The sequence below is a fragment of the Mycobacterium sp. NGS68 genome (genome assembly GCF_059812195.1).
The window spans coordinates 1-55,286 of sequence record NZ_JCALCE010000010.1 but is presented as its reverse complement, the minus strand read 5'-3'; the positions used below and the strand labels follow the sequence as shown (position 1 = coordinate 55,286).

Annotated in this window: 53 protein-coding genes and 1 pseudogene (1 of these 54 running past the window's edge); 19 read left to right on the top strand and 35 right to left on the bottom strand. The window is 67.0% G+C overall.

Annotated elements, in window-relative coordinates; all coding sequences use genetic code 11:
* The 7 genes from AC5Y5V_RS13195 to AC5Y5V_RS13165 form a co-directional block, all read right to left on the bottom strand.
* Positions 1–519: the 5' portion of a methyltransferase family protein gene (locus AC5Y5V_RS13195; RefSeq protein ID WP_499935504.1), read on the bottom strand. 276 nt of this gene lie to the left of the window's left edge; the window shows 519 of its 795 coding nt (coding positions 1–519); its start codon is at positions 517–519; its stop codon lies beyond the left edge, outside the window.
* Positions 510–1,526: a fatty acid desaturase gene (locus AC5Y5V_RS13190; protein ID WP_499935502.1), complete on the bottom strand. Its 1,017-nt coding sequence runs from the start codon at positions 1,524–1,526 to the stop codon at positions 510–512. Before AC5Y5V_RS13190 ends, AC5Y5V_RS13195 begins: the two co-directional genes overlap by 10 nt.
* On the bottom strand, positions 1,523–2,812 hold the full coding sequence (locus AC5Y5V_RS13185) for a hypothetical protein (protein ID WP_499935499.1): 1,290 nt from the start codon (positions 2,810–2,812) through the stop codon (positions 1,523–1,525). The genes AC5Y5V_RS13190 and AC5Y5V_RS13185 overlap by 4 nt, the downstream gene beginning before the upstream one ends.
* Positions 2,809–3,771, bottom strand: coding sequence for a polyprenyl synthetase family protein (locus AC5Y5V_RS13180; protein ID WP_499935495.1), 963 nt, complete (start codon positions 3,769–3,771; stop codon positions 2,809–2,811). The genes AC5Y5V_RS13185 and AC5Y5V_RS13180 overlap by 4 nt, the downstream gene beginning before the upstream one ends.
* Positions 3,772–4,001: 230 nt before the next feature.
* A complete protein-coding gene (locus AC5Y5V_RS13175) occupies positions 4,002–4,892 on the bottom strand; it encodes a TIGR03854 family LLM class F420-dependent oxidoreductase (RefSeq protein WP_499935490.1) in 891 nt (296 codons plus the stop codon).
* A complete protein-coding gene (locus tag AC5Y5V_RS13170) occupies positions 4,889–5,461 on the bottom strand; it encodes a TetR/AcrR family transcriptional regulator (RefSeq protein ID WP_499935487.1) in 573 nt (190 codons plus the stop codon). Before AC5Y5V_RS13170 ends, AC5Y5V_RS13175 begins: the two co-directional genes overlap by 4 nt.
* On the bottom strand, positions 5,445–5,891 hold the full coding sequence (locus tag AC5Y5V_RS13165; protein WP_499935483.1) for an SRPBCC family protein: 447 nt from the start codon (positions 5,889–5,891) through the stop codon (positions 5,445–5,447). Before AC5Y5V_RS13165 ends, AC5Y5V_RS13170 begins: the two co-directional genes overlap by 17 nt.
* 94 nt (positions 5,892–5,985) lie before the next feature.
* On the opposite strand from AC5Y5V_RS13165, the gene AC5Y5V_RS13160 reads away from it, so the two are divergent.
* Positions 5,986–7,053: a DUF2855 family protein gene (locus AC5Y5V_RS13160; protein WP_499935476.1), complete on the top strand. Its 1,068-nt coding sequence runs from the start codon at positions 5,986–5,988 to the stop codon at positions 7,051–7,053.
* Between the two features lie 111 nt (positions 7,054–7,164).
* Here AC5Y5V_RS13160 and AC5Y5V_RS13155 read toward each other — a convergent pair whose 3' ends face one another.
* Genes AC5Y5V_RS13155 through AC5Y5V_RS13145 form a run of 3 tightly spaced genes read right to left on the bottom strand, consistent with a single transcriptional unit; the run spans position 7,165 to position 10,276 of the window.
* Positions 7,165–7,950: an enoyl-CoA hydratase-related protein gene (locus AC5Y5V_RS13155; protein WP_499935474.1), complete on the bottom strand. Its 786-nt coding sequence runs from the start codon at positions 7,948–7,950 to the stop codon at positions 7,165–7,167.
* Positions 7,947–8,645: a TetR/AcrR family transcriptional regulator gene (locus AC5Y5V_RS13150; RefSeq protein ID WP_499935470.1), complete on the bottom strand. Its 699-nt coding sequence runs from the start codon at positions 8,643–8,645 to the stop codon at positions 7,947–7,949. Before AC5Y5V_RS13150 ends, AC5Y5V_RS13155 begins: the two co-directional genes overlap by 4 nt.
* Complete coding sequence (locus AC5Y5V_RS13145) at positions 8,642–10,276, bottom strand: acyl-CoA synthetase (protein ID WP_499935467.1); 1,635 nt, start codon at positions 10,274–10,276, stop codon at positions 8,642–8,644. Before AC5Y5V_RS13145 ends, AC5Y5V_RS13150 begins: the two co-directional genes overlap by 4 nt.
* Before the next feature lie 92 nt (positions 10,277–10,368).
* Here AC5Y5V_RS13145 and AC5Y5V_RS13140 point away from each other — a divergent pair, with 92 nt between their 5' ends.
* The gene (locus tag AC5Y5V_RS13140) at positions 10,369–11,226 is read left to right on the top strand and encodes a VOC family protein (protein WP_499935464.1); all 858 of its coding nucleotides are present in this window, start codon (positions 10,369–10,371) and stop codon (positions 11,224–11,226) included.
* Here the strand turns inward: AC5Y5V_RS13140 and AC5Y5V_RS13135 are convergent, their stop codons facing one another.
* Positions 11,227–11,400 carry an excalibur calcium-binding domain-containing protein gene (locus tag AC5Y5V_RS13135; RefSeq protein ID WP_499935860.1) on the bottom strand — a complete coding sequence of 58 codons (174 nt, stop codon included), beginning with the start codon at positions 11,398–11,400 and terminating at the stop codon, positions 11,227–11,229. It abuts the gene before it with no gap.
* Positions 11,401–11,541: 141 nt separating this feature from the next.
* On the opposite strand from AC5Y5V_RS13135, the gene AC5Y5V_RS13130 reads away from it, so the two are divergent.
* Both AC5Y5V_RS13130 and AC5Y5V_RS13125 read left to right on the top strand, forming a co-directional pair.
* The gene (locus AC5Y5V_RS13130) at positions 11,542–12,756 is read left to right on the top strand and encodes a cytochrome P450 (RefSeq protein WP_499935461.1); all 1,215 of its coding nucleotides are present in this window, start codon (positions 11,542–11,544) and stop codon (positions 12,754–12,756) included.
* Between the two features lie 38 nt (positions 12,757–12,794).
* Positions 12,795–13,499 (top strand): M15 family metallopeptidase, encoded by a 705-nt coding sequence (locus tag AC5Y5V_RS13125; protein ID WP_499935858.1) that lies wholly within the window; start codon positions 12,795–12,797, stop codon positions 13,497–13,499.
* Here the strand turns inward: AC5Y5V_RS13125 and AC5Y5V_RS13120 are convergent.
* Positions 13,496–15,025 carry a serine hydrolase domain-containing protein gene (locus AC5Y5V_RS13120; RefSeq protein WP_499935856.1) on the bottom strand — a complete coding sequence of 510 codons (1,530 nt, stop codon included), beginning with the start codon at positions 15,023–15,025 and terminating at the stop codon, positions 13,496–13,498. The two genes, AC5Y5V_RS13125 and AC5Y5V_RS13120, sit on opposite strands and share 4 nt — an antisense overlap.
* Before the next feature lie 134 nt (positions 15,026–15,159).
* Here AC5Y5V_RS13120 and AC5Y5V_RS13115 point away from each other — a divergent pair, with 134 nt between their 5' ends.
* On the top strand, positions 15,160–15,744 hold the full coding sequence (locus tag AC5Y5V_RS13115; protein ID WP_499935458.1) for a DUF2510 domain-containing protein: 585 nt from the start codon (positions 15,160–15,162) through the stop codon (positions 15,742–15,744).
* Between the two features lie 19 nt (positions 15,745–15,763).
* Positions 15,764–16,627: a phytanoyl-CoA dioxygenase family protein gene (locus tag AC5Y5V_RS13110; protein ID WP_499935455.1), complete on the top strand. Its 864-nt coding sequence runs from the start codon at positions 15,764–15,766 to the stop codon at positions 16,625–16,627.
* A gap of 7 nt (positions 16,628–16,634) precedes the next feature.
* On the opposite strand, the gene AC5Y5V_RS13105 is transcribed toward AC5Y5V_RS13110, so the two are convergent.
* Genes AC5Y5V_RS13105 through AC5Y5V_RS13090 form a run of 4 tightly spaced genes read right to left on the bottom strand, consistent with a single transcriptional unit; the run spans position 16,635 to position 20,389 of the window.
* Complete coding sequence (locus AC5Y5V_RS13105; protein WP_499935853.1) at positions 16,635–17,288, bottom strand: TetR/AcrR family transcriptional regulator; 654 nt, start codon at positions 17,286–17,288, stop codon at positions 16,635–16,637.
* A 16-nt stretch (positions 17,289–17,304) separates the two neighbouring features.
* The gene (locus AC5Y5V_RS13100) at positions 17,305–18,129 is read right to left on the bottom strand and encodes an NAD(P)-dependent oxidoreductase (protein ID WP_499935851.1); all 825 of its coding nucleotides are present in this window, start codon (positions 18,127–18,129) and stop codon (positions 17,305–17,307) included.
* 5 nt (positions 18,130–18,134) lie between these two features.
* Positions 18,135–18,938 (bottom strand): SDR family oxidoreductase, encoded by an 804-nt coding sequence (locus AC5Y5V_RS13095; protein WP_499935451.1) that lies wholly within the window; start codon positions 18,936–18,938, stop codon positions 18,135–18,137.
* Positions 18,935–20,389, bottom strand: coding sequence for an aldehyde dehydrogenase family protein (locus AC5Y5V_RS13090; protein ID WP_499935449.1), 1,455 nt, complete (start codon positions 20,387–20,389; stop codon positions 18,935–18,937). Before AC5Y5V_RS13090 ends, AC5Y5V_RS13095 begins: the two co-directional genes overlap by 4 nt.
* A 72-nt stretch (positions 20,390–20,461) precedes the next feature.
* On the opposite strand from AC5Y5V_RS13090, the gene AC5Y5V_RS13085 reads away from it, so the two are divergent.
* The 3 genes and pseudogenes from AC5Y5V_RS13085 (at position 20,462) to AC5Y5V_RS13075 (ending at position 23,275) form a co-directional block, all read left to right on the top strand.
* Positions 20,462–21,244 (top strand): SDR family oxidoreductase, encoded by a 783-nt coding sequence (locus tag AC5Y5V_RS13085; protein ID WP_499935447.1) that lies wholly within the window; start codon positions 20,462–20,464, stop codon positions 21,242–21,244.
* Positions 21,244–22,032: a carboxymuconolactone decarboxylase family protein gene (locus AC5Y5V_RS13080; protein WP_499935445.1), complete on the top strand. Its 789-nt coding sequence runs from the start codon at positions 21,244–21,246 to the stop codon at positions 22,030–22,032. Before AC5Y5V_RS13085 ends, AC5Y5V_RS13080 begins: the two co-directional genes overlap by 1 nt.
* Positions 22,033–22,430: 398 nt before the next feature.
* Positions 22,431–23,275, top strand: a pseudogene (locus AC5Y5V_RS13075) (mycofactocin-coupled SDR family oxidoreductase).
* Between the two features lie 5 nt (positions 23,276–23,280).
* On the opposite strand, the gene AC5Y5V_RS13070 reads toward AC5Y5V_RS13075, so the two are convergent.
* From AC5Y5V_RS13070 to AC5Y5V_RS13035, 8 genes are all read right to left on the bottom strand, one after another.
* Positions 23,281–24,048 (bottom strand): transglutaminase-like domain-containing protein, encoded by a 768-nt coding sequence (locus AC5Y5V_RS13070; RefSeq protein WP_499935442.1) that lies wholly within the window; start codon positions 24,046–24,048, stop codon positions 23,281–23,283.
* A gap of 197 nt (positions 24,049–24,245) precedes the next feature.
* On the bottom strand, positions 24,246–25,754 hold the full coding sequence (locus AC5Y5V_RS13065) for a MutS-related protein (protein ID WP_499935438.1): 1,509 nt from the start codon (positions 25,752–25,754) through the stop codon (positions 24,246–24,248).
* Complete coding sequence (locus tag AC5Y5V_RS13060; protein WP_499935436.1) at positions 25,751–27,283, bottom strand: MutS-related protein; 1,533 nt, start codon at positions 27,281–27,283, stop codon at positions 25,751–25,753. Before AC5Y5V_RS13060 ends, AC5Y5V_RS13065 begins: the two co-directional genes overlap by 4 nt.
* Positions 27,270–28,109: an LLM class F420-dependent oxidoreductase gene (locus AC5Y5V_RS13055; RefSeq protein ID WP_499935849.1), complete on the bottom strand. Its 840-nt coding sequence runs from the start codon at positions 28,107–28,109 to the stop codon at positions 27,270–27,272. Before AC5Y5V_RS13055 ends, AC5Y5V_RS13060 begins: the two co-directional genes overlap by 14 nt.
* Before the next feature lie 81 nt (positions 28,110–28,190).
* Positions 28,191–29,048 (bottom strand): TIGR03619 family F420-dependent LLM class oxidoreductase, encoded by an 858-nt coding sequence (locus AC5Y5V_RS13050; RefSeq protein WP_499935430.1) that lies wholly within the window; start codon positions 29,046–29,048, stop codon positions 28,191–28,193.
* A complete protein-coding gene (locus AC5Y5V_RS13045; RefSeq protein WP_499935426.1) occupies positions 29,045–29,875 on the bottom strand; it encodes a TauD/TfdA dioxygenase family protein in 831 nt (276 codons plus the stop codon). The genes AC5Y5V_RS13050 and AC5Y5V_RS13045 overlap by 4 nt, the downstream gene beginning before the upstream one ends.
* A gap of 3 nt (positions 29,876–29,878) precedes the next feature.
* Positions 29,879–30,202 (bottom strand): hypothetical protein, encoded by a 324-nt coding sequence (locus AC5Y5V_RS13040; protein WP_499935423.1) that lies wholly within the window; start codon positions 30,200–30,202, stop codon positions 29,879–29,881.
* Positions 30,199–31,476 (bottom strand): aromatic ring-hydroxylating oxygenase subunit alpha, encoded by a 1,278-nt coding sequence (locus AC5Y5V_RS13035; protein WP_499935419.1) that lies wholly within the window; start codon positions 31,474–31,476, stop codon positions 30,199–30,201. The genes AC5Y5V_RS13040 and AC5Y5V_RS13035 overlap by 4 nt, the downstream gene beginning before the upstream one ends.
* A gap of 103 nt (positions 31,477–31,579) precedes the next feature.
* Here AC5Y5V_RS13035 and AC5Y5V_RS13030 point away from each other — a divergent pair, with 103 nt between their 5' ends.
* The gene (locus AC5Y5V_RS13030) at positions 31,580–32,500 is read left to right on the top strand and encodes a LysR family transcriptional regulator (RefSeq protein ID WP_499935416.1); all 921 of its coding nucleotides are present in this window, start codon (positions 31,580–31,582) and stop codon (positions 32,498–32,500) included.
* A 4-nt stretch (positions 32,501–32,504) separates the two neighbouring features.
* Here AC5Y5V_RS13030 and AC5Y5V_RS13025 read toward each other — a convergent pair whose 3' ends face one another.
* From AC5Y5V_RS13025 to AC5Y5V_RS13015, 3 genes are read right to left on the bottom strand one after another with little or no spacing between them, the layout of a single operon-like run.
* Positions 32,505–33,461, bottom strand: a complete 957-nt coding sequence (locus AC5Y5V_RS13025) for a TIGR03564 family F420-dependent LLM class oxidoreductase (RefSeq protein ID WP_499935847.1) — start codon at positions 33,459–33,461, stop codon at positions 32,505–32,507.
* A 12-nt stretch (positions 33,462–33,473) separates the two neighbouring features.
* Positions 33,474–34,184, bottom strand: coding sequence for a hypothetical protein (locus tag AC5Y5V_RS13020; RefSeq protein ID WP_499935412.1), 711 nt, complete (start codon positions 34,182–34,184; stop codon positions 33,474–33,476).
* A 10-nt stretch (positions 34,185–34,194) separates the two neighbouring features.
* A complete protein-coding gene (locus tag AC5Y5V_RS13015) occupies positions 34,195–34,779 on the bottom strand; it encodes a hypothetical protein (protein ID WP_499935408.1) in 585 nt (194 codons plus the stop codon).
* Between the two features lie 159 nt (positions 34,780–34,938).
* Here AC5Y5V_RS13015 and AC5Y5V_RS13010 point away from each other — a divergent pair, with 159 nt between their 5' ends.
* Positions 34,939–35,532 carry a hypothetical protein gene (locus AC5Y5V_RS13010; RefSeq protein WP_499935404.1) on the top strand — a complete coding sequence of 198 codons (594 nt, stop codon included), beginning with the start codon at positions 34,939–34,941 and terminating at the stop codon, positions 35,530–35,532.
* Positions 35,533–35,574: 42 nt separating this feature from the next.
* On the top strand, positions 35,575–37,395 hold the full coding sequence (locus tag AC5Y5V_RS13005) for a serine/threonine-protein kinase (RefSeq protein WP_499935400.1): 1,821 nt from the start codon (positions 35,575–35,577) through the stop codon (positions 37,393–37,395).
* Between the two features lie 12 nt (positions 37,396–37,407).
* Here AC5Y5V_RS13005 and AC5Y5V_RS13000 read toward each other — a convergent pair whose 3' ends face one another.
* Entirely contained in the window at positions 37,408–39,438 is a 2,031-nt protein-coding gene (locus AC5Y5V_RS13000) for a M13 family metallopeptidase (protein ID WP_499935397.1), read from the bottom strand.
* Between the two features lie 117 nt (positions 39,439–39,555).
* Positions 39,556–40,566 carry a peptidoglycan-binding domain-containing protein gene (locus tag AC5Y5V_RS12995; protein ID WP_499935394.1) on the bottom strand — a complete coding sequence of 337 codons (1,011 nt, stop codon included), beginning with the start codon at positions 40,564–40,566 and terminating at the stop codon, positions 39,556–39,558.
* 206 nt (positions 40,567–40,772) lie between these two features.
* Here AC5Y5V_RS12995 and AC5Y5V_RS12990 point away from each other — a divergent pair, with 206 nt between their 5' ends.
* On the top strand, positions 40,773–41,126 hold the full coding sequence (locus AC5Y5V_RS12990) for a hypothetical protein (protein ID WP_499935391.1): 354 nt from the start codon (positions 40,773–40,775) through the stop codon (positions 41,124–41,126).
* 10 nt (positions 41,127–41,136) lie between these two features.
* Complete coding sequence (locus AC5Y5V_RS12985) at positions 41,137–41,625, top strand: universal stress protein (RefSeq protein ID WP_499935388.1); 489 nt, start codon at positions 41,137–41,139, stop codon at positions 41,623–41,625.
* A 16-nt stretch (positions 41,626–41,641) separates the two neighbouring features.
* On the opposite strand, the gene AC5Y5V_RS12980 is transcribed toward AC5Y5V_RS12985, so the two are convergent.
* Both AC5Y5V_RS12980 and AC5Y5V_RS12975 read right to left on the bottom strand, forming a co-directional pair.
* A complete protein-coding gene (locus tag AC5Y5V_RS12980) occupies positions 41,642–43,072 on the bottom strand; it encodes an adenylate/guanylate cyclase domain-containing protein (RefSeq protein WP_499935386.1) in 1,431 nt (476 codons plus the stop codon).
* A gap of 66 nt (positions 43,073–43,138) precedes the next feature.
* Positions 43,139–44,323, bottom strand: a complete 1,185-nt coding sequence (locus AC5Y5V_RS12975) for an NDMA-dependent alcohol dehydrogenase (RefSeq protein WP_499935383.1) — start codon at positions 44,321–44,323, stop codon at positions 43,139–43,141.
* Positions 44,324–44,538: 215 nt separating this feature from the next.
* Between AC5Y5V_RS12975 and AC5Y5V_RS12970 the strand changes: the two genes are divergently transcribed.
* From AC5Y5V_RS12970 to AC5Y5V_RS12955, 4 genes are all read left to right on the top strand, one after another.
* Positions 44,539–45,471: a universal stress protein gene (locus AC5Y5V_RS12970; RefSeq protein WP_499935380.1), complete on the top strand. Its 933-nt coding sequence runs from the start codon at positions 44,539–44,541 to the stop codon at positions 45,469–45,471.
* Positions 45,468–46,274 (top strand): lysophospholipid acyltransferase family protein, encoded by an 807-nt coding sequence (locus tag AC5Y5V_RS12965; protein WP_499935378.1) that lies wholly within the window; start codon positions 45,468–45,470, stop codon positions 46,272–46,274. The genes AC5Y5V_RS12970 and AC5Y5V_RS12965 overlap by 4 nt, the downstream gene beginning before the upstream one ends.
* A gap of 85 nt (positions 46,275–46,359) precedes the next feature.
* Positions 46,360–47,442 (top strand): SDR family oxidoreductase, encoded by a 1,083-nt coding sequence (locus AC5Y5V_RS12960; RefSeq protein WP_499935376.1) that lies wholly within the window; start codon positions 46,360–46,362, stop codon positions 47,440–47,442.
* A gap of 47 nt (positions 47,443–47,489) precedes the next feature.
* A complete protein-coding gene (locus AC5Y5V_RS12955) occupies positions 47,490–50,354 on the top strand; it encodes an MMPL family transporter (protein WP_499935374.1) in 2,865 nt (954 codons plus the stop codon).
* On the opposite strand, the gene AC5Y5V_RS12950 is transcribed toward AC5Y5V_RS12955, so the two are convergent.
* From AC5Y5V_RS12950 to AC5Y5V_RS12940, 3 genes are all read right to left on the bottom strand, one after another.
* On the bottom strand, positions 50,295–51,065 hold the full coding sequence (locus tag AC5Y5V_RS12950) for an esterase (RefSeq protein WP_499935372.1): 771 nt from the start codon (positions 51,063–51,065) through the stop codon (positions 50,295–50,297). The two genes, AC5Y5V_RS12955 and AC5Y5V_RS12950, sit on opposite strands and share 60 nt — an antisense overlap.
* Before the next feature lie 561 nt (positions 51,066–51,626).
* Positions 51,627–51,839, bottom strand: a complete 213-nt coding sequence (locus AC5Y5V_RS12945) for a hypothetical protein (RefSeq protein WP_499935370.1) — start codon at positions 51,837–51,839, stop codon at positions 51,627–51,629.
* A gap of 469 nt (positions 51,840–52,308) precedes the next feature.
* Positions 52,309–53,112 carry a crotonase/enoyl-CoA hydratase family protein gene (locus AC5Y5V_RS12940; protein ID WP_499935368.1) on the bottom strand — a complete coding sequence of 268 codons (804 nt, stop codon included), beginning with the start codon at positions 53,110–53,112 and terminating at the stop codon, positions 52,309–52,311.
* Positions 53,113–53,662: 550 nt separating this feature from the next.
* On the opposite strand from AC5Y5V_RS12940, the gene AC5Y5V_RS12935 reads away from it, so the two are divergent.
* Complete coding sequence (locus AC5Y5V_RS12935; protein WP_499935366.1) at positions 53,663–54,916, top strand: YcaO-like family protein; 1,254 nt, start codon at positions 53,663–53,665, stop codon at positions 54,914–54,916.
* Between the two features lie 174 nt (positions 54,917–55,090).
* On the opposite strand, the gene AC5Y5V_RS12930 is transcribed toward AC5Y5V_RS12935, so the two are convergent.
* Positions 55,091–55,286: hypothetical protein (locus AC5Y5V_RS12930; RefSeq protein WP_499935364.1), on the bottom strand; the 196-nt coding region annotated here is incomplete at its 5' end.

Genomic DNA, 55,286 nt, shown 5'->3' with positions numbered 1-55,286 from the left:
AACGCGAGCCACGTAGGCGCGGTAGGCCTGGCTGACGCCGAGCAGGTGGAAGTGGTTCAGCAGCAGAGTGGCCGCGTAGACCAGTACGAAGCCCAGCCAGAACCCGCCGTCGAGCACGCCTCCGAGGACGCCGGTAAACGACCAAATCCGTTGCGGCAGAGGTTGCCAGCCCAGACACAGCACCCATACAGCCAGGCTGGCCATCACGACATAGACGGTGCGTTCCAGAGCTGCGGGCACTCGGCGGGTGAGCAATGCCTTGAAGGCCGGTCGGGCCATGCCCGAGTGCTGCAGGCCGAACAGCGCCATCAGCAACAGGTCGATCAGCACCGACAGACCCGTCTCCAGGTGCGGCCCGTCGTCGACCGTCTTGGGTAGCCACCAACCCCCGGCGAACAGCAGCAGCAGCGGAACGGTCACGCCGGCAAAGGCATATCCGGCCAATGCCAACAGGATTGGTGTGAGCCGACGGCGGTCCGTCAGAACGTCGCGTGTCCGCCGGGGCGTGATCAGATCCATGCGAACCACGGCAGGTATCGCGAGCGGATGGTGCCTTGCTCCATCCGCTTTCCGAATTTGGCTTTCCACCGCTCGCCGTACGTCGGGTCGAGGAAGGTTCGGGGAACGACGAGGCGCCAGGCCGAGCTGAGGACCATCCAATACGGCACGATGACGGCGGGCCGGACCTGGTTCATGTAGTCGAGCTTGTCGGGGATCTGGCTCCAATGGATCCCGGGGTAGCGGTGGTGCACGCTGTGGTATCCCTGGTTGAAGATCAGGAAGTTGAGCACATTGCCCACCGTGTTCACCGATTTGCTCGGGTCGTCCGCATAGATGCGCGCCGGGGCGTGACTCAGCCAGGCGAAGTAACCGGAATTGACCTGCGTCACGAGGAACGGGAGCCAGTAGAAGAGCACATACCGGGTCGGATCGGCGATCAGCCAGGCGCCCAGCAGCAGGGCCACGACGAGCGCCAGATCGAGCACGAACTGGCGGCGGCGCTTTCGCCGACCGGCCGATGTGTCGGCCGCGAAAATCGTTCGCACCGTGTGGTTCTTGACGATCGTGCCGTACCTGATCCAGTACCAGACTGCGCGCAGCCCGCGCTCGTGCCCTTCGGTCGAGGTGACGTCGCCGGGACCGTCGTCGTAGCGGTGGTGGTTGAGGACGTGCACCTCGCGCATCTCGGCTGCCGTCAAGGCGGCGGGAATGCAGCACAGCACATCAATCACTCGGTTCGCCCGCCGTGACACGAAAAGCGGTCTATGGGTGTGCATGTGCAGGACGCCGATGGTGAGGGAAAGGTTCAGCAGCGACAACGTGACGATCAGCGGCAGGGCCAGATACCACTTCGTTGCCGCGGGCACGAGCAGGCCGAAGGCCAGCAGACCGAACCAGCACCCGATGTGCATCAGCGGCCCGACGTTCGCCGGATGCTCGAGCTTTAGCACTCTGCGGCTGAAGGGCTTTCGTTCCGCCACCGCGTCGGGCTTTCCGGAGGTGGGCACGGCTAGTGCGGTGGTCATCGGGAGACTCCTGGGGTAGCGTTTTCGAGCGCCGCAAGCTGGAATCGGGCGGCGAGGGCCTCCATCGCATCGGTGTCGCGGAGGCCCAAGCGTTCCAGCCCACCGAACGCCAGATGGTCGGCGATCATCATGCGGCGCACCTGAAGATCGGGCAGTTCGCCGGTCAGCAGGTCGTCGGGCAGGGCGTGCACCAACGCGAAGGTGGTGTCGACGATCAGCGCCCCCATCGAAGGAGATGCCGAGGCGCGGTCACCGAGCGTGAGCACCTCCGTGGCCGCACCCGGGCCGCCGGCCGGACCCGCCGCGCCGGAAAGGTCGCGAGAACCGTTCAGCAGCCGGTCGATCGCGTCGTCGGCGGATCGCCGAACCCGTTGCAGCATCCTTGTCCAGCGAGCGGGTGAGCCGGCAGCCAGCACCGCGGCGCCCAGTCGGAGGTGCCGACGGTACGGCGCCGGCGCTCCGACCGCGGCGCACAGGAAGGCGGTCGTGGTGATGGTCATGTAGGCCATCGCCGTCCGCGCGCCGCGACTGGGGGTTCGCGGGCCGAGCCGGTTCAGCAGGGTGAAGCCACCCAGCGCCGGGACCAGCAGCCGCAGCATCACCGCCCGGGTCAGATCCTGGCGGTCGCCTGCCCCGTAGAGGGTCAGTTCGCCGTCGCGGAGGTCGTTGGCCAATTGGGCGATGATGCCGATGCATCCGGCCAGCTCGCCCAGATCGGCTTCGCTGCAGGCATCTTCGGCGACCAGCGAACACGCATAAAGCGCCACCCGACCGAGCACGCCCTCGCTGTAGGCGGCCCGCGGCAGGGGGGACTCGAGATTGCGGGCCATCACAGTGCTGACGTCGACCAGCATCCGGCCGACTCGCTCCCGTCCGGACGACGGCAGCGCCGACAGTAGCGCGCGAACGTCGCGGATGCGCTCGGCCAACAGCAAGTCGACGGCTTCGCTGTCGCGTACGGCGAGGGTTTCCAGCGGTCGAGGAGCCATCTCGATGGCGCCAGTCAGGTAGCCCGCCGCGGTCAGGACGGCACCGCTTGCCAGCGGACGGTCGGCGATGAGGTCTTCGTAGGCGTCGAGGACCCGGCAGGCCAGCAGGGCGGCGGTGGCTTCGGCCCGCAGGTCCGAGGGCAGGAACGCGACTGCGATGCCGAGGTTGCGGGCCGCCGGGACCAGCGCCAGCCGGGACAGCTCGTCGGGAGACCCGGCCGCCCGCAGCGCGGCCACGTCCGGTTCGTACCGCAGCTGACGCAGGCCGAGGACCAGGGCGCCCAGCCGCCCGCTCATTGCGCAACCACCCGCAGCGCGAGTTGGCACAGGAAGTCACGCGCCGCTGAGGGCGGGAAGGCGTCCATCGCGCGGCAGGCCGTCCCGGCGGCGCGGACGGCGACCGCCTGTGCGGCCCGGGTGGCGCCGCTGTGAATCAGGTCGGCCTGCAGGTCGACACTGGAAGTCAGCTCGCCGAGCCATATCTCACGAGCGCCCGGCCGCGTGGCCAACCATTCGATTACCGGCCACGTCGGCACCCTGCGGTCGAGATCGCCACCCGCCTCCTTGCCCAGCGATGTGCTGCCCTCGACGTCGCGCACGTCATCCATGATCTGGAAGGCGAGGGCGAGCTGGTCGGCATACCGCATCAGGGCGCGAAGGCCATCGTGGTCGACGTCGCCGGCAGTCCCGCCGTATGAGCAGGACAGCCGGAACAGTGTGCCGGTCTTCGCCGCGACCACGCGGTTGTAGTGCCTACGCAGGGCGGCGTCTTCGAGGGCGGGCGGGAGGGTCTCGACGAGCTGGCCGAAGGAGAGGTCCGAAAGCTGATCGTTATAGGTAACGCCTGGAACCTCACCGAGCTGAGCGAACACCGCGGGGTTGTCAGCCAACACCCGCGCGAGCACCTGTAGGGCATTGCCAGCCAGGTGGAATCCGGCCCGCGCCGCGGTGCGGATGCCGAACGCGGCCGGCACCGAGGGTGCGCCCCGGCGCAAGAGCGAGCCGTCGCAGATGTCGTCGTGCATGAGCGACGCCTCGTGGAACATCTCCATCGTGCACGCCAGGTCGACCGCGTCGTCCAACGACACGGCGCCGGTCGAGGGCAACAGCCGGGCGCAGGCCAGCACCAGGCCGGCACGGAGCCGCTTGCCGGGAGAAGCGAGGATGTGGCGGTAGACGCCGTCGAAAGTTCCTCCGGTGATCAAGATTTCGTGCAGCCGAGCGGTGATCAGAGTCAATTGATCGAGTGGAGCCATCGGCGCGGGATTGTGAGCGAGCCCCACGTCCAGCCGCCGATCAAGCTCCCCTGCGGGCAGGCGTTCGGACGCCGGTGATATTGCGGACATGGCCGTAAACTCTGGCGATCGTTCACGGCGACGTCACGCGTAATCGACTACTCGATGTGACTCATAATGAACACCCGGTCAGAGGCGGGACTTCATCGCGTCGCCTCAGCCGCAGTAGGCGGCGTCATCGCAGAGGGTGCTCAGTTCTGGCGACCGACGAGCTCGTCAACGAAACGATCGATGAAGCCGTCCAACGATCCGCCACCGACCGGCCTGATGACAAATTTCGTCAGTCCGGCATCCAGGTACGCGTCGAGCTGACGGTGCAGCCGATCCCAGCCGGCGGCCACCAGGTCGCCGGGATCGAGGTCTGGACGACGCCGCCTCACCGCCGCGATCAGCTCCGCCGGCAGGTCGCCGTCGCTGACGGCCAGCGAAATGCCGAAATGGTCGGGCTCGATGTGCCGCCCGGCCTGCGCCGCGGCCCGTTCGATCGCCTCGCGCCCGTCCCGCGCTTCGGCCGGGGTGAGGAAACTGCCCAGCCAGCCGTCGGCCAGCGTGCCGATGCGACGAAACGCCGCGGGCGACGAACCGCCCAGCCAGATATCCAGCGGTGGCGTCGGCCGTGGCGCGACTGCTGGCGCAATGACCGTGAAGAACCTGCCCTTGAACGGCGGACGGCTCGCCGAGTCGTCGACCAAAGCCGAGCGCAGCACCCGCAGCGACTCGTCGAACACGGCGGCACGCTGGCCGTCGGGAACCACGAACACCTCACGCTCAGCCGGAATCGCCGAGCGTAAACCGAAGGCGGGCAGCACTCGCTTGGGTGCGAGCGCCGCGAGCGACGCCAGCTGCTTGGCTACCAACACCGGATGCCGCCCGGGCAACACCGCCACCGACGTGCCCACCTTCAACCGGGTCGTCCGCGCCAGCGCGTAGGCCATGCCGACCATGGGATCCACCGCCGGGGAATACACCAGCTCGGAGAACCACAGCGAGTCCACCCCGCTGGACTCCAACCGATCGACGATGCCGGCCAGCTGATCGGGCGCGGTGTCCGCACCCAGCCCGACCCCGAAGCGAATCTTCACCCCTGACGCAACGCGGGAGGACCGCCGTTTGTGCCCCGCAACAGATCCGCGAACGCCTGCGCTGCAGTCGTCACGCCCGCGTCGTCGTCGGTGGCCACCAGGTCGAGTAACAGCCCGCGCGTCACGGCCAGGCCGAGGCGGACCAGCGCCGGGTCGGTCGCGCCGCCGGCGGCCTTGTCCGCCTCGGACAACCAGGCATCGACGGCGCCGGGCACCATGCGGGCGAAGGGCTCCTCGCCCTGCGCGCCTCGCGAGTAGCACTCGAAGAAAAGCCGCTCGAAGGGCCGTATCTCGGGCGGGCACAGGGTGGCCCACATCGCGGTGAAACTGTCGGCAGGCTCGTCGGGCAGGTCGTCCAGGATGGCCATCTGCCGGCGTTCCACCTCGTCCACGATGGCGAGCAGCAGCTCGTTGCGAGAAGCGAAGTGGTGCAACAGCATCCGATGGCTGGTTCCGACGGCCGTCGCCACCTCACGCAGCGAGCGATCGCCGATGCCGCCGGCGGCGAATTCGTCGACCAGTGCGTCGAGGAGTTCCCGGCGCCGCTTGACGTCAGGCGTGCGGGCCAAGTGAGTGCCGCAACTGCTCGCTGCGGCCCTTGAGGCCCTGGGCCTCCATCTCGAGATAGCGGCGCGTGGTGCGCACCATGAGGCGGCCGACGAGTCCGCCGATCGGGCCGCGCTGGTCGAGTCCCTGGCGCACGAGAGTGCGATCGTCGGCGACCGGCGTCAGCGTGTGATGGGCCGTGGTCGAGCCGCCCGGGGAGCGCTGTGCCCAGGTCCACGAGACGCCGGGCACCACCTCGGTGACCTCCCATACGAGCTTCGGCAGTCGGGGCTGTTTGATCGCGAAGCGCTTGCCGACGTCCAGGCCGGGTCCGTCCAGCGCGACCAGTCGGGTGACCGAGGCGGTCCATTCCGGCCAGCGCTCAACGTCGGAGAATACGTCCCACACCAGGGACCCCGGTGCGTCGATCTCCACGCCAGTCTCAGTAAACATGTACCAGATGGTACAACAATGATGGGCGGTTGACTAGATGCCTTGTCTGGCGCGAGCGAGCGGCGGCCGGACGATCAGGGCCTAGGCTCGCCGTATGGACTTCGAGTTGTACCGCAAAGACCTGCACCGGACTCGCTTCGTGAGTGGCGGTGCGCCGTCACCGGCCGACGGGGAGGCACTGCTGCGCGTCGAGTCCTTCGGGCTGACGTCGAACAACATCACCTACGCGGTGTTCGGTGAGGCGATGCAGTACTGGAACTTCTTCCCGGCGTCCGAGCCCGACTGGGGAAAGCTCAACGTGTGGGGTTATGCCCACGTCGAGGAATCGCGGCACCCGGATCTTGCGCAGGGGATGCGCGTCTACGGCTACCTGCCGTGCGGGAGTCACCTGCTGGTGGTCCCCGACCGCGTCAACGAGAAGGGCTTCATCGACGCCGCCCCGCACCGGCTTTCACTGCCCTCGGCCTACCAGGGCTACCGTGACGTCGACACCGATCCGGTCTACTCGGCCGACCGCGAGGCCGAGCACATCCTGTTCTTCCCGCTGTTCTTCACGTCGTTCCTGATCGACGACTTCGTTGCCGACGAAGGCTTTTTCGGTGCGGACACGATCGTGATCTCGAGTGCGTCGTCGAAGACGGCGATCATCGCCGCCTACCTGCTGGCCAAGCGCGACGGCATCGAAGTCCTGGGCCTGACGTCGGCGGGTAACACCGAGTTCGTCAGAGGTCTGGGCGTTTACGATTCGGTTCACCGCTACGACGACATCTCCGGGTTGCCCGGTGACTCCGCCGTCTACGTCGACATCTCCGGCGACGGCGCGGTCCGCACCGCCGTGCACGCCCGCTACGGCGACCGCCTTGCGCACAGCGCCGCGGTCGGCATGACCCACTGGACCGAAATGGCCCACGACAGTGGACGGCTCGAGGGGCCGAAGCCCGTCTTCTTCTTTGCCCCCGACCGCATCAAGAAGCGCGGCGCGGACTGGGGCACGGCGAAACTCGACCAGAACGTCGCCGAAGCATGGACGCCGTTCGCTCAGTGGGCATCGGATTGGCTTCGCGTGGAACGGATCTCGACCGAGGATGACATCCGCCGGGCATACCTTGAATTGCTCGACGGGAACGTCGACCCGGCGGCCGGCACCATCGTGGATCTGTGAGGCGCTGGCTCTGCCCACGCCAATGACGTCGCTGACTCTGCGGCCACCGCGCAAAAGACCGAGTAGCCACCACGCTCAACGCAGACTCAACGACGTCGGCGCCGGGCCCTGCTACTTCCCGGTGAACCGGGGATCCCGCTTGGCGACGAACGCGGCCAAACCCTCCTTGGCGTCCTGCGACGTCATCACCTCGACGACAAAGCGTTGCTCGATCATCCGCGCTTCGGCTTCGTCGAGCCAACCGCTGGCCAGGATCGAAGCCTTCGCGTTGCGCACCGCCAGCGGGCCGTTCGCCGCCACGCGGGACGCGATTTCACGGGCCTTATTCAGCGAATCGCCTTTCGGCACAACATGTCCGACCAACCCGAAGTGGTACGCCTCGGCGGCGGTCAGCGGCTCGCCGGTCAGTATCATCTCCATCGCCTTGGTATAGGGGATCTGCCGCTTGAGCCGCACCGTGGAACCGGCGCCGGCGATCAGGCCGAACTTGGCTTCCGGCAACCCAAATACCGCGTGCTCCTCGGCGACGCGAATATCGGTCTGCTGCAGCATTTCACACCCACCGCCCAGACACGGGCCGTTGACGGCGGCGATCAGCGGCTTCGTCAAGCTGCGGCTCAGCAGCAGGCCGTCGGTGATCACCGATCCCCGCGGCTTCGACTTGCCCTCGGCACCCTTGACCATCCAGCCGTCGGCGAGATCACCGCCGACGCAGTAGGAGTCGCCGTAACCGGTGAGGATCGCAACGCGGATGCCGTCGTCGGCATCGATCTCGTCCCACGCCTGCGCCATCAACGTGATCATCTCGGGCGTCAGTGCATTCTTGCGGCGCGGGTTGTTCATCGTCAGCACGACGACGGCGCCGTCGCGGTCGAAAATGAGGTGCTGATCGGTCACTTACCACTCCCCTTACCTGAGCCACTCAACTGCGCTGTCACCAAATCCAGTAGCTGATCTACGATTTCATCACTCGTCATGGGCGCGCCGGCCGCCGACAAGGTTGACCGCACACCGCGCACGTCGCCCAGGACCCGGAAAGTGAGGTACATCGCTTGCGACAGGCGGAAGAGGACGGTGGCGTCACTCCAGTCGGGATGGACCCTGCTGAGCAGGGCCTGAAAGCGTCGGGCCTGACCGAAAAACCCTTGAGTCACTTTGCTTAGCGCCGGGTGACCGCTGGCGATGAGTCCGGCGATGAAGCGCACCCACGCCTCACCCCCTGAGTTGGCCGTCTCCGCCACGGGCATCACGAATGCTTCCGCAAGTCGTCGCGCAGTCACTCGCTTTGCGGCTTCCAGCCGATCCAGCCGCGCCGCACGCCGTCGGAAAACTTCCTGACTCCGCTCGCGGATCACCACCTCGAGCAGCGCCTCCTTGGAACCGAAATAGTAGTGCAGCGACGCGACGTTGGTGCCCGCCGCGGCATTGATCGCGCGCAGGGACACCGCGTCCACACCCCGCTCTGCAAACAGACGCTCGGCGGCCAGGACGAGTCGCCGTTCGGTCGGTAGCCGCAACTCGTCATCGCTGACCCGCAGCTCCGGAGCGGCGCCGACCACCGCGGGCCGCTGTGCCGCCGGCGCCGGGCTCATCCGAGCGGACTTTCGACGCCGCGCGCCAGGGATTCCAGCATGATCTGTTTGGCCAGTGGATAATTCGCCTTGCCGGTGACGTGGCGAGGAATCTCGTCGACGAGCGTGATGGACCGCGGAACCTTGAAACCGGCGAGGTGTTCTCGAACGTATTCCTGGATCGATGCGATGGTCGGGCGGGTACCGGCGCGTGGTTGGATCACCGCGCTCACCCGGTTGCCCCACCGCTCGTCGGGAATGCCCACGACCAATGCGTCATACACGTCCGGATGGCCTTTGAGCGTGATCTCGACCTGCTCGGGAAACACCTTCTCTCCGCCGGTGTTGATGCACCCTGATCCGCGGCCGAGCAGCGTCAGCCGACGGCCCTCCTCCACGCGCGCATAGTCTCCCGTGATCGCATACCGGAGCCCGTCGACATCGAAGAATGTCGCCTTGGACTTCTCTTCGTCGCCGTAATAGCCCAGCGGCACGTGTCCCGCGCGACCCGTGCGGACGATCCGCCCGACGCTCGCATCCAGCTCGTTCGGATCGATGATGTTGTTGTCGTCGTCGACGAGGATGGTGCCGGGCGCAAGAGCTACCACCGGCCCTTCACCACTGATGTTGTCTTCGGTGAGGAGTCCGACGCCCGACGAACCCACCTCGGTCGCGCCTATCGAGTCCGTGAACACCACATCGGGAAAGGTCGACATCCACTTGCGTTTGACCGTCTCGCTGAACACCGCGGCGCTGCTGGCCACCGCCACCAGCGAGGAACCATCGAAGCCCCGGGCACTGTAAGTCTCAATGAGCGGCCGCCCCATGGCGTCTCCCGTCATGAACAGGATTTGCACCTTGTGCCGGTCGATGGTTTCCCAGGCCGCAACGGGGTCGAATTTGTTCAGCAGGATCGTGGCGTGACCGGCGAACAGGTGCATCAACGTGGCCCAGACCGCCGCGCCGTGACTGAGCGGGCTCAGGGGCAACGTCATCATCGGTGGGCCGGATCGTGCCCGTCCCGCTTGGTCGAATTCACCGAGCCGTTCGCCGGACACGAAGTCGATTCCGCCGCCCAAAACGCGCCAGATGTCCTCGTGCCGCCAGACGACACCCTTCGGATATCCGGTCGTCCCGCCGGTGAAGAGGATGTAGATGTCATCGGCCGACCGCGGCCCGAAGTCGCGGCGCGCGGAGCCGGCTGCCAGCGCTTGGGTGTACTCGATTGCGTCGAGCTGCCCTGTCGGTGGAGTGCCGTCCTCGGCGACCAGGAAGTGCCTGACCCGCGGAATGTTCGAGACCGCGGCCGCAACCGTGGCTTCGAAGCCGCGCTCGAAGAAGATTGCGTCGAGGTCACCGCTGTCTGCCACATAGGCGAGTTCGGCAGCCGTGTAGCGATAGTTCAGATTAATCGGTGTGGCCCGAATCTTGAAGACAGCCAACATGACAACGACATGTTCGATCGTGTTCCTGGAGAACAGGCCGACGTGCGCCCCGGGCCCGATCCCCTGGTCGCGGAGGTGGTGCGCGATCCGATTGGCGGCCTCCTCGAGTTCTCGATAAGTCAGCGACTCCTCGTTCACGATCAGTGCCGTGTTCCCCGGGACGACATCCACGGCGTGCTCGACCAAATCGGCGATGTGCAGGGCCACCGACGAAATCTATCAAGTGTTTCTATCAAGTGATAGACGCCCGACGGCCGAGCGGGTGGAACCCGGCGCGCGCCGCCGTGCATGCTGGATGCGTGTTCGACGCGCTCGACCATGTGATTGTCGCCGTGCGCGACCTCGACGACGCCACCCGACGCTACGCCACGCTATTGGCCCGGCGGCCCTCGTGGCGCGGTGATCATCCGGGCTGGGGCACGGCGAATGCGCTGTTCCGGCTGGACAACACGTACGTCGAGCTGATCACCGCGCGCGGCGAGGGCCCGCTGGGCCGCACGATCGCGGCACACCTGGACCAACGCGGCGACGGCCCGATCGGGTTCGCGTTCGCCACCGCCGATCTGGATGCTGCGCATGCGCGCCTGGCCGCCAACGGGCTAGCGCCGCCGCCGGTGTCCGAGGGTCTGGGCCGCGACACCGACACCGGGCTGGTGCGACGCTGGCGCAGCGTGCTGCTGCCGCGGACGCATACCCGCGGCGTGCTGATGATCGCGATCCAGCACGAGTCGCCGAATCGCCTTCGCGAGGCCGTTCCCGTCGGCCCCGACGAGGCGGTCGTCACCGGCATCGACCACGCGGTGGTGCAGACGTCCGACGCGGACGCCGCGATCGCGCTCTACCGCGACGGCCTCGGCTTGCGGCTCGCGCTCGACCGCGCCTTCCCCGACTGGGGCATGAGGCTGGTTTTCCTGCGCGTGGGCGGGGTCACCGTGGAACTCGCGCAGCCCCTGAGCGACCCGCAACTGCCGACGGGAACAGACGAACTCTGGGGCCTCTCCTGGCGCGTGCGCAACGCCGAGGCCGCCCGCAACCGACTCGCGGACGCAGGCGTCGACGTCTCCGAGGTGCGCCCGGGACGACGTCCAGGCACGCGCGTGATCAGCGTCAAGGATGGCACCTGCGGCGTACCGACGCTGCTGATCGAGCCCGCCTGACTATCCCTCGCAGGCGATGCCGTCGTTGTCCGGGTCCAGCGCGGCGCGGTAGGCGGGGTCACCCCGCGGGATGTTGTACCGACCGTCGGCGTGGGCCTCGTTGCAGTCGCGGTAGGGATGGTGCACCTGGTGTCGGGGTTCGCTTCGCTCGGCGTGCTCGACGATAAAGCCCACAGCGACTATCGCTGCCAGGACCGCGACTACCAGGATAAGAATGCGCACTCGCACTGCTCTACACTCCCTCGGGCCGGTGTAGGGAGTTTACGGCGGCGATTCGGAATAGGGAAAGTTGCGTGCTCCGTAAGATGCCTTCGTGTGACGGCTCTTGGCACGTTGGACGTGACCGGGGTCGACTTCGCGTTCGACGATCATCCGGACCTGCACGCGGAGCTCGCGCGCCTGCGCGCGTGTAGACCTTTCGCGATCGTGCCGTTCGCCGGGACCCGGGCCGTGCTGCTGCTGACCGACGAACTGGTTCGCGCCGCGTTCCGCGACGAGGCGACGTTTCCGGCCGCGCCGGTCTACGCGATGACCACGGAGCCGGTATTCGGCAAAAGCGTGCTCAGCATGTCCGGAGCGCAACACCGCGCCAGTCGCAGCCTCGTGTCGGCCCCGCTGCGACGTGCACGAATGCAGGCATACGCCGACTCGGTGATCGGACCGATCGTGCACGAGCTCATCGACCGGTTCGCCGACCGCGGGTCCGCCGAGTTGGTCGCCGAGTTCACCCACCGGGTCTCGCTGTTGACGATCAGCCGGCTGCTGGGCCTCCCGACCGACGACGAGGCTCGAATTCAGTTGTGGGCCAAGGCGATGATCGAGTATGCGTTCGATCCGAAGCCGGCGATCGACAGCGCCGCGGAGTTCACCGCGTACGTCACGCCGCTGATCGCGGCACGCCGTCGGATACCGGGCGGGGACATCATCTCCATGCTGGTCACCGAAACCACCGACGACGGCGAAAAGCTGGACGACGAGGCCGTTCTCACGTTTCTGCGGATGCTCTTCCCGCTCGGCGCCGACACCACGACGTACGCCCTGGGCAACGTGCTGTCGGCGTTGCTGAACCATCCCGGGCAACTCGAACTGCTGCGCGGCGATCCCGACCGCTACCTGCAGCCCGCGGTGTGGGAGGCGGCGCGGTGGGAACCCGCGGTCGGTCTGCTGCCGCGCGTGTGCCCGGTCGAGACCGTGTGGCACGGAATCGAAATCCCCGCGCTGACTCCGATGATCTTTGCTATCAACGCCGCTCATCGCGACCCGGCCGTCTACCCGCGGCCCGACGAATTCGATATCACCCGCAACGTCATGCCTCCGGTCACGTTCGGCCAGGGACCGCACAGCTGCATCGGCAACTGGCTGGCGAACACCGAAGTGCTGGTCGCTCTGCGCGCACTGCTCGACCGAATGCCTTGCCTCGCATTGGATCCCGACCGGGCGCAGGCATCCCGAATCACCAGCCAGGTCGGCACCACGCTGCGCGGACCGGATGCCCTGCATGTGACGTCCAGTGCGGGCGGTGGATCGTGACCACGTCCGTCAAGCGGCGCTGTGCAGTGCTCGCGGGGATGCTCACCCTCGGCCCCGTGCTGGTGCAGTGCGCGGCCTCGCCGCCGCCGCACGCCGCCACCTCGTCATCGCCGGTATCGCCGTCCCCGGCCGCCCCGGCCGCCCCGGCCGCACCGGCCACATCGCCGTCACCGTCGCCGTCGGTGCGCGCCGGTGCGACCGTCGCGCCGATCACCGCCGCCGAACTCGGCACGACCTGGCGGCCGGGCTGTCCCGTCGAACCGGCACAGCTGCGCCGGGTCACCGTCGACTACGTCGGCTTCGACGGCCAAACCCACCGCGGTGACCTGGTCGTGCACGAGGAACTGGTGCCCGACGTCATCGCGATCTTCGAGCAGCTTGTCCGACTGCGCTATCCGGTCGAAAAGATCCGCACGGTCGACAACTACGCGGACGCCGACGACGAGTTGTCCATGGAGGACAACAACACGTCGGCGTTCAACTGCCGACGCATCCCGGGATCCGACGAGTGGTCCCCGCACGCCTACGGTCGGGCCATCGACATCAATACGCTGCTCAACCCGTGCCTCTATGTGGGCGGGTATTTCGAACCGCAGAACGCGGCGGCCTACCTGGACCGCAGCCGCACCGACCCGGGCGTCCTACACGCAGGTGACCCGGCCGAGCGCGCCTTCACCGATCGCGGCTGGCAATGGGGAGGCGCCTGGAAGACTCCGGACTACCAGCACTTCGAGCGGCCTTAAAGACCCAGCGCGCGGGCCGTCGCCGTCGCGACCGCGCCGCGCAGATCCGAGATCGGCGCGCTGCCTCGCGTATGGATCGAGTTCGCCAGCAGCACGACGTAGGTATCGGAGGCGGGGTCGATCCAAATCGACGTTCCGGTAAAGCCGGTGTGGCCGAAGCTGCCGACGGGAAAAATCATGCCTCGCGGCCCGGACAGGGGCGTGTCGATATCCCAGCCGAAGCCACGCAGGTTTTGTCCCGGAATGGCCGGATAGCGCGGGGCGAGCAGCGGATAGGCGGCATTCGGCCGCTTTGCGACGGCGTCTCGGGTGGCGGTGTTCGCCGCGTCGAGTTGTCGAGGCGTATGTCCGGGCTGCTGCGGGCTGGTCATCAACTCCAGCGTGGCCTGCGCCAGCGGAAAGTTGCTCGGACGGCCCGCCAGCCTGTCGAGCAGGACCTGGGCGAAGATGCTCACATCGTGGGCCGTCGAGAACACGCCGGCGTGCCCGGCCACTCCCCCCATGCGCCGCGCCGTCATGTCGTGCACGGTGCCGCGAAGCAGCCGGTCGAGATCGGGATTCTTGCCCGGGTCGGCTCTGCTCTCCTCGTCGCGGGCCGTCGGCGCGATGCGCGGCAGGAGGCCGACGCTCCACGTGCCCGCCGGACAGGTAACGGGCACCTGCGCCGCAGGAGCCCACGCGATCGCGGTTCCCCTCGTCGTATGCGGACCACAGGCCTTGGCGACGGGAAGGAACTGGGTCTCCGTCATGCCCAGCGGCTCGAATACGTGCCGGCGCACGTACACGTCCAGCTCCTCGCCGGTGACTTTTTCGACCAGCGCGCCAAGCAGCAGGAAATTGATGTCCGAGTAGCGGAACCCGTCGCCGGGACCCGACTCCAGCGGCGTGGTCAGCGCCCGGTGAATGCCTTCCGCCTTGTCGGGTTTGCCCAACCCCCATGGGTCTTTGAGTTCGACGTCGCCCCGTTCGCCGGACGTATGTGTGAGCAGCATGCGCACGGAGACCCGCGCCCGTTGTGGGTCGTTCGCGGTGTTGAAGTCGGGCAGGTACTGCTGCACCGGGTCGTCGAACCTGACCTTGCCCTGTTCGTAGAGCTGCATGACGGAAGTCGCAGTTGCCAGGCTCTTCGTCAGCGACGCCAGGTCGAAGATCGTTTCCTCGGTCATCGGCTCTGCGGGTGCGGGCGATCCGTCCAGCCCGGGTTCGCCCGCATGCTTGCGCAAGCCGTAAGCCTGATGGAACACGATGTTGCCGCCGTGCCCCACCACGACCACGGCGCCCGGCAGCCTTTCGGCCGCGACCGCGTCGTTGATCAGCTTCGAGACCGGGGCGAATTCAGGGCCGCTGGCCACATCCGGCAGCTTGGCGGGCGCTTGGAAGTACGGCGTGGGGGCCGCGACCGGCGCCTGCGCCGGCCGTCCGGTGTCGCTCACCGCCGTCTGCGCCGCCTGCCCGCGCGAGCAGGCCGTAACGAGTGCAAGAAGGACAGTCCCAACGGCGGTCGCCTTTCCCAAGGCCTTTCGCATTGGCTTTACCCATTCCCCGCCGCCGCGTTCACGGAATTCCACAGGTGGTCGTCTGCCTGATGCTGATTCCGGCGGAGCGGCTTGTCAAGCCGTCGGCCGCGACTTGTCGTACGTCTCCGCTAGCGTCCGCATGCATGAGTACATACCCTCCGCCAGGCTGGTTCCCCGAACCGTCGGGTGCGGCCGGCATGCGCTACTGGGATGGCGTCCGGTGGACCGAACACAGGTCCGCGCCGGTGCCGTACCCGCCCCCGCCGGTCTATGCGGTCTCGTCGGGGCCCAACCATGCGGTGCACCTGATCCTGACGCTGGTGACGTGCGGTTGGTGGCTGCCGGTCTGGCTGATCGTCGCGTTGGTCGATCACCGCCGGGTCCGCGTGGTGTATCCAGGCGCGCCCGGCGTGCAAGGCTTCGCGGCCGCGCATCCGGTGCTGGTCGTGTTCGGCAGTCTCTTCGGCGTGCTGATGGGGATCGCGCTGTGGCGGGTCACGCTGCCGCTGGCGGTCATCGGGCTGGTCGTCTGGGGCGTCGTGCTGGCCACGCGGCAGAGTCAACGGCAAGCCGAACGCCGTCGCCAGGCCGACGCGCAAGTGGCGGCGCGGGCCGAACTGCAGCACCGCGCGCTGATGAGCGGTGACCTGCAGGTCGGCACGTTCGGCCAGTTCCAGCCGGCGGGCCTGACCCGGCCGCCGCCCGGCTACTCTCCGCCGTGGCGGTAGAGGCCTAGGGTGGGTAGCGATGAGCGTCGACGAGGAGTCCGTCACGACCCTGGAGGATCTCCGGGGCGATCTGGCGCAGCGCTACAGGCGGACGCCAACGGGCGGAAGCGCGGTCGACAGCGCGATCGTCGAGGCCGACCTGGCCGCTCTCGACCGGGACGGCTACGTCATCTGGGAGAACCTGCTCAGCGCCGACCACTGCCGGGAAATCCGTGAGACGGTCCGGCCATGGTTGGGGCATACCGGACGCAACACCTTCGAGGGGAAGCGCACCCAGCGCATCTACAGCGTGCTGAGCAGGACCCGCGTGTGCGACCGACTCGTCGACCACCCGCGGGTGCTGGCGTTGCTCGACCGGCTGCTGATGCCCAACTACCTGCTTTCCGCGCTGCAGGCCATCAACATCCAGCCGGGAGAGGCCGCGCAGCTGGCTCACCACGACGACGGCTTCTATCCGATTCCGCGGCCACGGGAGCCGTTGGCGGCGGCGACGATCTGGGCGATCGACGAGTTCACCGCGGACAACGGCGCCACGGTGGTCATCCCCGGCAGCCACCGCTGGGGCGCGCGCCGGCCGGGTCCCGAGGACCGGGAGCTTCCGGTCGTGATGCCCGCCGGCTCGTGCGTGTTCTTCGTGGGCACCCTGTGGCACGGCGGCGGCGCCAACACCACCGCCGGCGAGCGTCTGGCCGTCACCGCCCAGTACTGCCAGCCCTGGCTGCGGCCAATGGAGGCGTTCACGTTGTCGATATCGCGCGACATCGCCCGCGCGGTCTCCGACGACATCCGCCGCATGCTGGGCTACAGCATCCACCCCCCGTTCGTCGGCGCGGTCGACGGCCTGCATCCGCTGCGGCTGTGGGACGGCGATCAGGACTCTTAGCCGGCGGCTACGGTGTGGGCGCCGAGCCCCCGCGGTCGATCAGCCGTTCGGTCTCCCCGGATGCCGGGGCCGCGAGGAATCCGGCAAGCCCATCCACCACGGCGCTGACGAACAGGGCGAAAGGGGCGACCGTGTCCTTGCGTCGAATCGCCCGCTCGCGCTCGGCGGCGAGGTGTACTGCGAGGTCCTGGGCTTGCTGGATGCGCATCGTGCGCGCCGGCTCCGGAATCTGCGGCAGCAACCGCCGCATTCCCGAAGCGAAGTCTTGTTGAGACTTCACTGCGTCGGATTGGTCCAGGAAGACGTCAGCCTGGCCGGAGCGCTGCAGTTGCTCGATGAACGACACGTAAGAGCTGTCCGGTGACTCCGCCAACTCGATCAGCGGAAGAACATGCGCCTCCAGTTGCGCCCGAAGATCGTCGGGGTGCGCGCGAGCCCGCAAAAGGGCGCGGCGCTGCATCAAATCGCTGAGCCGATACGCGAAGATCGCACGGAGCAGATCGTCCTTGGATCCGAAGTGGTACCGGATCGCCGAGTTGTTCGACGATCCCGCCTCGACCGATATCTGCCGCAGCGAGACGCCGGCGAGGCCGTGTTCGGCGAAGAGTCGCTCGGCCGCCAGCAGCAGTTGCAGGGCGGTCGCCGCAGGAGGCCCCTGCATCGTGCTCACCGTCAGATCATTGCGCATCGGTGCTCGCCCGATTGTCGAGATTCATCGCGTCGATGGTGTACTTGGCTACCCGGACCACCTCCGGAGCTTCGGGCCCGACCGCGTCGGCGAGGATGTCGACGTCCTTAGCCAGCAGCGCACCGGCGAGCTGCGCCATCACCGAAAGCGTGTGTCCCGAGCCGGCGACCACTTCGGCCGCGTAGCTGCGACCGCTCCCGTGCGAGAGGACCGCGCTCAGCGCGTCTTTGTCCACACCGAGCTTGTCGGCTACCGAGAACGCGCTCGCGGCCAGTCCGAGCTGGGCGCTGAACAGCGCGTTGTTCAGCAGCTTCGCAGCCTGACCGGCGCCCAGTCCACCAAGGTGGACAAGGGGATTCGCGAACGTCTCAAGCACCGGGCGGCACCGGCGGACCACCTCTTCGTCGCCGCCGACCATGACCAACAGCTCCTTGGCGGCGGCCCGGTGTCCCCCACCGGAGACCGGTGCATCGACCACATGCAGATGTGGAAAGTCGGCCTGCAGCCGCCGGCAGGTGTCGGGGTGCACGGTGCTGTGGATCACGACGATCCCGCCCGCCGCCATCCCGGCCAGCGCGCCGTCGTCGCCGCGCAGCACCTCGTCGACGTCGGCGTCGCCAATTACGCAGAGGCACAGCACATCCGAGGCGGCACCGAGTGCCCGGCGATCCGCAGCGTAATTGGCACCGGCGCCGTCGTACGGTTCGAGGGCCGCGGGCCTGCGCGCCCACAGCGTCGTCGGGAAACCGTCCTCAATGATCCTGCGGGCCATCGGGCCGCCCTGGGACCCGAGACCCACGAACCCGACGCGCAGCACGGTCATCGCTGCGCCTCGATCGCCGCCCGGAGGTACGCCTCGATGTCGTTGGCGCGCTCCCGAAGTTCCTCACGAACCTCGGGGGCGGTCAGGACCAGGAACCGGCCCGCCTCGACCGCGTCGGCGGTCTGGTTCGCGACGTATTCGGCCGCGACGATCGGGTGCGCCGGAGCGCGCGGCGTCACGCCGGACTCGCCGTACACCGTTACGCCCTCGAGAATGTTCGTGATCACCCCGGATGGGCAAAGACAGGTAACTCCAATGCCTTTCGGACCTAGGTAGGTTGCCAGCGCCTCGGATAGCCCGACGATCGCGTGCTTGGACGCGACGTAGGGAAGCCGGTCGAACCCATAGCTCAGCAGTCCGGAGGCGGAGGCCGTGTTGATCACGTGGCCGCTGCCCTGGGCGATCAACCCGGGCAGGAAGACCCGGTTGCTGCGCGCGACGCTGAAGAGGTTGACGTCGATGGTGCGGGCCCAGGCCTCGAGGGGCAGCGTTTCGGGCGCGCCGATGGCAAGTACGCCAACGTTATTCATCACGACGTCGATACGGCCGAAGCGTCGCAGCGCGGCGTCGCGGAGCTGCTCCAGATCCGCTTCGACGGTCACGTCGACGGGGAGTCCGATCACCGGCGACCCGAGCCCGGTGATCTGCTCGACGACCTCGGCGACCCGCTCCGGCGACAGGTCGCTGACGACGACGGAGGCGCCCCGTTGCGCGAACGCGACCGCGGTCGCGCGGCCGATCCCGCTGCCCGCGCCGGTCAGCACCGCGACGGCGCCATTGAGGCTGTGCGGCTTGGTCATCCGATACCCACCGCCTTGGTGCGCAGGAACTCGAAAAGCCCTTCCTCGCCGCCTTCCCGGCCGAACCCGGAGATGCCGACGCCGCCGAAGGCCAGTTCGCAGCCGACGACGGGGCTCGCGCCGTTCACGTATACCCCGCCCGCGCGCAGCGCCGTCACCATCCGGTGCACTCGGTCGACGTCCTTGGTGTAGACGTAAGCCGCGAGCCCGTATTCCGTCGAGTTCGCCATCTCGATCGCCTGCTCTTCGGTCTCGAACCGCATCAGCGAGAGCACGGGGCCGAACACCTCGGTCTGACCGAGTTCGGAGGCCGGATCGACGTCCCCGAACACGGTCGGTTCGACAAAGAAGCCGTCGGGCAGATGGCTCGGGGCGCGACCCCCGGCGAGCAGCTTCGCCCCGTCGTGCTGGGCTCGCTCGATCATGGCCAGGATCCGCTCCTGGGCCTGGCGGGTCACCACGGGGCTGATGACCGTCGCCGGGTCGAACGGGTCACCGCACTTCATGCCGGAAACGATTGCGAGGACCCGGGTTACGACGTCGTCGTAGATATCGTGGTGCACGATCATCCGGGACGGGATCGCGCATCCCTGTCCGGCCAGGGTGCCGAGGACGCTGAAGGCGTTGACAGCGACGGCGGTGTCCAGGTCGGCGTCGGGGAACAGCACGTTGGCGGACTTGCCGCCGAGTTCTAACACCGCGGGTTTGAGCGACTCGGCACAGCCGGCGAGGATCTTGCGCGCCGTCGCCGGTCCGCCGGTGAAGCTGACCTTCTGCACGAGCGGATGGCGCACCAGGGCGTCACCCGTCGCCGGCCCGCCGAGCACCAGGTTGACGACGCCGTCCGGAATGCCCGCTTCCCGCACCAGGCCCATCAGGTGCTCGGTCGCATACGGCGTCAACTCGGATGGCTTGAGCACGACCGTGTTTCCGGCGGCCAGCGCCGGGATCAGCTTCATGCCGATCGAGACGACCGGGCCGTTCCAGGTGAGGATGATCCCGACGACGCCGTATGGTTCGGGCATCGAGTAGGCCAGCTCCCGTTGATTGGCGGGAAACGAGGTGACGCGACCTTCGACCTTGTCGGCCCAACCGGCGTAGTAGGACGTCCAATTCGCCATGATGCCGACGAGCGGTCGGCTCATGCCCGCCGACATTCCGTTGTCGAGCACGGACAGCCGCGCGATCTCGGCGGTGTCACGCTCCATCAGTTCGCCGAGCCGGCGAAGGACCCGCGCGCGCTCCGCCGGCCGCCAGGTGCGCCACGCGGCGTACGCGCACTGTGCGGCCCGCACCGCGGCGTCGACGTCGTCGGGCCCGGCCAGCGGCACCTGCCCCTGAACCTCGCCGGTCGCCGGATACACGTGCTGGTGCACACCACCGGAGCCGCTCGTGCGCGCCTCGCCCCCGATGTGCAGATGCACGACGGGAACTTCTAGGTCGATGGTCATCGCATGGCCCTTCGATTAAGACAGATTACTTATTACTAAGGCACTTGACTTCATTGGTCAAGGGGTGCCTTAATGGCTCGGATGGACGTGAAGGAACTCTTCGACCTCACCAGGAAGGTCGCGGTGATCACCGGCGGCGCCGGCGGCATCGGCGAGGTGTACGCACAGGCGCTGTGCGAGGCCGGTGCCTCAGTGGTGATTGCCGACCTCAACCTGGAAGCGGCACAGAAGACCGCGGATGCGCTGACGAGCAACGGCTTTCAGGCCATTGCAGTGCACCTGGACGTCACGTCGGCGGAGTCGGCCGCCCAGATGGCGTCAGCCACAATCGCGGCGTTCGGCGGGATCGACATCCTCATCAACAATGCGGCGGTGATGACCGACCTGCCGCCATACGGGCTGTCGAACATGCCGGTGCCGGACTGGGATCGAGTGCTGAACGTGAACCTGCGCGGCCCGTTGCTGTGCACCCAGGCGGTGATCGAGTCGATGACCGAGCGCGGCGGCGGGCGGATCGTGAACGGCCTGTCGGCCGGCGCGTTCATGGCCGGCGGCATCTACGGCCTGTCCAAATATGCCTTGCACGGCCTGACCTGCAACCTGGCGACCGAGCTGGGGCATCGGCACATCAACGTCAACGGGATCGCCCCTGGTTTGGTGGACAACGACAGCGCCTACGTGAGCCTGCCGAAGGATTCGCCGGTCCGCGACATGCTCGGCGCCCGGATACCCGGCAAGACCTCCGGGCCGCCCGCGGACCTGATCGGAACGATGCTGCTGCTGTGTTCGCCGGCCGGGGAATGGATCAACGGCCAGACGATCTCGGTCGACGGCGGCTGGATCATGCGGCTCTGATGTCCGAGTGGACAAGTCGTGAAGAGCGGCGGCAGGTCGCGCGGGCCGAGTACGAGCACATCATGCGCTCGGCGAGCCCGGAACCGGCCGGGGCATACCTGGAGTCCGGAGTCATCGGATACGTCTTCGGGGAGATGTGGCGCCGCGGCGTCCTCACCCCCCGCGACCGGCGCTGGATCACCCTCACCTGCGTGGGTGCCGCGGGGGCGATCACCCCGATCGAGACGCACGTCTACGCGGCCCTGAAGAGCGGGGACGTCACGTATCCGGAGTTCGACGAGTTCGTCCTGCACTTCGGGACGCAGGCCGGTTGGCCAAAGGCGTCCAACATGCAGATGTACGGCATGATGGCCCTGTACAAGATCTCCGAGGAAAGCGGAGAAACGGTGCAGCCGAACGACTTCGAGCTGTGGGCCGAGCCGGTCGAGGACGGAGCGCGGCGGGAGCGCGGCGTCGCCGCCTACGAACAGATTCACGGCGCCCCTGCCCCGCGACCCGCCACCGCGTTCCAGGGCCGGGCCCGCCTCGACTACCTTTACGGCGAAGTATGGAGCCGTCAAAGGCATCTGACCCGTCGCGACCGACGCATCATCAGCATCTGCGGCGCCGCGTCGGACGCGGTTGACGAAGAAGTCACCGAGCACCTGCGGGCGGCCCTCGCCCTCGGCGACCTGAGCCGGCCCGAGCTGGAGGAGCTGGTCATCCACTTCGCGGTGTACCTGGGGTGGAACCTCGCGCGGCGGCTCGATGACTTGCTGGTTGCGGTAGCAGACTCGGTGGGCGCCTAGCCCCGTCGCGTGCCCGAGAGCGTGCGCAGATCTATGGCGGCACACCGCGCTGACGGGAATTTGTGCACACTCGCGCTGCCCCGGCTCACCCCTGGCCTGCGAGCACGCTCAATTTTGCGTGAAATTGCCGGGCGGAGCCGTGAATTTGGGGACTGTCGCCGCGGCGGTGTGTCGGTCTCACGAATCCCCGCGTCACAAGAAAGTCGGCATACGGTCTTTTGCCCACCTCACAGCGACAGCTTGCCGCGCGAACGTGGACGAACAGGCACGTGCTCCCGCCGAGACAGAGTGACAGTTGATGCCAGCCGCCGGGCACGCTCAGACACGGCCGGCGGCACGCCGGCTCAGACGGCACGTTGTATTTTTACAGTCCGGAGTGCTCTAGGCGAAAGGTCGCGATGACAGACAAGAAGGTCGGCAGGGTCGCCGACAAAGTCGCGTTCATCACCGGCGCGGCGCGCGGCCAGGGTCGCGAGCACGCGGTCCGACTGGCCGAGGAGGGCGCCGACATCGTCGCGGTCGACGTCTGCGCGGACATCGAGGGAGTCGCCTACCCGGGCGCGACCGAGGCCGACCTGGCCGACACCGCGGCTTTGGTGGAGAAGACGGGACGCCGCATCTTCACCGCCACGGCCGACGTGCGCGACGCGGCGAGTCTGAGCACCGCGCTCGAACGGGGCGTCGCGGCGTTGGGCGCGCTGGACATCGTCGTCGCCAACGCCGGCATCAGCGGATCTCCCGCGCCCGCCGCCCTGATCGAGGAATCCGCCTGGCAGACGATGCTCGATATCAACCTGACCGGCGTGTGGCACACCGTGAAAGCGGCCTTGCCGCACATGACCAAGGGCGGCGGGTCGATCATCCTGGTCAGCTCGATGCTGGGCATTCGCGGTGGCGGCTACATGGCCCACTATGCGTCGGCAAAGCACGCCGTGGTCGGCTTGATGAACTCGTTGGCGAATGAGCTTGCGCCGCAATGGATCAGGGTGAACTCGATCCATCCGGGCAACATCCTGACGCCGATGATCGACAACGAGCAGTTCCACCGGACGCTACGCCCCGACCTGGCCGAACCGACCATGGCGGACGCCGCCGCGATCATCGGGCATTTCCACATGCTGCCCAAGCCGGTGATCGAAGCCCGCGCGGTGAGCAACGCGGTGCTGTTCTCGCCTCCGACGAGGCGCAATACATCACCGGGGCGGCGCTGCCGGTCGACGCCGGCGCCGTCGCGAAGTTCTGAAACCCTCAGCCCGCAGGCAACATCCGATACAGCCGGTGCAACACCGGGTGCATCTCGTGCATCCAGGCGTCGAAGCGCGCCTCGACCTCGTCGCAACTCTCGATTGACAGTCCCTGCTGTCGCAGGAACTCGATGAAGCAGTTGCCGATGCGCGCGGGGAGCTGCATTTTCCACCGCATCGGCTTGCTCATCAGTTCGTCGATGTTCGGCAACGGAAAGAGGTCGTCGGCGATGTGCCGTGGATCGAGGCTGAGCAATGCATCGTCGGTGCCGTTCCAGACGACGGGTGAGCATTGCGGGTTGACGTGGTGGGAGGCGGTGGACAGCGCCGAGTCGTCCGAGGGGTCACACCGCACCCATCGACCGTCGAGCAGCACGCAGACGTAGAGGTGCCTGCTGCGCGCGGATACCTGCCGGGACAAGCGGGCCGGGATGGCGGGACCAAAATACTCTCTGCCGCTCACGGTCATGACGCCATATCCGGCGGGTATGCCCAACCGGCGCAGCACCGCCACCATCAGGTTGGCGCTGTTGGTGCACGTGCCCCTGCGTCGACGCAGGGTGTCCGAGGCGGTGCGCTGCCAGTTGCCGACCTCGTAGGCGATGGCGTCGCGCACGAATTCGAATACCTCGACCGCGATGTCGCGTTCGTCTCTGCCCTGGCGACCGAAGGATTCGGCAAGACAACCGATTTCGGGGGCGGAGAAGTTGCAGAACCGGGTTTCGCCGAGAAACGCGACCGGTGCGCGCAGCAGGGTGGCTTCTCCGTTCATCACCTGGTCCTCGTGCTATCTGCGCGGTGCGCTCAGTTCCTGCGGGGCTCATAAAAGAAATCCGTGACCCGCGCGACGCTGCAGCAGACTCACTGATCGAAAATTAACGGCCCGGCGCCCGGTTGCCATGAGTAGAGAAGTACTCCACTTTGCGCGCCTGTCGGCGAGCGTGAGGCTGGCCGCACACTGGGCGGCGATCAGTCGCGCGGTGTGCCGAAGATCCGCTGGAACAGGTCTCCGCCGTAGGCCGTGGGTTCGGGCGCGCCGGGGACCAGTCTGAACGTGCGTGATCCGTCGGACTGCCGCTCGGCGCGCAGGAACAGGTGGGCCGGATCGTGGCGTTCGTGCAGGCTGTGGGCGAGGTCGTAGAGGTGGGTCACGAAGTACACCCGGACATCGCTTTCCACCATGGCGCGCACGACGTCTCCGGCGATTTGCGAGCCCTCGCGCGCGTTGGTCGCGGCAAAGGATTCGTTGCACAACAGCAGCGATCCGGGCCCGACGTGGTCCGTGATCGCGCTCATCCGGACGAGTTCTTCCTCCAGCTTGCCGTGGGTGAGGGTGGCATCTTCTTCCCGCTTGAAATGCGTGAAGACGCCGTCGTGGACGTCGGCGGTGAACTGCTGCGCGACCACGAACATGCCGGCCTGCATCATGAGCTGGGCCGCACCGACGCTGCGCAGGAACGTCGACTTGCCGCCCTCGTTGGCGCCGGTGACGACGATCAGCGTCTTGTCGTCGGCGTCGACGTCGTTGCCGGCGACGCTCTCGCGGGTGGCCAGGCACAGGCCGACGTCGCGCAGGCCGCGGCATCCGAACCGCGGCGCTCCCATCGGGGCGGGTACCGGAAAGCAGGTCGGCACAGCACGTTTGGTCAGTTCGTCATGCAAATTCAGGCAGCCCAGGTAGAAGCTCAATTCGATGCGTAGCCGCCCGAAGAAGCGCTGGACGTGTTCGGCCGACTGGGTGACCGCGTTGGCGACGTCGTCGACGGCTCGGCCCGCCAGCTCGGACAGGGCCTGCGCACCGGCGATGTCGTCGGCGTCGACGGCAAACCCGTAGCCATCGCGGTGGCCGCCGGACAGCGACGCCCAGAAGCCGCGCGACGCGGGTTGATGCAGCACGTGGCTTTCGCTCTTGTTGCCGAGTCCGATCCGGGCACTGAGCAGCACGCCGTGCGGCATCTGCAGGTCACGCAGGTATGCGTCGACCTGGGCCAGGTAGTCGTCGGACAGTTGTTCGGCGAGCATGGCGGCCAGTCGCCGCAGACCGCGGGAACGGAACTGGCCGGCATGTCCGTCGGCGAGGTGACGCAGCCGCCGAAGACTCGTGACGAGCAGTTCCAGAATCCGGACCGAGCGCCGCAGAATCAACTCGGCGTTGCGCGACCCCAGGCCGCCGAGGAACACCTTGCGGCGCAGTTCGAGACCTTCGACGGCAACGGCAATGTCGTACATCTGGCGCACCACAGCGTGATTGGCGATACAGTCGGCCAGCACCTGTTGGCGGTACACGATCACGTCCGGCTCAGTAAGGCCGAGCGGAATCACCTTCGTGGCGGTATCGCGCAGAAACGCGTCACCGCCCGCCATCGCGTCGTAGAGTCGGCCCATCTCGAGGTCCTCGTCGACGAGAATGCTTACCCGCCAGGGCAACCGGGGGCTCAGATCGAAGTCGCCGTCGGGATCCAGCAGTCGGACCCTCATCGACCGATCCTCCGCCGCAGCGCGTCGTAGTCGAGTCGGTGTTTGTCGGCCAGCGCCGCGGCATAGGCCAATCCGTCCGCGGGGCGGCGGATGAACTTGAAGGTCCGTTGCGTGGGGTCATCCGGCGCGACGTCGCCGACCATGCTCACGCACGCCTGATCCACGCTGGCGAGTTCGTCGAGGAAGGTGACGCAGACGGCGACGCTGCGCAACGTGATGATCCGTTCCAGGATTTCGGTGCCGATCAGCAAGGCGTCTCTGACCGTCGTCGACGACAGGCTCTCGTTCATGATGATGATGCTCGCGGGGGTGGCGCGAGACAGGATGTCGTGGATACGGACCAGCTCTTCCTCGAGCTTCCCGTGCAGCGTGGCGAGGGCTTCCTGCCGTTCGAAGTGAGTGAAGATCCCATCCGGCAGCGTGAGCCTCGCGCGTGCGGCGGGTATCGGACAGCCGAGCGACGCGAGGTAGGCGCACTGGCCGACGGTCCGGGCAAACGTCGTCTTACCGCCCTGATTCGGTCCGGTGACCACGAAGATCCGTTCGGCGCCCGACAGTCCGAAACTGTTGCGCACCGGCTGCCGCTCGCCGTCGAGGGACTTGATCGCCAACGCCAGGTCGAACGCGTCGTCGGCCGACAGCACCCCGGGTTCGCCGGTGACCTCGGGGTAGCTGAACCCCAGACCCGTGGCGGCGAGGCGGCGGACGAACGCCAAATAGTAGAGATAGAACCGGATTTCGTCGTCGAATCGCCCGATCACGCCGTCGATGAACTGCTTGTTGCGGCGGCAGAATCGTTCGAGCGACGCGAACGCGGCGGGGTAGAGCTTCGCGACGCAGCTGAGGACCTGCTGCTCGACATAGTTCATGTCGGCCGAATCCTGCTGCGGTACGTGGTAGTCCTCGCGCTCTTCGGTGGCGAACCTTTCGAAGGCCGCGACGGCTCCGACGCTGTAATCCGTCTGGCCCTGGTACCTCTCGACGTGCACCCGCAGCCCTTCGATGTGCACGGTATAGCGGACCTCACGCAGGTCGGCCTGCACGGCTTCGTTGTCGTTCACCAGGTTTCGGAAGGTTTCACCGTCGACGTATTCGGTCACGTAGTCGGTGAAATCACGCAGACCTCGCGAGGCCGGACCGGCCTGACGCAACTCGTCGCGCAGCAACGGCACAGCGTCGCAGTACTTTTGAATGGCGTAGACGAACCAGCCTTGCCGTTGCAGCGGATTGGGCAGCTCGCCCGCCCGGTCGATGCGGTGGCGCACGGTCCGCATCGCCTTGACAAAGTTCAGGATCGGCTGGCGGATATGCTCGCTTTCCAGATCCCGAAAGACCTGCTGACGATGCTCGACCTCGGAAACCTCTTGCAGCGGAACGTAAAAGAACCGGTCGACGTGATCCTCCGCGTGTCCGGCGGTGACGGCGGCGATGACCTCGTCGAGGTGCAGATCGGCCAGGCAACCCGGTGCCGCGTCGGCATCCGCAAAGGTTCCCCCGCGGGGCGACAGGATGCTGCTAAAGCGCGGCATTTGTGTATGCGGCCACCTTCGCGGCGTAGTCGTCGAGCAACCGCAGCGACTCGTCCAGCCCCTTGGTGGGCAACAGCAGCGCGAGGCGGCCGAAACCGAGGTCGCGCGCGGCGTCCCAGTAGTCGGGCTTGATCGGTGTGCCGAACATCGCCAGCGGGACGTCGCGCCCGCTGCCCTCGCGCAGTTGATCGATGCGCCGGGTCAGTCTTTCGACGGGCACCGGGTTCGATATCCAGCCCGCGTCGTGGCGAATGATCCGCTTGACGGTGGCGTCGGAGTCGCCGCCGATGAACAGGGGCGGGTGCGGTTTCTGCACCGGCTTGGGGCGGCTGTAGGACGCGTCGAAATCGACGTACTTGCCGTGGTACTCGGCGGGTTCGGTGGTCCACAGCGCCTTGATCGCCTCGATGCGCTCGTCGAGCAGCGCGCCACGCGTCTTCGGGTCCGTCCCGTGATCGCGCAACTCCTCGATGTTCCAGCCGGCGCCCACGCCGAAGATGAACCGGCCGCCGGAGATCAGGTCGATGCTGGCGGCTTCCTTGGCCGTGATGATCGGGTCCCGCTGGATCAGCAGGGCGATCCCGGTGAACAACTCGATGGACGAGGTCACCGCCGCGGCCGCGGCCAACGTCACGAAAGGATCCAGGGTCCGGTAGTAGATCGACGGCAGCTCGCCGCCCATTGGATAGGCGGACTCGCGGCTCGCCGGAATGTGCGTGTGTTCCGCGACCACCAGCGACGCGAAACCGCGCTCCTCGATCGCGCGGGCGAGCGATACCGTGTCGATGCTGTCGTCGTTGACGAACGTGGAAATCCCGAACTTCATCTGCACCCTTAACTGCCGTGGTTGGTCTGCGGTCTTCCGCACCGACAACACCCGCACCCGCGAGCCTAATCCCGGCGAGCCTCAGAACGTCTTGGCGTGCAGTTCGGCCAGCGCATGGACCTGCTCGAGGTAGTGCTCGAGCGAGTGATGGACGAACCTGGCCGACACCGTCGTGACGCCGGCCGCGGCCATGGTGTGCAGCGTCTCCTCGACCGACGCGGGCTCCCGCGCCGGGTCGAGCGGTTGATCGGATGGCAGCACCACCTCGAACCCGGCCGGCAGCTCGTGCGCCCGCAACCACTCGGCGGCCGTCGCGATGGACACGTAGAACGGGCACCACCCGTCGGCGAGCGTGACCGCGCGCCGCAACGACCGCCGGGTGCGGCCGCCGACCCAGATCGGCATGTGCGGCTGCAGCGCGCAGGGGTCGACGGTGAGCCCGCCGAACGAGTAGTACTCGCCCTGGTACGACGGCTCGTTGGTGGGCAGCGCGGCCCGCAGCGCCTTCAGCGCGTCGTCGGCGCGGGCACCCCGGTCGTCGAACGGCGCGCCCAGCAGGTCGAACTCCTCCTTCAGCGTCCCCACCCCGACGCCCAGGATCACCCTGCCGCCGCTAACGTGATCCAGTGTGCCGTAACGCTTTACGATGGCAAGCGGATGGTGGTAGCCGAGCACCAGGGTCATCGTGACGAGCCGGATCTGCCGCGTACGCGCCGACACGTAGCCGAACGTGGCGAGCGGGTCCCAGTACCGGGAGCCGCGGCGGGCGGATTCGCCCGACGGTATGCCGATGTGTTCGCTGCAGGTGAGGTGGTGATAGCCGAGCCGGTCGGCCGCTTCGGCGACGCGGCCGATGTCCTCGATCGTCGCGTCCTGCTCCCACGTCAGCGCGGCGCCGGCGACGTTGGTGACGACGGGCGTGGTGACGCCGAGTTTCACGTCAGCGGCTCTTCGCCGGCCAGCACGGTGCGGTGCATGAGTCGACCGCTGTCGGCGGCGTACGGGAGCGCCCGATGCATGGTTCCGGTGTTGTCCCAGATGAGCAGGTCGCCGAGTTGCCATTCGTGCCGGTAGACGTAGCGCGCCTGGGTGGCCCAGTCGCGAAGGCGCGCAAGCAAACCCCGGCTTTCCTCGACGGGCATGCCGAGGACGTAATCCGCCGTCGCGCCGAGCAGCAGCGACTTGCGGCCCGACCGGTGGGTCCACACCATGGGGCAGGACTTCGTCGGGGACTTCTGCCAGAAGGTGATCTCCTCGTAGCTCATCTCCGGCCGCACGTAGTACTGCGAGCGCTCGGCGCTGTGCACCACCCGCAGGTCCGCGATGGCCTGCTTGTCCGCGTCCGGCAGGTCCTCGTAGGCGGCATAGGTGTTGCAGAATTCGGTCTGCCCCCCGGAGTCCGACAACTTCATGGCGCGCAGCAGGCTCGCCAGGTTCGGGTAGGGCTGCAGCGAGCCGTCGAAATGCCAAAACATCGAGCCTTTCAGGTATTCGGCCCGCTGATTGACGTTCGTGTCGAGCGAAATCTTGTAGATCCCGCCCTCCCCCTCGTTCTGTACGATGTTGCCGAGGGTCTTCGCGATCGCGACCTGCTGCTCGTCGCTGATCTGCAGGCCGCGGAAGAAGACGACGCCGCGGCGCTCCAGCGTGGCGCGGATCGTGTCCGCCTCGCGGCCGCTCAGCAGGGTGTCCAGGTCGGTGCGGATCTCGCTGCCGATCAGCGGCGTGCGGTCGATGATTTCGAGTCGGGTAGTCGACAGTCCCATGGGTCAGCTCAGCCTCGTGAGGATGGTGTGCGCGGAATGCTTGACCCGCGGCTGCCGCCACAGTTCGACCGCCAGCGACACGGTGATCAGCGAGTACAGCAGGTTGCGCAGGTTCGCGACGTCCTCGGGCAGCGGTTGCGCGTAGTCGAACTTGTCGATGTAGGCGACCGCTTCCTCGGCGTGGGGGAACACCTCGTCGTAGAACGCCTGGATCTGCGGCATGGAACTGTTCACGCGCTTCACGTAGCGCTCGTGGCCGTCCTCGATGGCCCACTCGTCGACCAGGTGCTCGAGCTCCGAAAATTCTTGGGGCAGTAGCGCGCTCATAGGCGGGCCTGCTCGCCGGCCGCCACGTAGTCGCCCACCACCTTGTGCAGGTGGCGCAGCAGGATCTCCTCGTCGTTCATCGTGAAATGCGTGAGCGCGCCGCTGTTGAGCATCGCCTGCAAACCTTCGGACGGGCTGGCGTCTTCCAGGATGATGTCGTTGAGGAACGTCACCGTCAGCTCTTGTCCCAGCCGCTCCTTGTGCGTCCGGGGCGGCGGATAGAACATCTCGACCTCGAAGAGGTGGGAGTGCGGGCCGGTGGGCCAATGCGTGTGCGTGCTGAAGCCGGAGGATCCGAAGATCAGCACGAAGTTGGGGAAGAACTGGAACGAATCGAAGCCGTACTTGTCCGACCGGGTGGGGTTGAGCCCCGCCGGCATCGGCCCGCGGTCGGTGCGCTTGGTCCACGGACCAGCCGCGCTCGCCTCCATGACGCATTCGATCGGCTTGGAGTAGGGCGTTTTCCGCGACGGTTCGCCGGCGAAGGAGAACGTCCGATGCGGTCCCTTGAGCCGATAGGCCAGCGCGTCGGTGAACGGGTTGGGCTGGTCGAACGCCTCCCTGGCCTCCGCCGTGAGCGCGCCGAACGACAACGCGTGCAGGTACGGGCCGTGGTAGCTCTCCGCGAAGCCGTCGAGGAAAATCTTCCAGTTGCACTGCAGCTCCGCCTTGAAGCGGTACACCTGATGCGGCCCGCCAAAGGGATAGCCCTCGATGCCGTGCGCCAGCTCGCCGAGGTATGAGCGCAGCGGCTCGGTGTTGTGCGGGTCGAGGTTGACGAAGATGAAACCCTCCCAGACCTCACACGCGATGGCCGGCACGCGGCAGCTGTCGGCATCGAAGTCGAGCAGCAGGTCCTTGCGGGTGGCGGCGTGCAGCGAGCCGTCCAGGTTGTAGCGCCAGCCGTGAAAACGGCAGTACAGCAACGGCGCCCGGCCCGCGACCTCCTCGAAGGGGTCGTCCTGCCAAAGCATCTTGTTGCCGCGGTGCGGACAGATGTTGTGGAAGGCGCGGATCACGCCGTCCTTGCCCCGCACGACGATGACCGAGGTGTTCAGGAACTTCAGCTCGCGCGTGAAGTAGCTGCCGGAGCGCGGCACCCGCTCCACGCGCCCGACGTAGAGCCAGGTCTTGCGGAAGACGTGCTCGCGTTCCTTCTCGTAGAACTCCGGCGACACGCAGTCCTCGAGTGACACCGGGCCGCGCCCCAATTCGGGATAGGCGTCGGTCCAGTGTCCGCTCGCCGGCTTGGTCACCAGGACGTCGTGACTCATCGGCCCCTCCTATCGGCCGAACGTAGCACTTGACCGAAGGCGCAAAACAGGCTTTCAATTGCAACACCCTGTTGCATTTCTGGAACACCACCCCTGGCCGCTTATGGAGCAGAACCTGCCGTTCGACCTCGATGCCCTGCTGGTTTTCGGCAAGGTGGTCGAGTGCCGCAGCCTGTCGAAGGCGGCGGCGCTGCTCGGCATGCCCAAGTCGACGGTCAGCCGCAAGCTGTCCAAGCTGGAGTCCGACCTCGGCATCAAGCTGCTGCGCAAGAACACCCATCAGCTCACCGTCACCGACCTGGGCGAGAAGATCTACGACCACGGCGTGAACATCCTGGCCGAGGCCAACGGCGTGCGCGCGCTGGTGGAGGGCAGCAGACAAGAGCCGCAGGGCGAGCTGCGCGTCGCCATCCCCGTCTTCGTCGGCGTCGACTACGCGTCCCGGGTCGGCGCGAAGTTCCTGCAGCGCTACCCGCATTCGCGGCTCGATATCAGGTTGGTGGACAACGTCGTTCACCCCGTGCACGACGGGTTCGACGTGGTCTTCGGGACGGGGCCGCTGCAGGACTCGACACTGATCGCGCGGAAGGTCTTCAGCCTCGAGCTTTTCCTCTGCGCATCGCCGGATCTGCTTGCCGGACTACCCGAGCCGCTCAGCACGCCAACGCAGCTGAACGCCTTGCCGTTCATCGACTGCGGTAGCTGCGACGGGTCCGGGAAGTTGACGCTGATGCGCAACAAGCGACGATGCGAGCTGTCCCCCGCGATCCGGGCGCGCGCCAACAACTTTCAGGTGGGCAAGCAGTACATCCTGCAGGGCCTCGGCGTCGGGGCGATGCCGAACCAGATCATCGTCACGACCGAATTGCGCGACGGCAGCATCGTGCCCGTGCTGCCGGACTGGAGCCTCCAGCCGATGGACGTGTACATGATTCATCCGTTTGCGCTGTCGTTCTCCACGCTGATCAGCGCGTTCTACGAGACGGCGTGCGACATCATCGTCGAGAACTCGGCGCGCAGCTAGGCGCCTACAGCGCCGGGCAGATCGACGACAGGAACTCCAGCGTCCGCGCCCGCGATTGCGTCCGGGTCGCCGGGTCGTCACCCAGCGGGACGATCCGCGCCGCCAGGTCGGTGACGCCCGCGTCCCGGTAGCGGCGCAACCGCGCGAGGATGGCCGCCTCGTCGCCGGCCGCCATGGTGTCGCCGACGTCCTCGGCGTCGCCGTGTTCGAGCAGGCGCACATAGTTGGGCGAGAAATCCGCATGCCCCAGGACCTCGCTGGCGTAGGCGCGGGCGTCGTCCGTTTCACCGGCTGCGCACAGGGCGACGGGCACTCCGGCGACGATCCGCGGCGCGGGGCGTCCGGCGGCGTCCGCCGCGGCGCCGATACGCGGGGCGACGTGTTCGTGGATGGCCCGCTCGTCGGCCATCCACAAGATGGTGCCGCCGGTGCGCTCGCCGGCCAGCCGCAGCATCGCCGGGCCCAATGCCGCCAGCAGAACGGGCATTTCGACGGTGTCGGCGACATCCACGGTCCCGTGCACGCGGTAGCTGTCGTTCTCGACGTCGACGGGTCCGGGGCCGGCGAAGGACGCCGCCAGCACGTCGAGATAGTCGCTCACCAGACGGGCCGGCCGGTCATAGGGCAGCCCGAGTTGGCCCTGGACGATCCAATGGTGCGACGGGCCGATGCCGAGCGTGAACCGCCCGTCGCACGCCGCCTGGGTCGTCAGCGCCTGCTGGGCCATGATCATCGGGTGGCGGGTCTGAATCGGCACGACCGCCGTGGCCAACTCTATGCGGTCGGTCGCCCGCCCCAGCAGCGCCATGGCCGTCATCGCGTCGAGGTAGCCGGGCACCTGGGGCATCCAAAACGTGCTGAAGCCGGCGTTTTCCGCGCCGACGCCGTCCTCGACGAGTCCGGCCAGCCGCTGCGCCCGGGGGCGCTCCTTGTCGGAGCCGACCATCAGACCCACGCGCATGACGTCCCCCATCTACGGCACATAGCGGTCCCACTCGTAGGGCACGACGACGTGAAACGGAGCGGCCAGCAGCGCTTCGGTGCCCGACGCCCGCCAACCGGCCTCGAGTATGGGTTGCAGGCGCCCCGCGGTGGCCACCGGGTCGTCGTCGAGGAAGCAGTAGCGCAGCCACCGACCACGGGAGGTGGCCGACCATACGCCGGCAACTCCCGCCACGTCGAGCAGGTCGGTCGACGGCGCGGCGCCATGCTCGACCAACAGAAAGGCACCCCGCAGCGGCAGCCAGGGCAGCACGTCGGAGCCGACCTTGACGCGCGCCGCGGCCAGCTTGTCCCGCACTTCGTACACGCCGCGGTCCACCGGCGGCAGCAGCGGCAGCATGCGGCCGGCCCGGTGCAGCGCGGCACCGAGGTCGGTGAACGCGCCGATGCCGCCGGGATCGGTGAAGAAGTACGTCATCACGTGGTCGACCGCGTCGAAGCGGTCGCGGCTGGCCGCCCGAGCGGACCGGCAGGCCGGGGTGGACACCAGCCGCAGGGAGGCGCGCACGGCCGGCATGCGGTACTGCTCGGGGCGGTGGTCGAGGGTGTGCCAGCGCAGGTATTCGGCGTCGGCGCCGTCGGGGTGGCGGGTCGCCATCGAGACGAACAGCGTGCTGATGTCGCCGTTCCCCGCGGCAAGGACGTCGGCGACGTCGTCAGATGGCGTGCCGGGAAGGGTCATCCGTTTCCCGTCACAGCAGCGAGTTGATCATCGCCTGGCCGTCGCTGTCAGCGGCGGCAGTCGCATCGCCGTTCTGCACAAAGACGACGAAGGCCGACCGGTGGGTCGACGTGTTCAGCAGCTCGCTGAACGAGCCGCTGACGGGGGTCGGGCCCAGCCCCGACGTGCCGTCGGCGTTGTAGTCGACGGACGCTTGCTGTTGGAAATTCGCTCCCCGCACGGGTGAGGCAGCGGGCGCGCCCGCCGTCCTCACGTTGGTCAGCCCGGTCGTCGACACGTCGTTCAACTGATCGATGTCGCCCTGCAGCACGGCGGCGGGGTCCGCTCCACCGGCGGGCTTGACCTTGATTTCCAGTTCCGCGGTGGAGAGGGCGTTGTGCAGCGTGACCCAGCCGGGGCCCTGGCCTTCGATCGTCCAGCCCGGAGCCGGGATGACCGAGATGCCTGGGGCGAGTTCGATCCCGTTGGCCCACACCAGCGTCACGGCCGGCCCGTGGACGGCCGCCGTCAGACCGATCGCCGCGGTCACGGCGGCAGCGCCGGCGACCCGGCGCATGGCCGCGGCGACATGACGGGGTGTCGGGAAATCGTGCATGGCGCAACTCCTCTGCTGGATGGCGCGATGGAAATCCGGGTGGCCGCTACTTAGTCAATACGCCGAACCTTAAAGCGAGACCCTGAGTTAGCGTCGCGTTGTCTGCGGATTGTTCGTAGACTGCGCCTTTGGGGGCTTGGGGCCAAGGAGGCACACACGATGAATGCAGGTCAAACACCGTCGCGGGGGCCGTCGTATCGGCGATCCGGCATTTTCGTCGCGACCGCGCTTGTCGCGTTGCTAGCCGGGGTCGGACTGGCCGTGTCGGGGCCGGGCGAGCCGGGCACCACGACGGGCCGCTCGATCTCGCTCGTGGCGACGGACAACGCCACACCGGAGCCGTCGGCGCCCCCCGCGGCTCCGCCCACCGCGGAACAATTCCCCACTGCGGCACCCCGCACGGATGCGCCCCCGCCCGCGGCAGAGCCCCCGCCCGCGGCGCCGGCGCCGGCGCCTCCGCCGCCACCGCCCTCGGAGCTGAGGTTGCGGTACGGCGACGGGCGGCCCGACGGGATACCGGCCTTCGTGTCGATCACCAACAACGCCGGCAAGCCGCCGGTGGGCTGTGTGTATCGGGCCGTCGCGGTCGCCGGTCCGGCCACCACGCTCAACTACACCGACGTCGCCAATTTCACCGTCACCGGCTCGGGAGAGACCAGGCTAGATCGCCCCGGACCCGCGACGGGCAGCACCTGGGACGTCACCGTGACGTGCGACAACGGCCTGTCGACCGGTCAACAACGCGTCTACTGACCCATTCGCTTCCGGGTCCCGCCGGTTTGTAGGCTTTCGGGCATGCCGTTGAACAACGGCGAGGTCTTCGCTGGCTACATCATTGAGCGCTTGCTCGGCACCGGTGGCATGGGCGAGGTCTACCTCGCCCAGCACCCGCGCCTGCCGCGTCACGACGCGCTGAAGGTCTTGTCCCTGAACGCGACGGCCGACGACGAGTTTCGGGCCAGGTTCAATCGCGAAGCCGAATTGGCCGCGACGCTGTGGCACCCGCACATCGTCAGCGTGCTGGACCGTGGCGAATTCGACGGCCGCCTGTGGATCTCGATGGAGTACGTCGACGGCACCGACGCCGGTCAATTGATCCGGGAACAGCACCGCCACGGCATGCCGGAGAAGGACGTCTGGGAGATCGTGACGGCGGTGGCCGACGCGCTCGATTTCGGTCATGATCGCCGACTGCTCCACCGTGACGTCAAGCCCGAGAACATCCTCGTGACCGCGGCCGAGGGCCCCCGTCGCCGGGTGCTGTTGACCGACTTCGGCATCGCCCGCCGGATCGACGACGTCAGCAACCTGACCGAGGCCAACGTCGCCATGGGCACGGTGAGCTACGTGGCCCCCGAGCAGCTGCTGGGCAAGCCGCTGGACGGCCGGGCGGATCAGTATTCGCTGGCCGCCACCACGTATCACCTGCTAACCGGCGCACCGCCGTTTCAGGACTCGAATCGCGCCGTCGTCGTCAGCCACCATCTCAATTCGCCGCCGCCGCCGATATCGCTGCGCCGATCCGACCTCGCGCACCTGAACGCCGTGCTGGCCAGGGCGCTGGCCAAGGACCCGAGCGATCGGTACCCGACGTGTGGCGACTTCGCCCGCGCCCTCACACAGCAGGAGCCCAGGGACGCCAGCGATACGGTCGTCGCCGCCTCGGCGGAGCGCCCGGCCACGCAGCGGCTGCAGCGCCTGGTCGTCAACGGGACGGCCCGCGGCGTGCGGCGCAGCGCCATCAACGGGCAGGACGACGTCGGCCTCTTCTTGTTCCAGGTGATCCCGATCGACCCCCTCGACGACCTGCCCGCTCGCGTCGCGGTCGAACTACAGACCGACCTCGTCTCGGGACACATCGCGGACGGCGACGAGGTCGAGGTGAGCGGCGTCTGGGACGGCGAAACGCTGGATGCCGACAAGATCATCAACTTCTCGGTCGACGCCGCGCCGAAGCGCCGCCGCTCGGAAGCCCGTGCGGACGCCCGTGCGGAAGCCCGCTCGGAAGCACGCGACGAAGCGCCGCGCAAGGCCCCCGAAGAGGCGCCGAAACGCCGGAAGGCCCGCGTCGTGGCCGTCGTCGCCGCCGTCGTCGCCGTGATCGCGCTGACCGCGGCCGGGGTGCTGTATTTCACCGACGGATTCGGCACCCGGGTTCGCCCGGGACGAATGATCAAACCGGTCAGCGCGACGGTGTTCTCCCCCGACGGCGCCCCCGACAATCCGCAGGACGCGAAGTTGGCGATCGACGGCAACCCCAACACGGGATGGTCGACGGTGGCCTACATGGATGCCGTCCCCTTCCCGAGATTCATTCAGGGGATGGGGCTGCTGCTGCACCTTTCCGAACCGACCGCCCTGAGTGTGGTGACACTCGACGTGTCCAGCACGGGAACGCAGGTGCAGATCCGCTCGTCGGCCACCGACAACCCGGCCAAGCTGGCCGACACCACCGAGCTGACCCCGACGACGTCGCTGCAGCCGGGGCATAACCGCATCGAGGTGCACAACCGGACCAAGACCGCCAACGTGCTGGTGTGGATCTCCACCCTGGGCACCACCAACGGGCAGAGCCGGACGAAAATCTCCGAAATCACCCTGCAGGCGGCCGGTTAAGACCGTCTTCGCCTACCAGACCCGGACGCGGTCCTCGGGCTTGAGGTACAACGACTCCCCCGGCTGAACGTTGAAGGCGGTGTACCACTCGTCCATGTTGCGGACGATCCCGTTGACCCGGAAGGCGGCCGGGCTGTGGACATCCGACAACAGCCGGTTGCGCACGGTTTGAGGCCGGCAGAGCTCCTTCCAGCTCGCCGCGAAGGCGATGAAGAACCGCTGGTCGCCGGTCAGCCCGCCGATCACGGGCGCCTCCTTGCCGCCGAGGGACAGCTTGTAGGCGTCATAGGCGATGCGCAGTCCGGCGAGATCGGCGATGTTCTCCCCCAGCGTCTGCTGCCCGTTGACGTGATTGCCCGCCAGCGGCTCGTATCCGTTGAACTGCTGCACGAGCTTGTCCGACTCGTGCACATAGCGCTCGGCGTCGGCCGGTGTCCACCAATCGCGCTGCAGCCCGGTGCCGTCGCTCTTGCGGCCCTGGTCATCGAACGCGTGGCTCATCTCGTGGCCGATGGTGGCCCCGATCGCGCCGTAGTTCGCCGCGGGATCGGCCGCGGGGTCGAAGTAGGGCGGCTGCAGGATCGCCGCGGGGAACACGATGTCGTTGAGCCGCGGCGAGTAGTAGGCATTGTTGGTCTGCGGCGTCATGCTCCACTCGGCGCGGTCGATAGGCTTGGCCAACTTGGTGACGTCGTCGTTCCACCCCCACCGCGCCAGATTGTTCTCGTTGCCGACGAGGTCGGCGGCGTCGATCTTCACCGACGCGTACGACTTCCATTTGTCGGGATAGCCGATCTTGGCGACCAGCGCCGCGAGCTTGGCCTGGGCTTCCTTCTTGGTCTCCGGCGCCATCCACGAGGCGGCGTCGATGCGTTTGCTGTACGCCTGGCGAAGATTCTCGACCAGCGCCTTTGCGCTGTCGCGCGTCTGCGGGCTGAAGTGCGCATGGACGTAGAGTTCGCCGACCGGGTCGCCGAGCTCGCTGCTCACCCGGGACACGCCGCGCTTGTCGCGCGGCGTGCGCTCTTGGGCGCCCGCCATCGTCCGGCCGTAGAAGTCGAACACCTCGTCGGCGAACGGCGTCGACAGCTCACCGCCATAGGAGTGCAGGACGTGGTAGCGCATGTACGCCTTCCACGCGTCCAGCGGCTCGGAGCCGAAAAGCGCTGCGGTCTGGCGTAATACGTCCGGCATGCCGACCTGCACGTCGGTCGCTGCCGGCAGCTTGAGCGCGTCGAACAGCTCCCGCAGGGGGGCGCCCTGCGCCAGCGCCTCGACGTCGGCGCGCGGCATGATGTTGTTCGTCTTGTCGACGTTGCGCGCGTCCTGCTTGGGCAGCTGCACCTGGGCCAGCTTCGTTTCCAGGGCGAGCAGTTGTTCGGCCTGTTGCTGCGAGTCGGCGAACCCGGCGAGGCCGAGCAGTTTGGCCGCGTGCGCGACGAACTTGTTGCGCAGTTCGACCGCGTCGGGGTCGGTGTTCACGTAGTAGCTGCGGTCACCGAGCGAGAGGCCGCCCTGCCAGAGCCTGGGTATGTAGCGGGTCGGGTTGTTGGGGTCGATGTCCACCGAGACCGGGAAGGGGTCGTCCACTTTGGTGTTGGCGTTGAAGGACACCAGCGCCGCGTTGAGCCCCGGCCTGTCGTTGATGCCGTCGACCGTCGTCAGCAGCGGCCGCACCGGCTCGACGCCCTTCGTGTTCAGCAGCCCCTCATTCATGTACGACGCGTAGAGGTCGCCGATCTGCTGCGAGATGTCGCCGGCGGGCGCGTGTTTGGCGACGGCGCCCTCGACGATCGCCTTGAGGTCCGCGTTGAGCTGGTTCTGGATGTCCAGGCTGACGCCCGCGCACACCTTGTCGGCAGGGATCTTCGCGTTCTTCAGCCACGCGCCGACGACGTAGTTGTAGAAGTCGTTGCCGGGCCGCACCGAGCTGTCCATGTCGGCCAGGTTGACGCCCCAGGGGGCGAACTTCGGCTTCGGCGGCGCCGCGGTGGGGTGGTCGCATCCGACGAGCACCAAGCCGGCCGCCAGCGTCGCCGCCACCCTACGTACCGATACGCGCACCGCAGACCTCCAGTCGCCGGGCCAAAGGGGCAGCTTAAGCGATGCGTGCCCACGGCACTGCGGTCGGCCGAACGCCGAGCGTTGCGCGATGGCGGGTCAGAGCGGACTAGCCACCGCCGGCGCGGTCAGTCGTCCTCGCATCCAGGCGATCCCGCCGGTGATGTCGTACGGCGAATAGTGCGGGTTCGGGGTGTCGCCGAGGAACACGACGCCGCTGACGATCGCGATGACGATGCCGATGATCTGTTGCCAGGGTGTCTGGAACAGTTGGCCGATCTGTACGGCCAGGGAGTACGGGTTGGAGAAGAAGTCGTTCATGACGGCCTCGTAGACGGCGGCCCGGATGGCACTCGCCCTGTCGTCGCCGTTCTCGGCGAAGATGTCGCCCTCGCGGTAGACGTCCATCCAGTCGTCGGGCTTGGCGGGGTACCCCGGCAGGCCGAATCGCTTGTACGGGTCCAGGCCGTGGGTGTCGGGCTTGGAGATCCAGGGCATGGCCCAGGGCGCGATGCTGTTCGTCTGGCGGCACGGATTGCCGTATGTCAGAACACCTCTGAGGTCGGCCCGACGCCAGGCGAGCGGCTGACCGTCCTGCAGGTAGTTGAAGTAGAAGTACGAACCGACGATGGCGCCCTGCGAGAAGATGCCGAGCGACCACGGGGTCCCCGCGGGGAACGGCACCCCGTTGTCCATGACCGCCGACCCGACGAGGCGCGCGAGCTCGTTGATTCCGCTGGCGTTGTCGAACGGCACGGCGACGTTGTTGTAGCCGATCGGCTGGTGATGGCAGAGTCCTTCGCTTTCAAGCACATTGGCGGTGTCGGCCACCGGTCCGGCGAACATGTTCGATGCATGCCCTTCGACAGTGAACATGATCGGCAGCAGGCCCGCCGGCGGCGTATACCCGGCAAGGCGTGCGGTCTCTTCGTCGAACACGCCCGTCTGCGGGATGTTGAGCCGTCGCTGCATCTCCTTGACCGCGGCGACTTCGTCGTCACCGTAGTAACCGTCGGCCGGCGGCGCGTACGCGTGGTACATGCGGTCGAACCAGGCCTGCCAGTACCAGATTTCCGGGCCATTCGATCCGAGCATGTACGGAAGTGGCATAGCGGTCTCCTGACCGGAGTGGGGCCTGTGTTGTGCATGATCCTTGAGGGATGCGGGCGCGTCAACGACGCGAGCGCGTCGAGCCCCGCACGCAGAGTTCTACGACAGCGTTGGATTCCGTACCGGAGATATCGTCGTCGCCCATCCACTGCACCAGGCGGCTCAGCGGGTACATCGCGTCGTGCGGACTTCCGTCGACGTGGTCGTTGGCGGTGCTTACCTGGCATCGGACAGAGCATGCCGAACATGCCGCTGACCATGATCGGGCGGTTTCGCGCTTCGATCAGCGCCGTCACCGCCAGCTCGGTGTTGCCGGTCATATCGGCCCCGCGCTCGGCGGCGGTCCGCTGGAACTCGGCAAGCTCGGACGGTCGTGCGGTTCCGTCGACGATCTTGCGCCGCAGCACGATCATCTGCACCATCGCGCCGACGGTGATCGGCTCCGATCCGAACAGGAACGGTTCCTGGCCCGGTGCGATGGTCGCGATCAGGCGCGTCAGCAGGCCTTCTCATATGACGCCGGGCCAACAATAATCTCGTTGTCGGCGACGACCGACTGATGGAGGCGCCATGAGCTATCGGACAATCCTCGTCGGGACGGACGGCTCGGCGTCGTCGCTGCGCGCGGTCGACCGGGCGGCCGTAGTCGCTGCACAGGAGAACGCGAGGCTGATCATCGCGAGCGCGCACCTCGGCACCGCGGAGAAGGGCGGCTGGTCACGGCCGCCCGCGCCCGATCGGATCACCGACCGCCGCGCCGAAGACGCCCTCGGCGGCGAGGGCAGTTACAAGATGCACGGCGGTGCCCATACCTACGAGATCCTGCGGGAAGCCCATGAGCGGGCGCAGGCCGCGGGTGCGCAGGACGTCGAGGAGCGCTCGATCGTCGGCGCGCCCGTCGACGCGCTCATCAAGCTGGCCAAAGAGGTCGACGCGGACCTGATCGCCGTCGGCGACGTCGGCCTGGACACCGTCGCCGACCGTCTGCTCGGCTCGGTCCCCTCCACCATCGCCCGCAAGGTCAAGATCGACATCCTCATCGTCCACACCGCCGACTAGGACCGGGCCAGCCGCTTTAGCGATACCGCCAGACGCCCACCTGGTCGGCGACCCCTTTGAGCGCCGCCAGCTCGCGCGGGGCGACGAGGCTCAGCCCCGCGATCACCTCGGCCGCGCCCGGTGCGTCGCGCACCGCGTCGGTGCACACGATCTGGCGCGAGTCGGCGATCCCCTGGACGCGCGCCGCGATGTTCACCGTCTGCCCGAAGTAGTCGAGGCGTTCGTTCAGGTCCACCGCGATGCAGGGCCCGGCGTGCAGGCCGATCTTGAGCTCCAGCTCGCCGACCTTGGCGATCTCGCGGTTCATCACCATGGCCGCTTCGAGCGCGGGGGCCGGTGTGGGGAAGCTCGCCATCACCGCGTCGCCGATGGTCTTGACCACCGCCCCGCCGCGCGCCGCGACCACCTCGCGCAACAGGCCGAAGTGCTCGCCGACCAGCCCGTACGCGCGCATGTCGCCCATCCGCGAGTACAGCTCGGTCGAGCCCTTGAGGTCGGTGAAGAGCACGGTCAGGTTCTTCAGCCCTAGGCCGCCCTGCGCGGGAATGCTCTCGGCGCGGAACAGGTCGCGGAACACCTGGGTCGTCACCAGCTCCTTGACGGTGAAGAAGCGGTGAAAGTTAAAGCCCGAAGCTTGCGCCATCTTCGCCGCCTTTTCGGCGAGCGCCTCCGGCGACGACGGGCGCGGATCGGCGAAGGCGCCGAAGACCACCGGCCGGCCGAGCCGGTTCCGCAGCGTCATGCGCACATTGCCCGCCGCGAGCTGCTCGCCCTCGTGAATGAGCTGCCCGCCGGCGAGGACCTCGAAGCTCGACAATGAGGCGCCCTCGCCCTCGTCGACCGTGAAGCGCCGCAGCACGTGGTACTCCGGCAGCGCCAGCACGTACCGCCCCGGCGTTAGCACCTTCTCGGCCGCCATCGTCTCGCCCGCCGCAGCGGTACCGAACCAGACTGGGTCACGCAGGTAGCGACCGATGTGCGTGGGGTCTGCGACGCTGGGCGAGAAGAACAGCGTGAGGCCGTCGCGGATGAAGTCGAGCCGCTCCGGGGCCTGGAATCGGATCGTCCTCGTCGAAGGGGCGACGCTGAAGGCGACCTCGACGTTGTCGTCGATCTCCGGCGGGATCGGGATGTCGCAAATCGCGCAGGTACGTGCATGATTCAGCGCGCGCAGGGCGTGGTCGGTCGTGATGAACGCTCCGCAGGCGGGGCAGAGGACACCCCAGCTGAACTCGACGATGCCGGCGTGCGCGGCGTGCAGGAACAGGTTCACCGAGTCGAGTTCGGCGATGTCGGCCTCCGCCGCATAGCGGTAAGGGTTGATGCGGAAGAGCTTCTCGTCGGGCGCCTCGGCGATGTAGCGGGCGAAGCCGCCGACCGTCGCGGCGTCGAATCCGCCGGCGTTCTGCACGGCCGCGAAGCGGCTCTCGAGGGTGGCGGTGGTCATGGCGCCTCCTGGTCTGACGAGCTATAGCGACCAGCAACCGCGAACCGGCCCCGGTTTATTCCGTGTTTATTCCCTGGGCTTCACCGGGTCCCGAAAGTCGATCAGCCCGCGGATGTTTCGGCCCTGCCGCATGTCGTCGAACGCCTCGTTGATCTGTTCGAGGCGATAGCGACGGGTGACGAGCTCGTCGAGTTTCAGCCTGCCCTCCCGATACATGGACAGCAGCATCGGCGTGCTGGCGCGGGGATTCATGCCGCCGCCCAGCACACCCTTGAGCTGCTTGGCCGACAACACCATGTCGTTGAGCACCAGCGGCACCGGTACTTCGTCGTATTGGCCGAGCCCGGTGAGCACGCAGGTGCCGCCCTTGCGCGTCAGCATCATCGCCGGCGACAGCAGATCTAACGGCATGACACCGGGAGTCAGCACCACCCGGTCCGCCATCACGCCATGGGTCAGGTCCCGCACCAGCGGCGCGGCGTCCTCGATGGACGAAACGGTGTGGGTGGCGCCGAAGAGTGGCGCCGAATCACGTTTGAAGGCAACGGGATCCACGGCAACCACGTACTTGGCCCCCACGCTGCGGGCCCCCTGCAACGCGTTCATCCCGACACCGCCGACCCCGATCACAACGACGGTGTCGCCGACCTCGGTGCCCGCCCCGACCGTCGCCGAACCCCAGCCGGTGGTGACCCCACAGGACACCAGCGATCCCGCGTGGAACGGGATGTCGTGGTCGATCTTGATCACCGACGATTCCGCGGCCACCACGTATTCGGCGAACGTGCCCAGTTGGGTCATCGCGGTCAGGTGCTCGGCGCCCAGGTGACGGCGGGGGGTGCCGTCGGTCGTCATCGCTTTCGCGACTGTGCCGGCTCCGAGATCGCAGAGGAAACTCAGGCCGGACGAGCACCACCGGCAGGACCCGCAGGCGGGGATGAACGAGGTCGCCACCCGGTCACCGGGTTGCACCGATCGCACGCCGGGCCCTACCTCGGAGACGATGCCGGCGCCCTCGTGCCCGCCCAGCATCGGATACAGGTCCGGCACCGGAATCCCCTGCGTCTGAAGGATCGCCGTCAGGCGCTGCCCGGCGACGCCGTCGCCCGTCGCGTAGTGATCGTCGGAGTGGCAGATCCCCGCGACCGCCATCCGCACCAGCACCTCCCCGGCGCGCGGCGGGTCCAGCTCGATCCGGCAGATCTCCCAGCTCTTGCCGGCACCGCGCAATACCGCCCCGCGACACTCCATCGGTCACCCTCTCCCGTCGTTGCGTTTGGTCCCTCGCCGATGCCGCCATTCACCCGGGCCGAGCATCTCACTTAGCGAACACGGCTTGGGCGCTTCGATGACTTTGGCCGCTCGATGACTTTGGCCCCTAGGCCTGAAGCTCTTCGGCCCTGGCAGTCGCGGCCGTTCTGGGCCATCCTGCCGATGAGCCAATTGCCCATCCGAAAGGCACTGCAATGTGGCAACCACCGCGTGGCGCGATTCTGGTAGGCGTCGACGGCTCGGCGGCGGCACTGGGCGCTGTCCGGTGGGCGGCCCGCGACGCGGTGTTGCGGAATGTGCCGCTGGCCCTGGTCCATGTCGTGGATGCTTCCCTACCGGAGTGGTTGGAGGTCACCGCGGCGGCCGTCAGGCGAAGGCAGCAACAGCGGGCACGCGACTGCCTCGACGCGGCTATTGAGGCTGCCATCGAGGCTGCTGAGGAAAGCGCTGGCGAGAACGGTCCGGTGCAGATCGACAGCGAGGTGTTGCGTTCGGCCATCGTCCCGACGCTCGTCGGCCTCTCCCACACAGTGGAGATGGTCGTGGTCGGCTACCGGGGACATGGCGGCCCGCTAGCCACCGGCGTCCTGGGCTCGGTGAGTTCGGCGTTGGTTTACCACGCGCATTGCCCGGTCGCCGTGATCCGCGACGGCGAGACCGCGATCGGCGGCGTCCGCACACGACCTGTGCTGGTGGGTATCGACGGCTCAACGGCATCCGAAGCGGCGACCGCCATCGCATTCGAGGAGGCCTCTCGACGCGGTGTCGGCCTTGTGGCGCTGCACGTCTGGATGGACCCGTCGGCCTCCGGCTCGCGGGCGTCGTTCCAGGACGCCGAGTGGGACGCTCGGCTGTCCGAGGAGGAGGAGACGCTCGCCCAACGGTTGGCGGGTTGGCACGAGCGATATCCCGACGTCGCAATCCACCGCAGAATCGAAATCGGCGATCCGGGGCGTTGGTTGATCGAGGCGTCCAAACGTGCGCAATTGCTTGTCGTCGGTAGCCACGGCTGCGGCCGGATCAGTGGCACGTTGCTGGGATCGGTCGGGGCGGCGGTGGTGAACAGGGCGAAGGTCCCGGTGATCGTGGCGCGTCAGGAGTTCCAGTCAATGCAGGGAAAGTCATGAGCCATAACGACATTGAGAATACCGAGCTTGCCAAGTGGGATCCCGCGTTCATCGCGCAGGCGAAGAAACTGGTCGCGCCGATCATCAACCGTTGGTTCCGGGCCGAGGTGCGGGGCTTGGAATTCATCCCAAGCGCCGGCGGGGCGCTGGTGGTATCCAACCATTCTGGCGGCGCGCTGACCCCTGATCCGCTCGTGTTCGGCCCAGCCTTCTACGACGCGTTCGGATACGACCGGGCGCTCTATATCCTCGCCCACTACGGCGTATTCTTCACGCCGTTGCGTGGTTACCTAAGCCGGATCGGCACCGTCCATGCCAATCCGGAAAACGCGGTCAAGGCATTGCGCTCCGGGGCAGTGGTGCTGGTTTATCCCGGGGGGGACTATGACGCGTACCGGCCGACGCTGAGCGCCAACGTCATCGACTTCAACGGTCGGACCGGGTACGCCAGGATCGCCATCGAAACCGGCGTGCCGATCGTGCCCGCCGTGTCGATCGGCGCGCAGCAAACGCAGCTATTCCTGACCCGCGGCGATCGACTGGCAAAGGGGTTGGGCCTGCACAAGATTCAGCTCGATATCCTGCCCCTCACGGTCGGTTTGCCGTTCGGTTTGACGACGTTTTTCCCAGCCAATTTTCCGCTGCCCAGCAAGATCGTCTATCAAGTGCTTGAGCCCATCGACGTTGTCGCCCGGTTCGGTAGGAATCCGGACGTCGGACAGGTCGACTCCTACGTTCGCTCGGTGATGCAGAACGCTCTCGACCGCCTGGCCCGCGAACGGCGATTCCCGGTGTTGGGTTGACGAACGCAGTCCACGACGTCCGCATACGCTACGGGAGGCCGGCCAGTCAGTCGCTGACCCGCGAGCCCACCAGAGAGGACCCCACATGACCGGATCGACGGCGATCGACCCAGACGCCCCGGTGCTCGTGACGGGTGCCAGCGGCTACATCGGCAGCTGGATCGTCCGGTCCCTTCTCGAAGCGGGACGCACCGTGCACGGCACGGTGCGCAACCCGCAAAAGGCCTCCGGACTCGAGCACCTGCACAAGCTCTCCGACGACCACCCCGGCCGGCTCACGCTGTTCAAGGCCGACCTGCTCGATACCGGCAGCTTCGACGAGGCGATGGCGGGATGCGAGCTCGTCATGCACACCGCCTCACCGTTTCTGCTGTCCGGGTTCAAGGATGCGCAGGAGGCGCTGGTCCGCCCGGCGCTGGAGGGCACCCGCAACGTGCTGGATTCGGTCAACCGCACCCAGAGCGTCAAGCGCGTGGTGCTGACCAGCAGCGTGGTCGCGATCTACGGCGACAACCGCGAGACTCGGGATGTCCCCGGCGGCGTCTTCACCGAGGAGCACTGGAACACCACGAGCAGCGTCGACCACCAGCCGTATCCGTATTCCAAGACGGTCGCCGAGCAGGAGGCCTGGCGCTACCAGAAGGCGCAGCAGCGCTGGGACATGGTCACCATCCACCCCGGGCTGGTGCTCGGTCCTTCGCTGACCAGCGCCAGCGACTCGGCCAGCCTCAGCACGATGAAGCAGTTCACCGACGGCACCCTGCTGACCGGCGCTCCCGAGTTGACCATGGGCGTGGTGGACGTGCGTGATGTCGCCGACGCCCATCTGCGCGCCGGCTTCACCCCCGAGGCCCACGACCGCTACATCGTCAACGCGGATTCGCTGACGCTGCTGCAGATCGGCAAGATCCTGCGCCGCGGGTTCGGCCCGTTCTACCCGTTCCCGAGGACGACGACACCGAAAGTGCTCGTGAAGGCCGTCGCGCCCCTCGTCGGGCTGACGCGAAAGTTCGTCGACCGCAACGTGGGTTACCCGCTGGCATTCGACAACAGCCGCAGCCGAGACGAGCTGGGACTGACCTACCGGCCCGTCGAAGACACCATCACCGAGCACTTCCAACAGATGCTCGACGACGGCGTGGTCCGCCGCATGCCCGGTCGCCACTGACCCGTCCTTTTAGAAATCTCCAAGGCCGGCACGACACACTTCCGCGCATGTTGACGCGACTGGCCGTCTTCGCGGTCCGGCGGCCAAAGCTGGTCCTGGCGGCGGTCGTGGGCCTGCTCGGCATCAGCATCGTGTTCGGAGCCTCGATCTCTGGGAAGCTGGGCGTCAACGGGTACATGGATCCGGCGTCGGAATCGGCGCGGACTGATGACTACCTCGATCGAAATTTTGGTGCCACCTCGAACCTGGTGCTGCAGGTGATCGCACGCGACGGCACGGTGCAGGATCGCAGTGTCGTGGCGGCCGGGGACCGGGTTCGCCGACTCGTCGAAAGTGAAGCGTCAGCCAAGGTGATCAGATCTTTCACCGACGCTGCGGCCGCCGATCTGCGCAGCCGCGACGGACGATCCGGCCTGATCCTGATCCACGTCGGCGGTACCGATGAGGAAGCCGCAGCCGCCACTACCCGGATCGTGAACAGGCTGCGCGCTCACGACCCCGATGTCACCGTGCGCGCCGGCGGCAGTCTTGGGCTACAGGAAGACGTCCGCGACCGGGTCAGCGACGATGTCGCGTCCGGCGAAGCCGTCGCGCTGCCCGTCACGCTTGCCGTGCTGATTCTCGTTTTCGGCGGACTCGTCGCCGCGTTCCTACCGCTGGCCGTCGGGATCACGTCGATCGTCACCACGATGCTGGTGTTACTGGTCATGGCCAAGGTCACCGACGTCTCCGTCCACGCGCTGACTGTCGCGACCGCGTTCGGCCTGGGCTTATCCATCGATTTCGGGTTGCTGATGGTGTCACGATTCCGCGAGGAGCGCGACGGCGGCAAGGACCATCACTCGGCCATCATCGCGACCGTGACCACCGCCGGCCGCACGATCGTCTTCAGCGCCGCGACGGTCTGTCTGGCGATGACCGGCCTACTGGTCTTTCCTGCCTACTTCCTGCGATCCGTCGGAATCGCGGCGAGCGTGGTGGTCCTGCTGTCGGCGTTCAGCGCGATTGTGGTGCTGCCCGCGTTGTTGGCTCTGCTCGGGGAACGCGTCGATTCGCTTGCCGTGGTACGCCGCAAGGTGCCGCTTTCGGCGGACTCCCAGTTCTGGCGGCGCTGCGCTCAGATCGTCACTCGCCGGCCTCTGCGGTGTGGCCTGCCGGTCGTCGCGGCGTTGCTGGCGCTCGGCATTCCCTTCCTGTCCGTGCAGCTGTCCACGCCCGACGAACGGGCGTTGCCGACCGATTCGAATGCCCGGTTGCTGACCGAGTCGCTGCGCAACGACTACGCCGTCAACCCGTCGCAGGGCATCACGCTGCTGGCCCGCGACGACATCGACGCGCTCCGAAAGCTTGCCGCCAGCGTGTCGCTGATGGACGGAGTGGTCATCGTCGACGGTCCGGCCGGCACGTTCGAGCGAGGCAGGCAAATCTCCGGACCGCGCCCCGGGGGCGCGCAGTCCCGCGCCTCCTACGCGTTCGTCTACCTGTCGGCCAGTCCGCAATCGGACGCGGCTCAGGATCTCGTCCGCGCGATCCGCGCCAAGGTCACTGCCGGACAGGTCGAGGTCGGGGGTCCGGCCGCCGACCTCGCCGACGCCCGCGCCGCGATCTCCGACAGGCTCGGCCTGGCGATTGGATTGATCGCGGTCTTTACCTTCGTGTTGTTGTTCCTCTTCACCGGCAGCGTCGTGGTGCCGATCAAGGCGCTGGTGCTCAACCTGCTGGTGCTCAGCGCCGTGCTCGGACTGATGGTGTTGATCTTCCAGGACGGACACCTGGCTTCACTGCTGGGAATCACTCCGGCGCCGTTGAACCTGTGCATGGTCGTCCTGCTCTGCGTGATGGCGTTCAGCCTGTCGGTGGACTACGAGATCTTCCTGCTCAGTCGGATCAAGGAAGCGCGCGATTCGGGGATGCCGAACGACGACGCCATCACCGTCGGGCTGGGTCGGGTGGGCCGGATCATCAGCAGCGCTGCGATTCTGCTGACCATCACGCTGCTTTCGTTCGCCAACGGCCTGTCCTTCATGAAGATGTTCGGCATCGGCACGGCGCTGGCGGTCGTCATCGACGCAACCGTGATCCGCGGCGTGGTGGTGCCGGCGTTTTTGCGCGTCGCCGGCGACCTCAACTGGTGGGCGCCGCGGCCGCTGAAGCGGCTGCACGCCCGCGTCGGCCTCAGCGAAGCCGCAGCGCCAGTGGCGCCCGCGGCGTTGCCTGCTACGCCGACGCCCGCGAACGATGCTCAGTGGGCGCGGCCGGCCGCCGTGACGCGCCCGGTGCCGCGGACGGGGCCGATCGCCAAGTCGCTTCGATGCGTCGCCGTCCTCGACGACAACCGCTGGCTCGAGATCGACGGAGACTGCGTCATCGGCCGCGGTTCCCTTGGCGCAGACGACGTGCGACGCGGACACCGCCTGCTCGACATCGAGGACCGCTGCGGGCGGATGGGACGCGTCGACGCCGAAATCCGACGCATCGGCGACGAGGTGTTCATCTTCGACCGAGGCTCCAGCGGAGGTGTCTATATGCGCGACGTGTACCAGCGAGCCTGGGCGCGGCTCGCCCCCCGGCGACTGGAGCGCTGGTTCGACGGCGGCGAGGTCCGGATCGGCGGACGCACGCTGCGCCTGCACGTGACTCCGCAAGCGCGTCCGGTCGGCCCGCCGGCATACGCCCCCACACCCCCGCGCCGGATGCCTGACGGATGTGGCCACGCAAGGCCGACGTCCGCGCCGACGGTGAGAATCGCGATCGACCGGACGCCGACGAGCGCGTGCGACGCATCGCGTTCCCGCATGCGTGTCCCCAGCGACAGGTCCACCGTGCGGATCAGCACAGCGGGTGTGGGAGCTTTACGCGAGCATCGGGTCGATTGCCGACCGGGGAGCCAGGACCTGCAACGCCCCGTATGAGTCGGGCAGCAGCGCGCCTTGGTCGAAGAAGAAGATCACCCCGTCGTTGACCACGGCGAAATTCTGGTAGTTGGCAGCGTTGTACAGCGCTCCGGGTGCGATCGGCAATGGCGGCGCGGGCGTCGGCGTGGCCGCAGGAGACTGTCCCGGTTGGGCGGGCGGCGGCGCTGGGGCCAGCTGCTTCTGCAGCTCAGCCTGCACCACCGGCCCGACGGTCTTCAGCGGATCATCGACCCGCCACAACGGCGTGTGCTCTTTGTCGTCCGATGCGGCCGTCCAGGTGATCGCCTTGCGATAGGTCTGGTCCCAGTTGAACGCCTTGAACGTCGTCTGCGGATGCGCGCCGCCGACGTTTTGGAAGACCTTGAAGGCCACAGTCTGCGTGCCGCGCGGGGGAATCGCCGAGTTGTACTCCGTCGGCTTGATGGTCAGCTCATACGGTGCACTGCGGGGCGCGCCCGACTTGGCGGTGTTGAGGAACCCGTCGCGCGTTTGGGAGATGTATTCGGCGACCGACTTCTGGTCGGGGTAGTCGAGCGGGATGCTGATGTCGACCTTGTACCCGGGGTCGGAGAGCTGGATCTCACACGTCTTACCGCTATTGCCGCCCTTGAGGTCGGCGCAGTAATCCTTCGGTGCGGCCGCGGCGACACCGTTTGAGCCGACGATGACGGCTGCCGCAACGAGCACGACCACCTTGACGATTCGCATGTCCAAATCCCTCCGAGCAAACTGCGGCACCCCGCCCCGCACGCGAGACTAGCGTGAATTGTTCGTGTGGAGGGCGCCAGGCGGCGTCCGCGAGTGCTGAGCGGGGGGCCTAGTCCTGGCGGGCACGCGTCAGTGGATTTCTTGCGGATCATCTGCCCCGGAAGTTAGCTACGCCGCCGGGTCCCGATAACTAACGGGCGACGTTGAACAAATTGCTCCGCGAAGACCCACGCCGAACTACGCTCCCACTCCGGGGACGGATCGCCCCCACGGTGAGGAGGGGACCATGAAGAAAGCTGTACTGGGCGCAGCGGCACTAGGGGCAGGTCTACTGCTGTACGGACCAGCGCCCGTGGCGTCGGCCTGCAACGGGTACGTCAACGTCAACGGTAATTGCATCCCCTCCCCCGACCACAACCCCGGCGCGCACGACCGAGACGGCACGAACAGCCACTCAGAGCACCGCCAAGGCTCGGGATCATGGCACGGAGGGACCGGCGGTTCGGGCGGTGGGTCGGGGCGGCATCGCTAACGGCCACAGGCAGGAGTGCCGTCCTTGCGTCATTGCTGCGAGCTGATGCCGCCGAATTCCTCCTCGTACTGCAGCAGGAAATTCGATGCCGGCTGCGGCGTGCCCAGCGCCACAGACGCGAGCATCCGGCCCTTCAGGTACGCCAGGTAGGTGGCCGCCTCGACGGTCGCCGCATCCGCAATGCGCGTGTCGAACTTGCGGATCTGCCGGGCGACGGACATCCCGATCTCGATGCCGATCATGAGCCACTCCCATGCCCTCGCAGAAGCTACTTATCGACTGCGCGCAATCTACCCGAGCACCGACTGGCCCAACGAGGTCGCAGGTGACGCTGGCGCTGGGTTGCGACGGTCGGGTCGTCTCGCATTCCCGCGTAGCGTTGAGGCGTGAGCCACTTCAGCTCGGCGCTTGACCGTGCGGAGGCGCGGGCACGGGAGTGTCGTCAGCGCGCATTCGAATTGGAGTGCCGCGAACCGATTGCCGTCGACGATGTGGCGGTCGCGGCTCAGCGTCTACGCGAAGCGAAAGTCAGCGCTGCTCGGGCTTCGAGCGAGTCAGTGCGGACGGCCAGGTGGGTGGAATACCTGCGCGAGCGCAGGCGTCAGCGCCGTCGGGATCTCGCACGACCAGCCAAGTAACTTGGCCATAGGTCGGCGTCGGTTATTCGGGCGGCGCGGTCTTGCGCTCGACGCCGCCCCGGGATCCGACACGCTAAGCCGGGTCGGCGAAAACCGGCCGCTCCCCGGACATTCCAGCGACCACGGCGGCGATCTGATTGGGCGAGCCGATCAGCCCGGTTTGCAGAACTGATTCGCGCGTAAGAGCAGCGGCGGGGTCGTTGCTGACCCAGGTTTCGTTGTACAGGCGCTTCGCAGCACGGATGGCATCCGGTGACTTCTGTGCGATCTCGCCGGCGAGCGCCAGCGCCGCGGACAGCGGATCCGCGGCCGTCCGAGTGACCAAGCCGAGCTCGGCACCCTCGCTGCCGGAAACAATGCGGCCAGTGAACGTCAGCTCTTTCGCGACGTCGATCGGTAGGAGTCTCGGCAGTGTCTGCGTGATGCCCATGTCGGGAACAAGTCCCCACTTGATCTCCATGATGCTCAGCTTCGCGTCCGGCGCGGCGATCCGGATGTCGGCGCCGAGCGCAATTTGCAGGCCGCCGCCGAAGCAGTTGCCATGGATCGCGGCGATGACCGGCACCGGTACCAACGACCAGTCGTAGCTCACGCGCTGAGCGAGGTTCGCCGGCCGGTCCGGGTCCCGGGTTAACAGAACGCCCGTGCCCCGTTCGCCGCCCATGAAACTGGCCACGTCCAAACCCGAGCAGAAGCTCTTGCCCTCGCCATGCAGAACGACCGCGCGGACCGATGTATCACCTGCCAGCCGCTCCGCGGCATCCACCAAGCCTTCGAACATCGCCTGGTCGAGCGCATTGTGCTTGTCGGCGCGCACCATCGTCGCCGTTGCCACCCCGTTGTCGGCGATCCGCACACGGACTCTGTCTTCGCTCATGGAGAGCAATCTATCGCGGGAAATAGGGCCGCATTTCCTCGGACCGGGGTGGTTGCGGCGCAAAAGCGACGAACGCGTTCGACGCTATCCGCCTGTGAGCGGATTGCTCAGCCGTACCCCTTCGATGACCTGGCCCTCGTTGAGGTCCTCGGTCCACAAAGTGTCGCAACGCAATCCGGCGGCACTGCGGACGACCATGGCGTCCCAGAAGGAAAGCCGGTGACGACTCGACAGCATCGCTGCGGCGATGACGTCATCGGGCAGCGGCGAATGGACCCGGAATCCCTGTACTGTCTTGCAGGTAGCCGCATATGTTCGTTATGAACAGACTGTTCGGCAAACCAACAGATCGAGGGGAAACAGCACCATGGGAAAATCTCTCCGTTACCAGGTGGAGGCTGGCGTCGAGCTTACCGAGGGAGAAAAATCGCTGGTCCGCGCCATCGATGACCTCTATGACCGGGTGGAAGCTATGGGGCAGTCAGCCATAGCTGAGCCGCCTAAAGGGCCCGCTGGAAACCCCGACTAGGCGCACCTAGCCGATGCGTCGATGACCCGGCCAATTGAGAGAAGTCTGGAACTCGAAGCGGCTTTATCCCTAATTGAAGACGTATTGCGGTCGGCGGGAATACGGTGGTCAGTATCCGAGCGAGGCGAGGTAGTACACACCGCCAAGTGCACCTTGTTCGACGACTCTGGTCGCGTCCTTGCGTGTGGGCACGGTAAAGGCGACAAATTCTCAAGCTTTGCGGGCGCCATGTTTGAGGCGGCCGAGCACTATTGGAGCACATTCGAGACCTGCGATCCCTCTAATCTCGTCTATGAGCGTGCTCCTGACTTTTGTCGAGACCACCCCCTTCTTACGAGCTGCCTCCCGCTAACGCTCATTGAGGCGTCACCGGACGCACGTATGCCCTTCCGCGTCTATACGGGAGTTACCACTCCATCGGCCACGCTCTACCCCCTGGGGCTATCGACCCCCTCTTACGTTGAGGGCTTAGCGTCCGGAGAAATCCGCAATTTTCGAGACAAGTTCGACTATCGGCACCTGGCACGATATTCGTCAAACTCCGGCATCGCCATTGGATCCACTCGCGCCGAGGCGGTGATTCACGGCCTGCTGGAGTGTGTGGAAAGAGATGCTGTTTCGCGGTTGCTGACCGACGTTTTCCTGGCTCGCAAGAGCGCGGCGCTGCGAGTCGTTGATCAAGCGACTCTGCCGCCCGATCTGCGCGACTTGATTGAGCGCATCAAGAAGGAGTCTCGCCAGAACGTAACCTTGTTTGAACTCGAGAACAGGTTCGGCATTCCGGTGTTTTGCTCCGTGCTTGACGGTCATTCCATATTGGCTACAGCCGGCTATGGTGCTTCACTATCGCGGCACCACGCCGCAGCGCGCAGCCTCTACGAAGTAGCGCAGGTTTTTTTGATCAAGACCAGCGACGCGTGGGACGACAGTTACGATGGAAGGGTTCTCCGCCGTCTGGCGGGACATCGATTCCATATGCGCTGCGCGCAGTTCGATCTTACTCGAGAACGCAACAATGGGTGTCTTGTCATACCGTACGATCAAACCGCCACCGTGGATTATCCAGAAACGGTTGACGACTATCTAACCTGTATCGGTGAAACGCTTGATTCACACGCGGCTACAGCGTTCGCTTCCGATCTCGTCACCTTCGAGAATGGTGTCAATGTGTCACATAGCTTCTTCGTGGGCCAGGACCACTTTTTCCTCGTCCAAGACGGAAATCTTGTTTTTCCTTCAGCGCACAGCGTCGCCTCCGCTGAGGCAATAACTTGATCAACGGAGCCGGCACCAATCTAGGCGTGAAGATACAGGTCTCATCTGGCTTGGCGGGCCAGCACCAGCAGTCATTCATCGAGTCACGATGTGACCAAGTCTTGGGGTAACAACGCACCCCACCCCGCGCCATCGTCCGCGTGCCCCAGCCACCGGCAGTTCTGACTCGCCCACTCAGGTCAGTTGCTCGATGTGGTGCTCAATCCACTCACGAACGGTGAGGGCCGAGAAATCCGGATCCGAACCGAGGGCCTCCCAAGGGCCTTGGCAGGCCCGAATGGCCGGACCCCGGGAATTGGTCCACAAGCGGTGAGAGTCGTTAATTTTGTCAGCGGTCACGTAATTCCCCAGGTCTGAGGGGTTGTCCGTC

What these genes read in the sequence shown, in the direction of transcription:
- AC5Y5V_RS13065 (WP_499935438.1), bottom strand. Translation starts at nt 25,754, where the DNA reads ATGAGGGTCCGACTGCTGGATCCCGACGGCGACTTCGATCTGAGCCCC.
- AC5Y5V_RS12945 (WP_499935370.1), bottom strand. Translation starts at nt 51,839, where the DNA reads ATGATCGGCATCGAGATCGGGATGTCCGTCGCCCGGCAGATCCGCAAG.
- AC5Y5V_RS13090 (WP_499935449.1), bottom strand. Translation starts at nt 20,389, where the DNA reads ATGACCATCGACCTAGAAGTTCCCGTCGTGCATCTGCACATCGGGGGC.
- AC5Y5V_RS13045 (WP_499935426.1), bottom strand. Translation starts at nt 29,875, where the DNA reads ATGGGACTGTCGACTACCCGACTCGAAATCATCGACCGCACGCCGCTG.
- AC5Y5V_RS12935 (WP_499935366.1), top strand. Translation starts at nt 53,663, where the DNA reads ATGACCCGGCCAATTGAGAGAAGTCTGGAACTCGAAGCGGCTTTATCC.
- AC5Y5V_RS13015 (WP_499935408.1), bottom strand. Translation starts at nt 34,779, where the DNA reads ATGCACGATTTCCCGACACCCCGTCATGTCGCCGCGGCCATGCGCCGG.
- AC5Y5V_RS13125 (WP_499935858.1), top strand. Translation starts at nt 12,795, where the DNA reads ATGCTCACCCTCGGCCCCGTGCTGGTGCAGTGCGCGGCCTCGCCGCCG.
- AC5Y5V_RS12970 (WP_499935380.1), top strand. Translation starts at nt 44,539, where the DNA reads ATGTGGCAACCACCGCGTGGCGCGATTCTGGTAGGCGTCGACGGCTCG.
- AC5Y5V_RS12985 (WP_499935388.1), top strand. Translation starts at nt 41,137, where the DNA reads ATGAGCTATCGGACAATCCTCGTCGGGACGGACGGCTCGGCGTCGTCG.
- AC5Y5V_RS13020 (WP_499935412.1), bottom strand. Translation starts at nt 34,184, where the DNA reads ATGACCCTTCCCGGCACGCCATCTGACGACGTCGCCGACGTCCTTGCC.
- AC5Y5V_RS13055 (WP_499935849.1), bottom strand. Translation starts at nt 28,109, where the DNA reads ATGAAGTTCGGGATTTCCACGTTCGTCAACGACGACAGCATCGACACG.
- AC5Y5V_RS13010 (WP_499935404.1), top strand. Translation starts at nt 34,939, where the DNA reads ATGAATGCAGGTCAAACACCGTCGCGGGGGCCGTCGTATCGGCGATCC.
- AC5Y5V_RS13030 (WP_499935416.1), top strand. Translation starts at nt 31,580, where the DNA reads ATGGAGCAGAACCTGCCGTTCGACCTCGATGCCCTGCTGGTTTTCGGC.
- AC5Y5V_RS12975 (WP_499935383.1), bottom strand. Translation starts at nt 44,323, where the DNA reads ATGGAGTGTCGCGGGGCGGTATTGCGCGGTGCCGGCAAGAGCTGGGAG.
- AC5Y5V_RS13180 (WP_499935495.1), bottom strand. Translation starts at nt 3,771, where the DNA reads ATGGCTCCACTCGATCAATTGACTCTGATCACCGCTCGGCTGCACGAA.
- AC5Y5V_RS13185 (WP_499935499.1), bottom strand. Translation starts at nt 2,812, where the DNA reads ATGAGCGGGCGGCTGGGCGCCCTGGTCCTCGGCCTGCGTCAGCTGCGG.
- AC5Y5V_RS12965 (WP_499935378.1), top strand. Translation starts at nt 45,468, where the DNA reads ATGAGCCATAACGACATTGAGAATACCGAGCTTGCCAAGTGGGATCCC.
- AC5Y5V_RS13005 (WP_499935400.1), top strand. Translation starts at nt 35,575, where the DNA reads ATGCCGTTGAACAACGGCGAGGTCTTCGCTGGCTACATCATTGAGCGC.
- AC5Y5V_RS13110 (WP_499935455.1), top strand. Translation starts at nt 15,764, where the DNA reads ATGAGCGTCGACGAGGAGTCCGTCACGACCCTGGAGGATCTCCGGGGC.
- AC5Y5V_RS12995 (WP_499935394.1), bottom strand. Translation starts at nt 40,566, where the DNA reads ATGCCACTTCCGTACATGCTCGGATCGAATGGCCCGGAAATCTGGTAC.
- AC5Y5V_RS13095 (WP_499935451.1), bottom strand. Translation starts at nt 18,938, where the DNA reads ATGACCAAGCCGCACAGCCTCAATGGCGCCGTCGCGGTGCTGACCGGC.
- AC5Y5V_RS13165 (WP_499935483.1), bottom strand. Translation starts at nt 5,891, where the DNA reads ATGTTTACTGAGACTGGCGTGGAGATCGACGCACCGGGGTCCCTGGTG.
- AC5Y5V_RS13035 (WP_499935419.1), bottom strand. Translation starts at nt 31,476, where the DNA reads ATGAGTCACGACGTCCTGGTGACCAAGCCGGCGAGCGGACACTGGACC.
- AC5Y5V_RS12955 (WP_499935374.1), top strand. Translation starts at nt 47,490, where the DNA reads ATGTTGACGCGACTGGCCGTCTTCGCGGTCCGGCGGCCAAAGCTGGTC.
- AC5Y5V_RS13160 (WP_499935476.1), top strand. Translation starts at nt 5,986, where the DNA reads ATGGACTTCGAGTTGTACCGCAAAGACCTGCACCGGACTCGCTTCGTG.
- AC5Y5V_RS13060 (WP_499935436.1), bottom strand. Translation starts at nt 27,283, where the DNA reads ATGCCGCGCTTTAGCAGCATCCTGTCGCCCCGCGGGGGAACCTTTGCG.
- AC5Y5V_RS12940 (WP_499935368.1), bottom strand. Translation starts at nt 53,112, where the DNA reads ATGAGCGAAGACAGAGTCCGTGTGCGGATCGCCGACAACGGGGTGGCA.
- AC5Y5V_RS13070 (WP_499935442.1), bottom strand. Translation starts at nt 24,048, where the DNA reads ATGAACGGAGAAGCCACCCTGCTGCGCGCACCGGTCGCGTTTCTCGGC.
- AC5Y5V_RS13085 (WP_499935447.1), top strand. Translation starts at nt 20,462, where the DNA reads ATGGCTCGGATGGACGTGAAGGAACTCTTCGACCTCACCAGGAAGGTC.
- AC5Y5V_RS13025 (WP_499935847.1), bottom strand. Translation starts at nt 33,461, where the DNA reads ATGCGCGTGGGTCTGATGGTCGGCTCCGACAAGGAGCGCCCCCGGGCG.
- AC5Y5V_RS13080 (WP_499935445.1), top strand. Translation starts at nt 21,244, where the DNA reads ATGTCCGAGTGGACAAGTCGTGAAGAGCGGCGGCAGGTCGCGCGGGCC.
- AC5Y5V_RS12980 (WP_499935386.1), bottom strand. Translation starts at nt 43,072, where the DNA reads ATGACCACCGCCACCCTCGAGAGCCGCTTCGCGGCCGTGCAGAACGCC.
- AC5Y5V_RS13040 (WP_499935423.1), bottom strand. Translation starts at nt 30,202, where the DNA reads ATGAGCGCGCTACTGCCCCAAGAATTTTCGGAGCTCGAGCACCTGGTC.
- AC5Y5V_RS13105 (WP_499935853.1), bottom strand. Translation starts at nt 17,288, where the DNA reads ATGCAGGGGCCTCCTGCGGCGACCGCCCTGCAACTGCTGCTGGCGGCC.
- AC5Y5V_RS13190 (WP_499935502.1), bottom strand. Translation starts at nt 1,526, where the DNA reads ATGACCACCGCACTAGCCGTGCCCACCTCCGGAAAGCCCGACGCGGTG.
- AC5Y5V_RS13120 (WP_499935856.1), bottom strand. Translation starts at nt 15,025, where the DNA reads ATGCGAAAGGCCTTGGGAAAGGCGACCGCCGTTGGGACTGTCCTTCTT.
- AC5Y5V_RS13150 (WP_499935470.1), bottom strand. Translation starts at nt 8,645, where the DNA reads ATGAGCCCGGCGCCGGCGGCACAGCGGCCCGCGGTGGTCGGCGCCGCT.
- AC5Y5V_RS12960 (WP_499935376.1), top strand. Translation starts at nt 46,360, where the DNA reads ATGACCGGATCGACGGCGATCGACCCAGACGCCCCGGTGCTCGTGACG.
- AC5Y5V_RS13115 (WP_499935458.1), top strand. Translation starts at nt 15,160, where the DNA reads ATGAGTACATACCCTCCGCCAGGCTGGTTCCCCGAACCGTCGGGTGCG.
- AC5Y5V_RS12950 (WP_499935372.1), bottom strand. Translation starts at nt 51,065, where the DNA reads ATGCGAATCGTCAAGGTGGTCGTGCTCGTTGCGGCAGCCGTCATCGTC.